A 57,671-nucleotide genomic window follows, 5' to 3' on the forward strand; every position below is an offset into this window, starting at 1 on the left:
CGGGCGGCGTTCGCCAGGGCCAGGCTTGGGGTATTCAATGAGGCCAGGTCCAGATGGCGTGGCTTGGCCTTGCCATTGGTTTCGGGGCGCTCCGGCAGCAGCCATTCGCACAGGCGTGCCATCGGCCCGATGGTGGGCAACAGGATCAGGCAACGGCTGACGTTGTAGAGCAGGTGGAAGGTGATGACCATGCCCTGAACGCTGTAGTCCAGGCCGTCCATCCAGCCTACGAGCGGGTCAAGCACTGGAATGATCAACAGCAGACCGATCAATTTGTACAACAGGCTGCCCAAGGCCACTTGGCGACCGGCAGTGTTTTGCATGCTGGTGCTGAGAAAGGCCAGCACGCCGCTGCCGATGTTGGCACCGATCACCAGGCCGATGGCCACGTGCAAGCCGATCACGCCGGCACCGGCCAGGGTGGCCGTGAGCAACACCGCAGCGAGGCTGGAGTAGGAAATCATGGCGAACAGCGCGCCGACCAGGGCGTCCAGCAAGATATCGCCGGTCAGCGAAGCGAAGATGACTTTGACGCCCTGGGCATGGGTAATGGGCCCGGCGGCTTCGACGATCAATTGCAGCGCGAGGATGATCAGGCCCAGGCCGATCCCGACCCGGCCCAACTGCCCTGCCCGCGTCTGTTTACGCGACAGGAAGAAAATCACTCCGAGGAAGATCAGCAGCGGCGACAGCCAGGACAAATCGAACGTCAGCACCCGCGCCATCAAGGCCGTACCGACGTCGGCGCCAAGCATGGTGGCCAAGGCCGGCGTGAGGCTCATCAGCCCTTGGCCGACGAACGAAGTCACCAGCATCGCGGTGGCGTTACTGCTTTGCACCATGGCCGTCACCAGGATACCGGCGACAAATGCCAGCCAGCGCTTGGACATGTTCTGCCCGATGACTTGGCGCAAATTGGAACCGTAGACCCGCAGGATGCCGGTTCGAACGATATGCGTGCCCCAGATAAGCAGGGTCACGGCGGAAAGCAGATTGAGCAAGGTCAGCATGCTCGGCCCCCCGTGTGGGTGCGCTCCAAAAGGAGCGAAGGAAAGTTACCGCGTGCCGCTCTACGTCTTGTACCTAAGCTGTAGTTGGCGAATGGGCTCTGCGCCAGCATCGCATAGCTAAACTTGGGATTGAAACAAAACTGTCATGAAATCAATTTTTTGCGGATGAAAAAAAGGGGCTCGAAAGCCCCCTTTTTTTCACAGCGGGTCAAATTTACTGACCCGGAATGTCCTTGCGCAGTTTCACTGGGTCCTGCTGTTTCTTCTTTTTCGCGATGGCGGTACGCATCTTGATGTTCACCGCTTCCACCGCCAGCGAGAACGCCATGGCGAAGTAGACGTAGCCTTTTGGCACGTGCACGTCGAAGGATTCAGCGATCAGCACGGTACCCACGACCAGCAGGAACGACAGCGCCAGCATTTTCAGCGACGGGTGCTTGTCGATGAACTCGCTGATCGTGCCGGCAGCCAGCATCATCACCAATACCGCAACGACAATGGCGGCAACCATCACCGGCACGTGGGAAACCATGCCAACGGCGGTAATCACCGAGTCCAGGGAGAACACGATGTCGATAATGGCGATCTGGATAATGGTGTAGATGAACTTGCCACCGGCGCCTTTGGGCTCATCGTGGGTTTCATCTTCACCTTCCAGCGCGTGGTACATCTCCTGGGAGCTTTTCCACAGCAGGAACAGGCCACCGAAGAACAGGATCAGGTCGCGACCGGAAATGCCCTGGCCAAACACCACGAACAGGTCGGCGGTCAGTTGCATGACCCAGGTGATCGACAGCAGCAACAGGATGCGCGTGACCATGGCCAGGGCCAGGCCGAAGATCCGAGTGCGCGCCTGCATATGCTTGGGCATGCGGCTGACCAGGATCGAAATCATGATGATGTTATCGATGCCCAGGACGATCTCAAGGGCCGTCAGGGTGAAGAAGGCAATCCAGATTTCCGGATTGGTCAGCCATTCCATGTGTATTCCTTTGAGCAAGTGTTAACCGCGCAAGCTGTAGTGCCGCGCGGTGAGTGAGTCGGTACGATTATAGAGTGCTGAACAGCGGGAAAATCCCCATCAGCAATGCGGCGAACATTATGCACAGGCACACCAGTACTGCCCACTTGAGTGTGAAGCGCTGGTGATCGCCGAATTCGATACCCGCCAGAGCAACCAGCAAGTACGTCGAGGGTACCAGCGGGCTCAGCAAATGCACGGGTTGCCCGACGATCGACGCCCGCGCCATTTCCACCGCGGTGATGCCGTAATGGCTGGCAGCTTCGGCCAGTACCGGCAGTACGCCGTAGTAGAACGCATCGTTGGACATGAAGAAGGTGAACGGCATGCTCACCAGCGCGGTGATCACCGCCAGGTAAGGGCCCATGGCTTCGGGGATGACCGCCAACAGGCTCTTGGACATGGCGTCGACCATGCCGGTGCCCGACAGGATGCCCGTGAAGATACCGGCGGCGAAGATCAAGCCCACCACCGCCAATACGCTGCCGGCGTGAGCTGCAACGCGGTCCTTCTGCTGCTGCAGGCACGGGTAGTTGACGATCATGGCGATACTGAACGCCACCATGAACAGCACCGGCAGCGGCAACAGGCCGGCAATCAAGGTGCACATCAACGCCAGGGTCAGGGCGCCGTTGAACCAGATCAATTTCGGACGGCGGGCGTCGGGGAATTGCGACACGCTGATTTCACTGTGGTCGATCTCGTCGCCCTGCAGGTGCAATTCACCCAGGCGTGCACGTTCGCGCTTGCCGTACATGTAGGCAATCACGAGGATCGCCACCACACCGGCGGCCATGGCCGGGATCATTGGTACGAAGATGTCCGACGGGTCTACATGCAGCGCACTGGCGGCGCGCGCTGTCGGGCCGCCCCAGGGGGTCATGTTCATCACGCCACCGGCGAGAATGATCAGGCCGGCCATGATCCGTGGGCTCATGCCGATGCGCTGGTACAGCGGCAGCATGGCCGCGACGCAGATCATGTAGGTGGTGGCACCGTCACCGTCCAGAGATACCACCAGAGCCAGCACGGCGGTGCCGACCGAGACCTTGAGCGGGTCGCCCTTGACCATCTTGAGGATCTTGCGCACGGCCGGGTCGAACAGGCCGGAGTCGATCATCAAGGCAAAATAGAGAATGGCGAACATCAGCATCACGCCAGTCGGCGCAAGCTTGGTGATGCCTTCGAGCATCATCGGGCCGATCTTCGGTGCGAAACCGCCGAACAGCGCGAACAGGATCGGCACGATGATCAAGGCGATCAGCGCGGACAGGCGCTTGGTCATGATCAGGAACATGAACGTGATGACCATGGCAAAGCCAAGGAAAGTCAGCATAGGAATACTCCAGGCGTAGCGCGGCTAGGGAATGGCGGACCGAGTGGCGGTCAGCGCAGAACGAAAGGCACGAGGCGTACGGGTGGAGTTGGAGCGAACAGGCGGGTACGAGCGGACATCGGGAATCACCATTGTTGTTGTTAACAGCCGGTCTGTTGCCGGCAGTGGAGGCGATCCTAGACGGGGAAGCTTTCAGCCAGCTTTCGCTGAGAAAACAGCTGATGAAGGGCAGGCGCCAATCTTCAGGTTCTTGTTCTTGTAGGAGCGAGCTTGCTCGCGAAAAACGTCAACGATAACGCGCGCTTTCTGAATAAACGCGGCGCCTGTGAGTTTTTCGCGAGCAAGCTCGCTCCTACAAGGGCAAGCCAGCTTACACAGTGGTGTTCAGGGCAGTTCGAGGCCGCCGGCGGCTTTATGTAGCGCTCGCAGATGCTCACCCACTTGTTTGAGGTTGGCCTCACAGGCGGCAATCTCGGCGGCCCGAGACGGATCGAGCAGCGCCCTCACTTCCTTATCCAGCTCGCCGGTCAACGACTGCAACTGCTTCTGGCGTTCGGCGCTTTCTGATTCCAGGCGCTTGGCTTCCGAAGGTTGCGGCAGGCCATAACCCCCGCTGTCCAGCAACTCGGCTGGGCGGCTGAGGAAGCCGCTGTTGGCGAGAATTTGCTGCAGCGTGTTGTTGGCTCTCTCCATGCCGCCGTTTTTCAGCTCGCGGGCATTGAGATAGCGTTGTTTGACTTCGTCCTGGGCGAGCATCAATTGCTTGCGATAGCTGGCCTGCTCCAGCAACAACAGTGCGGCGCTGGTACGCAGGTCGGCCTGGCTGAACCATTGGCGACGCGCTTGCGCATCCAGGGACAACCAGTCTTCGACCTGGGTCTGCTTGATCGGCAGTTGCTTGCGCAACACGTCGAACATGGCCTGGTAGCGCTCGCGGAACGAGTCGAAGTGATACCCCAGGCGCAGGGCTTCGCGCTTGTCGTTCAATACGCTGGTATCGGCCAGGCCGCGGGCGCTGAGGACCTCGAGCAAACCGTTGGGGGTGATGTTGTCCAGGCCGGTCAATTGCGGGTTGGCGCTGCCACTGCGCAACAGTTTCAGGCTTTCGACCGCACAGTTGTTGGAGATAAAGAAGTAGTTGCCGTCATAGCTCCAGTGCATTTCAGCGGCATGTTCGACGGTGTCGTTGATTTCCTGGCGGCTGAGCTTCAGCGGCACCGACGCCAAGCCACGCAGTTCGGTCTTGGTGTATTCATCAATGACCTGGGCCAACGGCAGGACGAAGAGCCGCGACGGGTATTTGCCCACCAGGCCATCCCAGCTCGACAGCTGAACGTCACCGACGAAGGCGCGGTAAGACAAGACCAGGTGTCGGTCCAGATCCAGCCGACAATCCGGGCCACGTGGGCGGCCCGGGGCGCAAATCACCAGGCGCAACATGCTATGGCCCCAACGGCTCACCAGGTTCTGGTTGGCTTCGGCCAGCAGGTAGTCGATTTCATACACGCGTTCCGGATCGATCTGGCCCAGGGGCGTCTTTGCGAAATCGTTGCCTGCGTTCAGGAAGGCGTAGGTGCTGGCGCAGGTGTCTTGTTCGGGCGGGGCCCAGCCGAAGTGGTCCTTGTAATAACGGAACAGCGCTGGGCGGCGACAGGCGTAGCTGGGGTCCAGGAGGAAGTACTCCATGTTGACCGCGACGAACTCCAGCGGGCTGGTGGTTTCGTAGATGTCCGGGCTGCGCACCACCTGATGGTTGTGCTGCTCACGCTCGCCGCGCCGACCCACATATTGTGGCCAGCCGGCAAGGTCCAGCAGGCGCGGGTCGTCACTGAGGGTAAAGCGTCGGTCGTTCTGGCCACGGCACTGGTCGGGCAAGCCGATCAAGCCGGTGATGTTGTTCTGACGGCTGCAGCGCTGGATCAGCGTGCGCTCGTCTTTGGGCCACAGGCGCGCACGGTCGTAGATGTGGGTCAGCTCATGCAGCACGGTGGCGAGCATTTCCCGGCGCACAGTACCGTGGGGGCGATTGGTTTTCTGGGTGGCGGCGCTGCCGTCAGTCAGGCTGGCGAGCAGGTTCTGGTTGAGGTCCAGTTCGGACACCAGAGACGCCTGGCCGTAGGCGTTTTCAGGCATCTTGTCGGTCCAGCCGACATCAATACGCCGGTCCAATTGCTCGACAAAGCGCGGCGGCAAGGCGCGCAGCGCTTCATCGAGCAATGCCTGGCTGGCCTGCTGTTCGGCCGGGCTCAAGCCTTCGGTCTTGAGCCGCAGTTGCAGGCCGGCCTGGGCCGTACTTGCGCACAGCAGCACGGCCCCGGCCAGGAGCCAGGTTTTGAGGCGCCTCACAGAGCGAGGATAGCTTCGGCGAGGGTCTGGTCGCTGGCATCACGGGCTTCTGGCACGCGGGTGCGAAGGGTATCGAACGCGGCTTCCAGCTGGGCGCCACGGATCTCGCCATTGGTGGCGACGAAACTGGCGGCGTCATCGTGGGCTTCGCGCACGATCTTGGAGTCGCGGATGGAGGTGGTGGTGTCCGAGGTGAAATCAATGGTGCGTGCCGAAGCCCGCACGACGATGTTGCTGGTGGCCTTCAAGGTTTGCGCCTGGGCGACATCGGCCAAAAACAGCAGGCCGAGGGCGGCGACGATCAGCGGGCTACGCATGGGGTGACTCCAATGACAAAGATAGAAATACAACGATGATTATTGGACGAGAATTGCTTGCGCCAGTTCAAGGTCGCTTGCATGAAGTTTTGGCTGGGTGCGGCGCAGATAGTCCAGCGCGGACTCCAGGCGTGCGCCCCGCCATTGGCCGTCAGTGGCAATGAAAGCGGCAGCATCATCCCGAGCGGCCAGGACCAACTTATTGTCGAACGGCGCAGAGGTCACTTTGCTGGTGGCATACACGCTGACAACAGTGCTCTGGGTGGACACATCCAACGCTGAAGCCATGGGTGACCAGCAGGCGCAAAACAGTACAGGAACAATCAATAAACGGTATGAAAAAGCCATGGGACTCGACAACTGAAAGCGAGCGCCAAGGCTAGCGCAACGGCCGGGCGAGAGCCAGCGTCGAGCCATGCGGGAGCGGCAGGCGCTCCCGTCTGGTTGCCGTGGGTCAGATAGCCAGGATGGCCTGTGCCAGCTGTGCATCGGTTGCGGTATTCAACTGTGGCGCTTGTTGGCGGATCTGGGCCAGGGCGCTTTCCAGTTTCACGCCACGGATGGCGCCTTCGCTGGCGACAAAGCTGGCGGCGTCGTCACGGGCCGCTTTTACAACCTTATTGTCGCGCAGGGATGAGGTGGCATCAGACGTGGCATCGGAGGTTGCCTTCAGAGCGCCGACGATCGAGTCGGTCGTCATGATCAGGCTGCTCGCGTTGGCATTGGCAGCCAGGGTCAGCACAGCGGCAGTGCACAGCAGGCGAAGACGGGACATGGGGTAACTCCTGTAGACGAATAATAAGGTGGCGCGAAACGGCCACAGTGAAACGGACTGGGACTGTCGAGCATCAGACGCACGCTCTACAGGGTTCGCCACGTGGTGAGTGGATATTAGGCGTGTGCCGGGCTATTCGGAAGCCTCTAATTAAACTGTACCTGTCATATTCTACTGATTTCAAACTGTACCTGTTCGCCTGAATTGAACCGATTCAATGCGCGATCGTAGATACAACAAAGCCCGCCTCCGGTTACCCGGGGCGGGCTTTGTTTTGTCAAATCAGGGTGCTGGCAGTGGACCCGTCAGGTCAGGGCCAGCGGGCGCTACTTAGCGCCAGAACGGCTTGCTCAGCTCTTCGTAGCGTTGAGCTTCGCTGATACCGGCGTCAGCCAGCAGACGCGAATCCAGGCGAGCCAACTGGTGGCGGCTGGAGATGCGGCGCTGCCACAACATCAGGTTGGCGAGAACGCGCAGAGGCAGGGAAGCCTGGGTGTTTACAGCTTTTTCTTCGAAGAACAGTTCGGAACTGAGTGTACGTTCCATGATGACATCCTTCCGCTTGTGGCGGGATTAGGTAGTGGTTTAACTGATGCCAATGATCCTCTTCCAAGGCAAGACTCTCTAGATACAGTTCACCTGTATTGTGAGAGGCCAGTTAACTGTTTAACGAGGCTGTACGGTACGAAATTGGGGCAACTGTACCTATGCGCACTTAAAAGGTGCGAAAACGGCATTTTTGAGTTGAGATGTGGGATATTTCGGTAGGAAATGACCAGTACAGCAGTACAGTTTTTTCCATTAATGCGGGAGGGTTCACCGAGCTGATGAAACTGTATTTGCATCAGCCCGGATCTGTATTCATCAAGCCTTGAGCATGTGCCCGGTTTCTTCCAGGTTAATGTGCCAACTCAGTGCTTCGCGCAGAATGTGCGGGGTATGCCCACCGATAGCGCAGGCGGCATCGAAGTAAGTGTTGAGGGCATCGCGGTAGGCTGGGTGCACGCAGTTATCGATGATGACCCGGGCGCGCTCCCGTGGCGCCAGGCCTCGCAGGTCGGCAAGGCCTACTTCGGTGACGAGAATGTCCACGTCATGCTCGGTGTGGTCCACATGGCTGACCATCGGTACCACGCTGGAAATTGCGCCGCCCTTGGCAATCGACTTGGTGACGAAGATCGCCAGGTGCGCATTGCGGGCGAAATCCCCGGAGCCGCCGATGCCGTTCATCATCCGCGTGCCGCAGACGTGGGTGGAGTTGACGTTGCCGTAGATATCGAATTCCAGCGCGGTATTGATACCGATGATGCCCAGGCGGCGTACCACTTCAGGGTGGTTGGAGATTTCCTGAGGGCGCAGCACCAATTTGTCCTTGTAGTGTTCCAGGTTGCCGAACACATCGGCATTACGCCGTTCCGACAAGGTAATCGAACTGCCGGAGGCGAAGCTCAGCTTGCCAGCGTCGATCAGGTCGAAGGTCGAATCCTGCAACACTTCCGAGTACATGGTCAGGTCTTCGAACGGCGACTCGATCAACCCGCACATCACCGCGTTGGCAATATTGCCGATGCCGGCTTGCAGGGGCCCAAGCTTGTTGGTCATGCGCCCCGCATCGACTTCTTGCTTGAGGAAGTTGATCAGGTGGTTGGCGATGCCTTGGGTATCGCTGTCAGGCGGCGTCACCGTGGAGGCGGAGTCCGCCTGGTTGGTGATGACGATGGCGACGATTTTCTCGGGCGGGATCGGAATCGCGGTGCTGCCAATACGGTCGTCGACTTTCACCAGCGGAATCGGCGTGCGCGTCGGCCGGTAGGTCGGGATGTAGATGTCGTGCAACCCCTCCAGGTTCGGGTTGTGCGCCAGGTTGATCTCGACGATCACCTGTTTGGCAAAGATCGCGAAGCTGGCCGAGTTGCCTACGGAGGTAGTGGGCACGATATGGCCCTGCTCAGTGATCGCGACGGCTTCGATCACGGCGATGTCTGGCAATTTGAGCTGATTGTTGCGCAGTTGCTCGACGGTTTCCGACAGGTGCTGGTCGATAAACATTACCTCGCCGGCATTGATCGCCTTGCGCAGGGTGCTGTCGACTTGAAAGGGCATGCGTCGTGACAGTACGCCGGCTTCGGTCAATTGTTTGTCCAGGTCATTGCCCAGACTGGCGCCGGTCATCAGCGTGATCTTGAGGGGCGACGTCTTGGCGCGTTCGGCCAGGGCGTGGGGGACGGCCTTGGCTTCACCGGCACGGGTGAAGCCGCTCATGCCGACGGTCATGCCGTCCTCGATCAGTGCAGCGGCGTCTGCCGCGCTCATGACCTTGTTCAACAACGAAGGCAAGCGGATACGATCACGGTACATGAATTGTTATCTCTGGCTACGGAAAGCAAGGTGGGCAGTGTAGTGATTTCAAAAAGTTTCGGCCCGCTACCATGGTCGAATGCCAGGTCGCGATTTAGAGCCTTTGGTCGGGTTTCATGTGTGTGCAAAGCGGGACGCAGAGCATCCCTGGATGCGTTCCCACGCAGAGCGTGGGAACCATAAAAAAACCCCAGCCTACGGGAGGCCAGGGTTTCGAGTATTGCGCTGGCGCAGTGTTATTCGACGGCCTTGACCATGTCTTCGATGACCTTTTTGGCATCACCGAAGACCATCATGGTCTTGTCCAGGTAGAACAACTCGTTGTCCAGGCCCGCATAGCCGCTGGCCATCGAGCGCTTGTTGACGATGATGGTCTTGGCCTTGAACGCCTCGAGGATCGGCATGCCGGCGATGGGTGAGTTCGGGTCGTTCTTGGCGGCCGGGTTGACCACGTCGTTGGCGCCCAACACCAGCACCACGTCGGCCTGGCCGAACTCGGAGTTGATATCTTCCATCTCGAACACCTGGTCGTAAGGCACTTCGGCCTCGGCCAGCAATACGTTCATGTGCCCCGGCATACGGCCCGCCACCGGGTGGATCGCGTACTTCACGGTGACGCCGTGGTGGGTCAGCTTCTCGGTCAGCTCCTTGAGCGCGTGCTGTGCCCGCGCGACCGCAAGGCCGTAGCCTGGGACGATAATTACGGTGTCGGCGTTGGTCAGCAGGAAGGTGGCGTCATCAGCGGAGCCGGACTTCACCGGGCGTGCTTCTTTGGAGCCCGCCGCAGCGCCAGCGTCCGGCGCATTGCCGAAACCGCCCAACAGCACATTAAAGAAGGAGCGGTTCATGGCCTTGCACATGATGTACGACAGGATCGCGCCGCTGGAGCCCACCAGGGAACCGGCGATGATCAGCATCGAGTTGTTCAGCGAGAAGCCAATGCCCGCCGCTGCCCAGCCGGAATAGCTGTTGAGCATCGACACCACCACGGGCATGTCGGCGCCGCCAATCGGGATGATGATCAGCACACCCAGTACAAAGGCCAAGGCCAGCATCAGTGCGAACGCAGTGAGATTGCCGGTAAACATGAACGCCAGGCCCAGGCCCAGGGTTGCGAGGCCGAGCACCAGGTTCAGTTTGTGTTGCCCGCCGAACTGTACCGGTGCGCCCTGGAACAGGCGGAACTTGTACTTGCCCGACAGCTTGCCGAATGCGATCACCGAGCCGGAGAAGGTGATTGCACCGATGGCGGCACCGAGGAACAGTTCCAGGCGGTTACCGGCCGGGATCGAATCGCCCAACTGCTTGACGATGCCCAGGGACTGCGGTTCGACCACGGCGGCAATGGCGATGAACACCGCTGCCAGGCCGATCATGCTGTGCATGAAGGCGACCAGCTCCGGCATCTTGGTCATTTCGACGCGCTTGGCCATGATCGAGCCGGCGGTGCCGCCGACCAGCAGGCCAACGATGACGTAGCCAATACCGGCAGTCGCCAGCTCAGCCCCCAGCTTATAGATGAGGCCGACGGTAGTGAGTACCGCCAGCGCCATGCCGAGCATGCCGAACAGGTTGCCGCGCCGCGAAGTGGTCGGGTGCGAGAGGCCTTTGAGGGCCTGGATGAAACAGATCGACGCGATCAGGTAGAGCGTCGTCACGAGATTCATGCTCATTACTTGGGCGCCTCTTCTTTTACTTTCGGGGCTTTCTTCTTGAACATCTCAAGCATTCTGCGGGTGACCAGAAAGCCACCGAAGACATTCACCGCCGCCAGGGCCACGGCCAGTGTGCCCATAGTCTTGCCCAACGGGGTGACGGTCAGCGCGGCAGCCAGCATGGCGCCGACGATGACAATCGCGGAAATGGCGTTGGTCACGGCCATCAGCGGCGTGTGCAATGCGGGTGTTACGTTCCAGACCACGTGATAACCGACATAAATCGCCAGCACAAAGATGATCAGGTTGTAGATACCGGGGGAGATAAGCTCTTCCATCGTCTGAATCCCTGCTTAGGCGTTTTTGCGGATGACTTGGCCGTCGCGGCACATCAGGCACGCGGCGACGATGTCGTCTTCGAGGTTGATTTCAAACTGCCCTTCCTTGGTGAAGACCAGCTTCAGGAAGTCCAGCAGGTTGCGCGCATACAAGGCCGAGGCGTCGGCGGCGACAGCGCCCGCCAGGTTGGTCGGGCCGCAGATGATCACACCGTTTTCCACCACGACCTGGTCGGCCACGGTCAACGGGCAGTTGCCACCCTGGGCTGCAGCGAGGTCGATGACCACCGAGCCGGGTTTCATCTGCGCCACGGTATCGGCGCTGAGCAGGGTCGGCGCCTTGCGGCCGGGGATCAGGGCGGTGGTGATGACGATGTCGGCCTGTTTGGCGCGTTCGTGCACGGCCAGGGCCTGGCGTTGCATCCAACTGGTGGGCATCGGGCGCGCGTAGCCCCCGACACCGACGGCGCATTCACGCTCTTCATCGGTTTCGTAGGGGACGTCGACAAACTTGGCGCCCAGGGACTCGATCTGCTCCTTTACCGCCGGGCGTACGTCGGACGCTTCGATCACTGCACCCAGGCGTTTCGCCGTGGCAATGGCTTGCAGGCCTGCCACACCGGCGCCGAGGATCAGCACGCGCGCGGCTTTTACAGTGCCGGCAGCCGTCATCAGCATTGGCATGAAGCGCGGGTAGTGATGAGCGGCCAGCAACACGGCCTTGTAACCGGCGATGTTGGCTTGTGAAGACAGCACGTCAAGGCTTTGGGCCCGTGAAGTACGCGGCGCGGCTTCCAGAGCGAAGGCGGTGATGCCGCGTTCTGCCAGCTTGGCAATGGTTTCGTTGCTGAACGGGTTGAGCATGCCCACCAACACGGTGCCGCTTTTGATCAGCGCCAGTTCGCTGTCGCTGGGGGCAACCACTTTGAGAATCAGCTCGGCGCCAAACGCGTCGTTGGCACTGCCAATGGTGGCGCCTGCCGTTTCATAGGCACTGTCGACGATGCTGGCACTGATGCCTGCGCCGCTTTGTACAGTGACCTTATGGCCCTGGCCGATCAGCTTCTTGATGGTTTCCGGGGTGGCAGCCACCCGCGTTTCACCGGTCTGGGTTTCGAGAGGAACACCAATGTGCACGTCAAATCTCCTGCATGATCTTTTTGCTTTTGATCTTTTTGTAAAAAGGCCAGTGCACCGCGAGTGGCGCAACTGGGGCGGCCGATCAGCACGATCCCGCTGAAATGACAGCGGGGCGCGGCATTTTGCAGGCGAACTTTACGGCCATCAAGGGATTATGACGGGTGACGAAAAATTAACTACAAGTCACCCTGTGACTGATTGTCGCAACAAGCTGAAATAACCTCTTTAAATACAGGTCTTTAAAGGCGTTCAGGTGTTTATAGCGTGTTTTTTCATTGCCGGCGTGAATGATCGCGCATAGACCGTTAAGCGTCGCTACGAGCCATGAGATACATGGCTTTGAGCCTTATTTGTGCCCGACAAGTACAGTCTGCTTAAATGCGACATATACGTATATCTGTAGGATCTTAATTTATCTGACTACAAAGTCAGTAATTGCGTTAAGCCCTTAATTACAAGGGGTGTAGCGTCTGGACTGATCAAGCAACCAGTCCCTGAATGCACGCAGAGAGGCTGATTCGACCTTTTTGTCAGGAATCATCAGGTAATAAGCCTTTTCGCTGGTCAGTGCTTCGGTGCTGGCGATTACCAGTTGTTGCTCCTTCAGCTCCCGCTGTATGAGAAAGGGAGGAATCAGTGCGATGCCCATGTCATGCATGGCCGCTTGGGACAGCATCGAGAATAGCTCGTATCGAGGGCCTGTCATGTCGCGAGGGATGCTCAGTTGTTGGGCGTTGAACCATTGGCGCCAGGCATAGGGGCGTGTGGTCTGCTGCAGCAGGGGCAGCTCGGCGATTTGTTGAGGGGTGAAGTGTGTGCGGTCGCCGAGTAAGCGCGGGCTGCATACCGGTACCGGGTTTTCGCCCATTAACCTGTGGGATTGCGTACCCGACCAATCGGCATCTCCGAAGTAGATCGCCGCATCGAACTCGGTATCGGCGAACAGGAAGGGGCGCGTACGGTTTGTCAGGTTCACCGTGACTTCCGGGTGCTGATGTTGAAAATCCTTCAGGCGTGGGATCAGCCACTGCGTGCCGAAGGTAGGTACCACCGCCAGTTCGATCACATTCGCGCCCTGTTGGCCCATCACCGATAGGGTATCGCGCTCTACGGCGTCCAGCTGCGTTGCAACCCTACGGCTATAAGACAGCCCCGCCTCCGTCAGCTTCACTCCGCGGCGTGAGCGGCGAAACAGCTCGACACTCAAAAAATCCTCCAGGCTGGCGATTTGCCGGCAAATCGCGCCTTGGGTGATGGAGAGCTCCAGTGCTGCCTTGGTAAAGCTCTCGTGCCGTGCTGCTGCTTCAAAGCTGATAAGTGCGGTGGTACTGGGGATTTTTCGACGCATGTACGTTGCCCTCACAGATAAAGCGCATTTCTGGGCTTTTTGAGTGTTACGAAGTGAGAAATTAGCACAAGCCTATGCAAAAACCTCGTTTGCCCTCTGCGCTGACCGCGCCTAGTCTGGATCCACGACTTCTGATTTTTTCCGCGAGGACTTATTCATGGCTGGCAAGGCAAGCTTCAACTGGATCGATCCACTGCTGCTGGATCAACAGCTCACCGAAGAAGAGCGCATGGTGCGTGACAGCGCCGAGCAATTTGCTCAGGACAAGCTGGCTCCCCGCGTGCTCGAAGCCTTCCGTCATGAAAAGACAGACCCCGCTATTTTCCGTGAGATGGGCGAGACCGGTTTGCTGGGGGCGATGATTCCTGAGCAGTACGGTGGCAGTGGTTTGAACTACGTCAGCTACGGTTTGATTGCTCGTGAGGTCGAGCGTGTCGACTCCGGCTATCGCTCGATGATGAGTGTGCAGTCTTCCCTGGTCATGGTGCCGATCAATGAGTTCGGTACCGAGGCGCAAAAACAGAAGTACCTGCCCAAACTGGCCTCTGGCGAATGGATCGGTTGCTTCGGGCTGACCGAGCCCAACCATGGTTCCGACCCGGGTGCGATGATTACCCGTGCACGCAAAGTGGATGGCGGCTACAGCCTGACCGGCGCCAAAATGTGGATCACCAACAGTCCGATTGCGGATGTGTTTGTGGTGTGGGGCAAAGACGATGCAGGTGATATCCGTGGCTTCGTCTTGGAAAAAGGCTGGAAAGGCCTGAGCGCTCCCGCTATCCACGGCAAGGTGGGGTTGCGGGCCTCCATCACCGGTGAAATCGTCATGGATAACGTATTTGTGCCGGAAGAAAATATCTTCCCGGATGTCCGTGGCTTGAAAGGCCCTTTTACTTGCCTTAACTCGGCGCGGTACGGGATCTCCTGGGGGGCGCTGGGGGCTGCTGAGTTCTGCTGGCATACCGCGCGCCAGTACACACTCGATCGCCAGCAATTTGGTCGCCCGTTGGCCGCCACTCAGCTGATCCAGAAGAAGCTGGCCGACATGCAGACCGAGATTACCTTGGCCCTGCAAGGTTGCCTGCGCCTGGGTCGGATGAAAGATGAGGGGACGGCGGCGGTTGAGATCACATCGATCATGAAGCGTAACTCGTGTGGCAAGTCATTGGACATCGCGCGCATGGCCCGGGACATGCTGGGCGGTAACGGCATCTCTGACGAGTTCGGGGTGGCACGCCACCTGGTCAACCTGGAAGTGGTCAACACCTATGAAGGGACCCATGACGTGCATGCCTTGATCCTGGGGCGCGCGCAAACCGGTCTGCAAGCGTTCTATTAATAGGAGCATGGGCATGGGCGCGCTTTCGCATCTGCGAGTGCTGGATTTGTCGCGAGTACTCGCGGGCCCTTGGTCCGGGCAGATTCTTGCAGACCTTGGGGCCGAGGTGATCAAGGTCGAAAGGCCGGGCAGCGGTGATGACACGCGTGCTTGGGGGCCTCCCTTCCTGAAGGATGCGGATGGTGAGAACACCAGTGAGGCGGCGTATTACCTGTCGGCCAACCGTAATAAAGAGTCGGTGACCATCGACTTTACGCGGCCAGAAGGCCAGAAACTGGTGCGCGATCTGGCTGCCAAGTCGGACATCCTGATCGAAAACTTCAAGGTGGGCGGCCTTGCGGCCTATGGGCTGGACTATGAATCCCTCAAAGAGGTCAATCCGGAGCTGATTTACTGTTCCATCACGGGGTTTGGTCAGACGGGCCCCTATGCGATGCGCGCCGGCTACGATTTCATGATCCAGGGTCTGGGTGGGCTCATGAGCCTGACGGGGCGGCCTGAAGGGGATGAAGGTGCCGGGCCGGTAAAGGTTGGCGTAGCCTTGACTGATATCTTGACCGGGCTTTATTCGACCGTGGCGATCCTGGCTGCGTTAGCTCACCGTGATCACGATGGGGGTGGGCAGCATATCGACATGGCGTTGCTCGATGTGCAGGTGGCTTGCCTGGCGAATCAGGCGATGAATTACCTGACAACCGGGGCGCCGCCCAAGCGCCTGGGGAATGCTCACCCCAATATTGTGCCTTATCAGGATTTCCCCACGGCCGATGGAGATTTCATCCTCACCGTAGGCAATGATGGGCAGTTCCGTAAATTCGCTGAAGTCGCTGGGCAGCCACAATGGGCGGATGACGTGCGTTTCGCCACCAATCGCGCGCGGGTGGCTAATCGAGCGGAGCTGATTCCCTTGATTCGCCAGGCGACGGTCTTCAAGACGACCGCTGAATGGGTGTCGCAGTTGGAGCAAGTGGGCGTGCCATGTGGGCCGATTAATGATCTGGCGCAGGTGTTTTCCGATCCTCAGGTCAAGGCGCGTGGTTTGGCGGTCGAGCTGCCTCACGCATTGGCGGGGACGGTGCCGCAGGTTGCGAGCCCGATACGCTTATCCAAGACGCCTGTTGAGTACCGGAGTGCGCCTCCTCTATTGGGGGAGCATACGCTTGAGGTGCTGCAGGGGGTTCTGGGGCTAGGAGCTGCTCATGTGGCCGCATTGAAGGAGGCGGGTGTTATTTGAGCGTTCCCTTCTATATAGAGGCGCAGTGGTGAGCTGGTTGTTTTTTAACCGAAGCTGCCTTATTGATAGGAAAGCAAAATTAAGAGTTGACGGCGAATTATATCTGTCTATAATTCGCCCCACTTCCGGCGCAGTCGAAACAGAAAACTCCTTGGTAAACAATGAGTTACGCGGTTCTCGACAGCAAGCTGCTTCAGTCCATCGAAGCCAAAAGGAAGTTGAAAAAGAGGTGTTGACAGCAGCGTGTAACGCTGTAGAATTCGCCTCCCGCTTACGAGAGATCGCAAGCGCAAGTGGTTGAAGTTGTTGAAGAAATCTTCGAAAACTTCTGAAAATAACCACTTGACAGCAAATGAGGCTGCTGTAGAATGCGCGCCTCGGTTGAGACGAAAGATCTTAACCAACCGCTCTTTAACAACTGAATCAAGCAATTCGTGTGGGTGCTTGTGGAGTCAGACTGATAGTCAACAAGATTATCAGCATCACAAGTTACTCCGCGAGAAATCAAAGATGTAACCAACGATTGCTGAGCCAAGTTTAGGGTTTCTTAAAAACCCAAAGATGTTTGAACTGAAGAGTTTGATCATGGCTCAGATTGAACGCTGGCGGCAGGCCTAACACATGCAAGTCGAGCGGTAGAGAGAAGCTTGCTTCTCTTGAGAGCGGCGGACGGGTGAGTAATGCCTAGGAATCTGCCTGGTAGTGGGGGATAACGTTCGGAAACGGACGCTAATACCGCATACGTCCTACGGGAGAAAGCAGGGGACCTTCGGGCCTTGCGCTATCAGATGAGCCTAGGTCGGATTAGCTAGTTGGTGAGGTAATGGCTCACCAAGGCGACGATCCGTAACTGGTCTGAGAGGATGATCAGTCACACTGGAACTGAGACACGGTCCAGACTCCTACGGGAGGCAGCAGTGGGGAATATTGGACAATGGGCGAAAGCCTGATCCAGCCATGCCGCGTGTGTGAAGAAGGTCTTCGGATTGTAAAGCACTTTAAGTTGGGAGGAAGGGTTGTAGATTAATACTCTGCAATTTTGACGTTACCGACAGAATAAGCACCGGCTAACTCTGTGCCAGCAGCCGCGGTAATACAGAGGGTGCAAGCGTTAATCGGAATTACTGGGCGTAAAGCGCGCGTAGGTGGTTTGTTAAGTTGGATGTGAAATCCCCGGGCTCAACCTGGGAACTGCATTCAAAACTGACTGACTAGAGTATGGTAGAGGGTGGTGGAATTTCCTGTGTAGCGGTGAAATGCGTAGATATAGGAAGGAACACCAGTGGCGAAGGCGACCACCTGGACTAATACTGACACTGAGGTGCGAAAGCGTGGGGAGCAAACAGGATTAGATACCCTGGTAGTCCACGCCGTAAACGATGTCAACTAGCCGTTGGAAGCCTTGAGCTTTTAGTGGCGCAGCTAACGCATTAAGTTGACCGCCTGGGGAGTACGGCCGCAAGGTTAAAACTCAAATGAATTGACGGGGGCCCGCACAAGCGGTGGAGCATGTGGTTTAATTCGAAGCAACGCGAAGAACCTTACCAGGCCTTGACATCCAATGAACTTTCTAGAGATAGATTGGTGCCTTCGGGAACATTGAGACAGGTGCTGCATGGCTGTCGTCAGCTCGTGTCGTGAGATGTTGGGTTAAGTCCCGTAACGAGCGCAACCCTTGTCCTTAGTTACCAGCACGTAATGGTGGGCACTCTAAGGAGACTGCCGGTGACAAACCGGAGGAAGGTGGGGATGACGTCAAGTCATCATGGCCCTTACGGCCTGGGCTACACACGTGCTACAATGGTCGGTACAGAGGGTTGCCAAGCCGCGAGGTGGAGCTAATCCCATAAAACCGATCGTAGTCCGGATCGCAGTCTGCAACTCGACTGCGTGAAGTCGGAATCGCTAGTAATCGCGAATCAGAATGTCGCGGTGAATACGTTCCCGGGCCTTGTACACACCGCCCGTCACACCATGGGAGTGGGTTGCACCAGAAGTAGCTAGTCTAACCTTCGGGAGGACGGTTACCACGGTGTGATTCATGACTGGGGTGAAGTCGTAACAAGGTAGCCGTAGGGGAACCTGCGGCTGGATCACCTCCTTAATCGACGACATCAGCTGCTCCATAAGTTCCCACACGAATTGCTTGATTCATTGAAGAAGACGAAAAGAAGCAGCCCGAAATTGGGTCTGTAGCTCAGTTGGTTAGAGCGCACCCCTGATAAGGGTGAGGTCGGCAGTTCGAATCTGCCCAGACCCACCAATTTTGTGTGGGAAACGCCTGTAGAAATACGGGGCCATAGCTCAGCTGGGAGAGCGCCTGCCTTGCACGCAGGAGGTCAACGGTTCGATCCCGTTTGGCTCCACCACTACTGCTTCTGTTTGTATAAAGCTTAGAAATGAGCATTCCATTGTTGTGATGGTGAATGTTGATTTCTAGTCTTTGACTAGTTCGTTCTTTAAAAATTTGGGTATGTGATAGAAAGATAGACTGAACGTTACTTTCACTGGTAACGGATCAGGCTAAGGTAAAATTTGTGAGTTCTCTTAACTGAGAAATTCGAATTTTCGGCGAATGTCGTCTTCACAGTATAACCAGATTGCTTGGGGTTATATGGTCAAGTGAAGAAGCGCATACGGTGGATGCCTTGGCAGTCAGAGGCGATGAAAGACGTGGTAGCCTGCGAAAAGCTTCGGGGAGTCGGCAAACAGACTTTGATCCGGAGATGTCTGAATGGGGGAACCCAGCCATCATAAGATGGTTATCTTGTACTGAATACATAGGTGCAAGAGGCGAACCAGGGGAACTGAAACATCTAAGTACCCTGAGGAAAAGAAATCAACCGAGATTCCCTTAGTAGTGGCGAGCGAACGGGGACTAGCCCTTAAGTGGCTTTGAGATTAGCGGAACGCTCTGGAAAGTGCGGCCATAGTGGGTGATAGCCCTGTACGCGAAAATCTCTTAGTCATGAAATCGAGTAGGACGGAGCACGAGAAACTTTGTCTGAATATGGGGGGACCATCCTCCAAGGCTAAATACTACTGACTGACCGATAGTGAACTAGTACCGTGAGGGAAAGGCGAAAAGAACCCCGGAGAGGGGAGTGAAATAGATCCTGAAACCGTATGCGTACAAGCAGTGGGAGCCCACTTTGTTGGGTGACTGCGTACCTTTTGTATAATGGGTCAGCGACTTATTTTCAGTGGCGAGCTTAACCGAATAGGGGAGGCGTAGCGAAAGCGAGTCTTAATAGGGCGTCTAGTCGCTGGGAATAGACCCGAAACCGGGCGATCTATCCATGGGCAGGTTGAAGGTTGGGTAACACTAACTGGAGGACCGAACCGACTACCGTTGAAAAGTTAGCGGATGACCTGTGGATCGGAGTGAAAGGCTAATCAAGCTCGGAGATAGCTGGTTCTCCTCGAAAGCTATTTAGGTAGCGCCTCATGTATCACTGTAGGGGGTAGAGCACTGTTTCGGCTAGGGGGTCATCCCGACTTACCAAACCGATGCAAACTCCGAATACCTACAAGTGCCGAGCATGGGAGACACACGGCGGGTGCTAACGTCCGTCGTGAAAAGGGAAACAACCCAGACCGTCAGCTAAGGTCCCAAAGTTATGGTTAAGTGGGAAACGATGTGGGAAGGCTTAGACAGCTAGGAGGTTGGCTTAGAAGCAGCCACCCTTTAAAGAAAGCGTAATAGCTCACTAGTCGAGTCGGCCTGCGCGGAAGATGTAACGGGGCTCAAACCATACACCGAAGCTACGGGTATCACGTAAGTGATGCGGTAGAGGAGCGTTCTGTAAGCCTGTGAAGGTGAGTTGAGAAGCTTGCTGGAGGTATCAGAAGTGCGAATGCTGACATGAGTAACGATAATGGGTGTGAAAAACACCCACGCCGAAAGACCAAGGTTTCCTGCGCAACGTTAATCGACGCAGGGTTAGTCGGTCCCTAAGGCGAGGCTGAAAAGCGTAGTCGATGGAAAACAGGTTAATATTCCTGTACTTCTGGTTATTGCGATGGAGGGACGGAGAAGGCTAGGCCAGCTTGGCGTTGGTTGTCCAAGTTTAAGGTGGTAGGCTGGAATCTTAGGTAAATCCGGGATTCTAAGGCCGAGAGCTGATGACGAGTTACCTTTTAGGTAACGAAGTGGTTGATGCCATGCTTCCAAGAAAAGCTTCTAAGCTTCAGGTAACCAGGAACCGTACCCCAAACCGACACAGGTGGTTGGGTAGAGAATACCAAGGCGCTTGAGAGAACTCGGGTGAAGGAACTAGGCAAAATGGCACCGTAACTTCGGGAGAAGGTGCGCCGGTGAGGGTGAAGGACTTGCTCCGTAAGCTCATGCCGGTCGAAGATACCAGGCCGCTGCGACTGTTTATTAAAAACACAGCACTCTGCAAACACGAAAGTGGACGTATAGGGTGTGACGCCTGCCCGGTGCCGGAAGGTTAATTGATGGGGTTAGCTAACGCGAAGCTCTTGATCGAAGCCCCGGTAAACGGCGGCCGTAACTATAACGGTCCTAAGGTAGCGAAATTCCTTGTCGGGTAAGTTCCGACCTGCACGAATGGCGTAACGATGGCGGCGCTGTCTCCACCCGAGACTCAGTGAAATTGAAATCGCTGTGAAGATGCAGTGTATCCGCGGCTAGACGGAAAGACCCCGTGAACCTTTACTATAGCTTTGCACTGGACTTTGAATTTGCTTGTGTAGGATAGGTGGGAGGCTTTGAAGCGTGGACGCCAGTCTGCGTGGAGCCATCCTTGAAATACCACCCTGGCAACTTTGAGGTTCTAACTCAGGTCCGTTATCCGGATCGAGGACAGTGTATGGTGGGTAGTTTGACTGGGGCGGTCTCCTCCTAAAGAGTAACGGAGGAGTACGAAGGTGCGCTCAGACCGGTCGGAAATCGGTCGTAGAGTATAAAGGCAAAAGCGCGCTTGACTGCGAGACAGACACGTCGAGCAGGTACGAAAGTAGGTCTTAGTGATCCGGTGGTTCTGTATGGAAGGGCCATCGCTCAACGGATAAAAGGTACTCCGGGGATAACAGGCTGATACCGCCCAAGAGTTCATATCGACGGCGGTGTTTGGCACCTCGATGTCGGCTCATCACATCCTGGGGCTGAAGCCGGTCCCAAGGGTATGGCTGTTCGCCATTTAAAGTGGTACGCGAGCTGGGTTTAGAACGTCGTGAGACAGTTCGGTCCCTATCTGCCGTGGACGTTTGAGATTTGAGAGGGGCTGCTCCTAGTACGAGAGGACCGGAGTGGACGAACCTCTGGTGTTCCGGTTGTCACGCCAGTGGCATTGCCGGGTAGCTATGTTCGGAATAGATAACCGCTGAAAGCATCTAAGCGGGAAACTAGCCTCAAGATGAGATCTCACTGGAACCTTGAGTTCCCTGAAGGGCCGTCGAAGACTACGACGTTGATAGGTTGGATGTGTAAGCGCTGTGAGGCGTTGAGCTAACCAATACTAATTGCCCGTGAGGCTTGACCATATAACACCCAAGCAATTTGACTACTCTAACGAGCATCAGATTGCGGTGTGTGAAGACGAAGATAAACCGAAAGTTCGACGCTCACAAAACACCGAGATCTATCACCTACCCAATTTGCTGAAGCGAGGCCAACTGGCCACGACTCAGTACCCGAATTTCTTGACGACCATAGAGCATTGGAACCACCTGATCCCATCCCGAACTCAGCAGTGAAACGATGCATCGCCGATGGTAGTGTGGGGTTTCCCCATGTGAGAGTAGGTCATCGTCAAGATTAAATTCCAAAACCCCTGTCTGCTAACGCAGACAGGGGTTTTGTTTATGTAGAAGCTCATGAATTTCACCGGCACGTTGCCAGAGCGCAACGGTCTGGTACACAGAATTTCTTGACGACCATAGAGCATTGGAACCACCTGATCCCATCCCGAACTCAGCAGTGAAACGATGCATCGCCGATGGTAGTGTGGGGTTTCCCCATGTGAGAGTAGGTCATCGTCAAGATTGAATTCCGAAACCCCTGTCTGCTAACGCAGACAGGGGTTTTGTCGTTTAGGACGGCCCGTCACAGCCTATCTACGCGACACCTACCGCCTGTCGGTTTCCTACGCTAAAAGAAGATGCTTCTCACAAATTCCTAAGATTTGTCGAAGTTTGGCCGAAAGCCTGACGAGCCATGCGTGCACCGAAATAGAGCGACCGCAGAGTCCGCCTATCCCGTACATGGAATGTTCCACTCGGCACGCTCACCCCCCTTTGGCAAAAGAAGTCGATGAAATGAATCTCAAGTTCAGTCATAAAATTCTGTTGGCCGCGTCAGGCGTCGTGGTTTTAGCCTTCGCGTTATTCACGCTCTACAACGACTACCTGCAGCGCAGCACCATCAGGCAAAACCTGACGTCGTCCATCCAGCAATCCGGCGAGCTCACCGCCAGCAGTGTGCAGAACTGGCTCAGTGGTCGCATCCTAGTCCTCGAGAACCTGGCGCAGAACGTTGCCCACCAGGGCAGCGCTGCCGACCTCCCAGGTTTGGTCGATCAACCAGCGTTTACCAGCAACTTCCAGTTCACCTATGTGGGACAAGCCAACGGGGTATTCACCCAGCGCCCTGACGCGAAGATGCCTGACGACTACGACCCTCGTCAGCGCCCTTGGTACAAGCAAGCAGTAGTGGCGGACAAAACCATGCTTACTCCGCCTTATATGGCGGCTGTGGGCGGTCAGATCGTGACAATTGCCATGCCGGTGAAAAAGAACGGCGAGTTGTTGGGTGTTGTCGGTGGTGACCTGAGCCTGCAGACACTGGTGAAGATCATCAACTCGGTAGACTTCGGTGGTATCGGCCATGCGTTCCTGGTCAGCGGTGATGGCCAGGTCATCGTCAGTCCGGACCAGGACCAGGTGATGAAGAACCTCAAGGACATCTACCCTGGCACCAACGTACGCATTGAGAAGCTCAACCAGGACGTCGTACTCAAAGGACAGGATCGCATCCTCTCTTTCACGCCTATCAGCGGCTTGCCTGGCGCTGACTGGTACATTGGCCTGTCGATCGACAAAGAAAAAGCCTACGCCCCGCTGGGCAAATTCCGTACTTCGGCCTTGATTGCAATGTTGATTGCCGTTGTGGCCATTGCGGTGCTCCTGAGCCTGTTGATTCAAGTCCTGTTGCGCCCGCTGACCACCATGGGCGTGGCCATGCAGGATATTGCCCAAGGCGAAGGTGATTTGACCCGACGTCTGGACGTGACCAGCAAGGACGAGTTCGGCGAGGTCGGCAGCGCATTCAACCAGTTCGTCGAGCGAATCCATGCGTCGATTTCCGAAGTGTCTTCGGCAACGCGCCAGGTGCACGATTTGTCCCAGCGTGTGATGGCTTCATCCAATGCGTCGATCATCGGTTCTGACGAACAGAGCGCGCGTACCAACAGCGTGGCCGCAGCCATCAACGAACTGGGTGCTGCCACCCAGGAAATCGCGCGTAACGCCGCGGATGCGTCCCAGCATGCCAGTGGTGCCAGCGAGCAAGCTGATGATGGTCGTAAAGTGGTGGAGCAAACTATCCAGGCGATGTCCGAGTTGTCGCAAAAGATCAGCCTGTCCTGCACTCAGATCGAAACCCTTAATGCCAGTACCGACAACATCGGGCACATCCTAGATGTGATCAAAGGCATTTCCCAACAAACCAACTTGCTCGCCCTCAACGCTGCGATCGAAGCGGCCCGTGCTGGCGAAGCCGGGCGTGGTTTTGCCGTGGTGGCGGATGAAGTGCGTAATTTGGCGCACCGTACCCAGGAGTCGGCAGAAGAAATCCACAAGATGATCACTTCGCTGCAAGTGGGCTCGCGTGAAGCTGTGACCACCATGAACGCCAGCCAGGCTTCCAGCGAAGAAAGTGTTGAAGTCGCCAACCAGGCAGGTGAGCGCCTGGTCAGCGTGACGCAACGTATCGTTGAGATTGATGGCATGAACCAATCCGTTGCGGCCGCCACTGAAGAACAGACCGCAGTGGTTGAAACCCTCAACGTCGATATCAACCAGATCAACCTGCTGAACCAGCAGGGTGTGGCCAACCTCAACGAGACGCTCAAGGACTGCGATGCGCTGTCCCAGCAGGCCAGCCGATTGAAGCAGTTGGTCGATAGCTTCAAAATTTGATTCTGACTGCATCGGAGCGAGGCCTCTCGCTCCGACTGCTTGGCCCTGTCCAGGGTGCTATTCAGAGGAAGCTAATAGCGCTCAGATAGTCGCAGCCCTTGCGCAACAGTGGCTGGTTCTTGGGTGGATAGCACATCCCCATTTTTTCCACGCCCCACCGGGCATTGTCGTAACGGATCATCGACGTATCACCGATGTCTTCGCCCAGCCCGTCCAGATAAAAGCCTAGCACCCCGAACAGGGCATTATCGCGGCTCACTTTGCGCAACGCTCGTTGCCACTCTTCAACGCTTACTCGGTCAAAAACGTGCCCAGCCTCGCTGAAGGCATCCAGGTACTGATCCCAATTCAAGGGCTGCGGATTGTGCAGGTTGAACACGTTTCGCTCGGTGTCAAAATGAGCGCTATGGAAGGCGATGAACCGCGCCAGGAAGTCCACCGGCATCAGATCGAAATTGGCCTCCAGTCGCGGCACCAACCCCAATTGCAGAGACCCCTTTAGCATCAACAGCAAGCGGTTTTTCTGTGGCTGACAAACACCGTTCTGGCTGTTGAAGCTGATATTCCCTGGGCGATGAATATTAACCCAGGCCCCTTGCTCGACTGCTCGTCCTAATAGCCGCTCGGCGACCCACTTGGAGAGGTTGTAGCCGTTTTTCACGTAGAGCGGCAGTGTGCGCTGGGCAGGCGCTTCAAGTACGTAGCCATCGACGTCCACGCTGCTGCAGGCTGACAGCGTCGAGATGAAATTGAGGACCTTCTTGCAGTGGGTCTCGCAAAGACGCAGGCACTCCAGCAGAGGTTCGACGTTGTCCTTGGTGAGTGAGGCGTAATCCATCACATGATTGACCTGCGCGGCGTTATGCACCACCACGCCGTAATGACGGGCGAGGTGCTCGTACACATCGTCCGCCAAGCCCAGGCGGGGTTTACGAATATCAGCGGCGTATACCTGCACTCGGCTCAGGTCCAGATCTTCCAAGCGGTATTCACGCAATGCCTGGGTGAACCTTGCCACCGCCGAATGGCCGGGCAACTCACGCACCAGGCACGCCACGTCCTGTGCTCCGCCAGCCAGCAGTGCCTGGACGATATGCACCCCGACAAAGCTATTCGCCCCGGTGACGATGGCTTTACGCGAATCTCCCGCAAGAGCCTTGGGCAGCGTCTCGACCTCCAGTGCTCGCGTCGCATCTTGCTCCATCTGATTGGACGGTGTATCCGGCAGCGCGCTGCCATCCATGAGTGCGGCCAATGTGCGGATGGTCGGCGTCTCAAAAAAGGGGCTCAGGCAGAAGCTACGGCCAAACTGCTCGCGCAGGCGTAGCAACAGCGTCGACAGCAGGATGGAGTGGCCACCCAGGTTGAAAAAACTGTCATCGATCGAGAGTTGGTCTGCGGGTAGTCCCAGCAGTTCAGCCCAAAGGTCAGCCAGTTGCGCGTGCAAAGGGTCTTGTACGCGGTAGCGACTGACTCCGAGAGAGGCGGGTATCGGCATGGCCAGCAAGGCCTTGCGATCGATCTTGCCGTTATTCGAGCGGGGCATGCATGCCAACTCGCTCCAAGCGCTGGGTTGCATGTATGCGGGCAACCACTGCCGAGCATGTTCCTTCAGGCTTGCCAGCGTTGCGCCAGGCTCTGGCTGGGCGGCAAAACCGATGACTCTGTGTGTCGCATCGATCACCACTGCCACTTGGCGATACAAGCGGCTATCGCGCAAGCATTGCTCAATATCCTGAGGCTGAACTCGAAACCCGCGGATCTTGACTTGCTCATCCCTGCGGCCGCCCAGTTCGATGCCCCCTTGCGTCCATTTCGCCAAGTCGCTGCTGCGATAAGCCTGTAGCACTTGCCCATTGGGCAGCGTCAGCGCCATGAACGGGTTGTCGGCCCCAGACGGTATATTCGAATAACCCAGGCTTACGCCTGGGCCGACAATGTACAAGTCGCCCATTACCTGTTCATCCACGGGCTGCAGGTTCTCGTCGAGAATCAGCACCTGGCTGTTGGCGATGGGGAGGCCGATATTGCGATGGCTGTCGCCCCGTTGGAATACCCGATGGGTCACCAACACAGTGGCCTCGGTCGGCCCATAGAGGTTATGCAGTTGGCATTGATCGGCCAGTTGTTCGATCACGCAGGGCTCGCAGAAATCACCTCCGGTCAGCAGATGAGACATGCCTAACGGCTGATCCAGCGGCAGGATACTGAGCAGCGCCGGTGGTACGAACCCATGCGTGACGCGTTGCTGGCGAATCAGCTCTACCAGTTGTTGAGGGTCGTGACGTTGGCCTGGGCTGGGAACAATCAACTCGGCGCCGACGATCAAGGCCGGGAAAATATCGATCAGTGACGAATCGAAGCCCAGTGGCGAAAACTGCAGCACGCGGCTGTGTTGATCCAACGCCACGCAATCGACGAGCCAGGCTGTGAAATGCGCCAGGTTGTATTGGCTCAGCAGTACCCCTTTAGGCTGGCCCGTCGTACCCGAGGTGAACAGTGCCACGCAGGGCTCGTCGACACCGGGACGATGGCGCATCAGCGGTTGCGTCATGTCGGCGCTGTGCGCGGCCACCTGGCTCACATCAAGTGAAACGAAACGCTCTCGCAGCGGGTGCTGGCCATTCTCCAGCAGTACGCAGGCCTTGAGGCTGGCCAGCATGCAGTGCTGGCGTTGCTCCGGGTGGTCCGGGGCCAGCGGCAAATACACGGCGCCACAACCAAGCACTGCAAGAATGCTGGCGTACAGTTCGGCGGATTTCTCCAGGCATACGCCGACTACTCGGGGTGACTCGACACCCTCCAGCAGGGGAAGCAGGCGCTGTTGGATTGCCATGGCTTGTTGCTGGAGCTGCCGATAAGTCAGCACGTGACCGGCGATGTTCAGCGCGGTTCGATGCGCGAAGGTATGAAGGCTGGCCTGCAGCCGTTCGATCATGGGCGTGCGAGCCGCTTGCAGTAGGGCAGGGTCTGCCGTACGGTTGAACCGATGCATGAAAGCCAAGGCATCCAGCTCTTGCAGGCCCTGTTCAGGCCAGGCGTTAGCAGTGGCCGTTGTGGAGAAATAAGCGGGGTCCCTTGAGAAACCGCAGACCAACAAAGCAGCCCACTCCACCACTGCATTCGTTGCCTGCTGGCGCAACCGCTGCCCATTGCCGCTGGGCTCCTCGGCAACGTCTTGCACAGCCAGCAGGCGCCGCTCACGGTCATAGCAGCGCAACTGCAGTGAGGGCAGCCCGTGTTCGCAGAGCGGGCCGATACCCACGCGCACGCTTAACCAAGGCGCACTGGTGGGCGAGGGCGGCAACGGCTGACTCCCGTCTTCAATCACCAGGTCGACAGACCCCGTTCCTGCCACATGCCCATATTGCTCCAGCTCCTGCTTGAGCGCCTCCAGAGCTTTACTGGTGCCCCGCCACTCGATCTGCAAGCGCCTCATGCCAACCTCCTCGATACGGGCAGGTAGTCGCTTAGGGCTCGTGCCACGCTAGGGGTTTGCAGGACACCGCTGTGGTGCAGAAAGCCCATGATATTGGCCACCAGCGGATGTTGATGGGTGATGGGAAAATCCAGCGCCTGGATTTCATCGCGCAGTGCCCGGCGAGTGTCGGCACTGATAGCCAAGTGTTCGATCAGTTGCAGGTCGAAGTCTTTTTGTAGGTCGTTGGTCAGGTAGCGCGTCAGGAACACGGGCAGGGCTTGGGCAATGTGGTCGCGATCTTGCGGGCTTGCCGACTGCCAGTAGAGGCGCACCAACTGTGTCCAGAACCGCGCATGCCGCCCTTCATCAAACAGATGGTCGGCCATCAGGCCGCGCACAGAGGATTTGACACTGCCGTCTTTGGAGAACGCTGCGACGTCATGGGTGACGGTGTTCTCAGCGATGGCGACGCCGATCAACTCAACCGCATCGTGCAAGTATGTCGGTACCTGCGCCTGGGCTGCCGGCAGCGCGCGGCCCAATTCAATTTGGCCGGGTAGATCAAGCGGTTCAATCCCGGTCATTGCCACGGCTTGCTGCAGAAAATCCAGCGCGACCAGGGCGTGATAATCCTCATCGACAACGACCGTCATCGCGTCGTAACGGCAGGCGAGAGGGAAGGGCAGGGAGAAGCGATTTTTAGCAATGCTGCGCGCGGTTTTGTCGACGATCTCGGTTTCGAAAATCACCACGTCATTGATGAATTTATAGAAGCTTTGCACCAGTACGAAGTCGCGCCATTGTGGGCAGTGCTTGAGAAAGGTTGCACTCAGCACCAGAGGCTGGCGGCACAGGGGGAAGATGAGTTTGTCGTCGTCTTCCAACATCCGCCGGGGGCGTGTGCGGATGGTTGCGCGACGCTCCCAGTCATCGGCAAAGGATTGGTAGTGGGCGGCGTTCACGGACGTACCTCTTGCATCGAGGCCAGCACGTCGTCCCAGAGGGTAATACGACTTTCCACGGCACTGAGTGCGGCGCTATCGGTTTGTCGCTGACGACTGGGGTCGGCGTCGATCAGGTGCGTTAGCAACTGTTGCGCAGCAGGTCCGTGGTCATCGCCGTCCAATTCGATATGGCGGTTGAGGTAGTGACATAACATAGGGGCCTGCCGAGCTATGAAAGCATGGCTATGCAAAAGCCTCTTGAACATCGACGGAATCACACTCTCCCGGCCATGCAGAAACGCCGCCGCCACACAGTGGGTCGGGGCGCTCAAAGCGATTTGCAAGGTGCTGTCGACGAAGCGAGCCACGCCTTGGGGCGCACCGATCATTTGCAACGCTGCGCTTACCTCCACTCCCTGGCTTTGCAGCTCGATAAAGCGGGTGATTGCGACAGTGCTGGCGCCCACTTCCGTCATGGCGTCCAGGTACAGTTCGAAGTGGCTGCAATAGCCCCGTGTCGGGTGCTCGTCCGACTCTTCCGCCAATACGATTTCATTGATCAGGCGGGCAGCGTGCGCGTCAGCGCAGGGGAGCCAGGGCAGTTGCGTGCAGGTCAGGTCCTGTTGCAGGCGTTTGGTCAGGCTCATGAAGTCCCACACAGCAAATACATGGTATTGCATAAAGTGTTGTAACTTGCCAAGGGTGGTTATTTCTGTAAATAACGGGTGGCCGAACAGTTTTTGTTTTTTTTGCTCAAGTAAATAGTGATGCATGGTTGATGCCTATAGTTGTTGCGAGTGCTGTAAAAGCAGTGTTGGAATATTATAGTTGTGGGTGTAAGAGTAACTTGGCCGCGACCACGCGCACGACGCTGCCTTTAAATAGGCGCTCGCAGCGGTTTGGGAAGGCGGAGCTTGCTGGACGAAGATAATAAGCTGATTGAATGTTTGAGCCGGTATACAAATGTATTAAAGGACTTTGCGGATATTTATATGCGTAGTAAGTTGCCCGGCTATAGGTGGGATTTTTCCGTGTGCTAAGTCGGCGTTAATTGTCCTTTAGTTGATTTTTTTGCTATTTCTGACGGAGCAACAATCCTGATAGGGAAGTTGCTCCGTCACATAAGGATTAAAGGCACAAGCGAAAAAACCGACTACACGGCTTTTTTGTCGGCGCTCTCAAGGCCCCTGAGGTAGGTCGCGATCACCTCCATGCCTCGCATCAAGTGGTTACGCAGCGTCAGGATGCTCTCCTCGACCTTCTTCTGCGCCACCAGGCTCAGCAGTTCGCGGTGATCCTCCTGGGACGTTTCGCCCAGCCCCATCGCTTCAAGGTTGAAGCGCAGGAAGCGCTCCTCCTCGTTCAACCCGTGCTCGACCAGAGTGAGTAGCCGCTGGTTGGGCGCCTTGCCGTACAACACCATGTGGAACAGGCGATTGAGCCGACCAATCTCGGTGTAGTCTTTTTCGCTTTCCAGCGCATTGATACAGGCCTCGGCTTGAGCAAGGTCCGCGTCGGTGAGCAACGGAATCGACAGGCGCAGGGCCTCGGACTCCAGCAACATGCGCAAGGCGTAGGTCTCAGCCGAATTGTCCTCGATCAACGGGGCGACGACGGCACCCTTGTGAGTTACCACATGCAGCAAGGATTGCGCCTCCAGCTGGCGCAAGGCTTCGCGCACGGGCATGCGGCTGACGCCGAACAGGCTGGCCAGTTCTTGCTGGCGCATGGCGGTGCCACAGGGCAGTCGCCCATCGAGAATGGCATTACGCAAGGTTTCTTCAATAACGGAGCGCGCAAGATGGGCGGGAATAGGCCCGCTGATTTTGATGCTGCTTAATGGGTTCGGCTTCTGCGTCACGGTTGCGCTATCCTCCCTTTTTGAATAATAGATTGGCTAATTGGATCCAAAGAACACTAAAGATGGGCCAAGCGCTTGTCAAACAGCCAAAGTTTCCGTTTGTAAGAGCTTACACAGCATACTTTGTGTCTCTCACAAGGGGCGGTTATAAAAACGCGGCTCCCGCGAATGATTGCACTGTGCCATTGTTTTTTGCAGGGCCAGGCTTCACCATTCCTTGAAATTCCGTCTCTTTCACGGACTGAACACTTTGGCGGCAAGTTTTATTCCCTATCGACTGCTTTGCTGGCTTTTATCAGCAATTTTACTGGCTGGCCTGATGCTCGGCGGGCTACGTGCTGATTGGGATTTCTCGCAGATCAGCCGCAAGGCCACCGCCGTCTACGGGCCGTTGGGCCAAGGCCAGCAACGTATTGACGCCTGGCAGCGGTTATTGGCGAGCGAAAAACAGGTCAGCGAGCAGGAGCAGCTCAAGGTCGTCAATTTGTTCTTCAACAAGCAAATGACCTACGTGGAAGACATCGATCTCTGGCACGTTGTCGACTATTGGGAGACACCCGTCGAAGCACTCTGGAAAGGCGCCGGTGACTGTGAAGACTACGCCATCGCAAAGTATTTCAGTTTGCGTCATCTGGGGGTGTCCAGCGACAAACTGCGCATTACCTACGTCAAGGCCCTGCGGCAGAATCGAGCGCACATGGTCCTGACCTATTACTCGACCCCCGACGCCGTCCCTCTGGTGCTCGACAGCCTGATGGATGAGATCCTGCCGGCCACCCGTCGCACCGATCTGGTCCCGGTGTACTCATTCAACGCCGAGGGGCTGTACCTGCCCGGTGCCAAGGGCAACAAGAAAGTCGGTGATACCAAACGCCTGTCGCGCTGGCAGGATGTGTTGAGAAAAATGCGTGCGGAAGGCTTTCCAGCCGAGCCTGCCAACTAGGAGTAACTGATCGGATGTCTCTGTTCAAACAGCTATTGATCGCAATCTGTCTGTTCCTGGTGGTCGCCTTCAGCGGCAGCTTCATGGTCAGCCTGGAAAGCTCGCGCACCCAATACGTCAACCAACTGCGCTCCCACGCCCAGGATGCCGCGACGGCGTTGGCGTTGTCGCTGACCCCGAATATCGACGACCCGGCCATGGTGGAGCTGCTGGTCAGCTCGATCTTCGACAGCGGCTACTACGCCAGCATCCGCGTCGTGGACTTGGCCACCGACAAAACCATCGTCGAGCGCAGTGGTATCCCGGACAACAACGGCGTGCCCAACTGGTTCGTCAAGCTGATCGGCCTGGAGCCGGCCGGTGGTGATGCGCTGGTCAGCCGTGGCTGGGAACAGGCCGCACGGGTCGAAGTGGTCAGCCATCCGATGTTCGCCCTGGCCAAGCTCTGGCAAAGCGCCCTGGGTAGCCTGGGCTGGTTGCTGCTGTGCGGTGCGGTCAGCGTGGTGCTCGGTGGGTTGTTGCTGCGCCGGCAATTGAAGCCGTTGGACTATATGGTCAAGCAATCCCACGCCATTGCCCGCCGCGAGTTCCTCAGCCTGCCTGACTTGCCCCGCACGCCAGAACTGCGTCGCGTGGTACAGGCCATGAACCAGATGGTGGAAAAGCTCAAGGCGCTGTTCCAGGAGCAGGCTGAGCGTAGCGAAAAACTGCGCACCGAATCCTACCAGGACAACCTCACCGGCCTCGCCAACCGCCGTTATTTCGAGATGCAGCTCAACGCCCGCGTCAGTAACCCGGAAGAGACCAACTCCGGCTACCTGCTGTTGCTGCGGGTCAAGGACCTGGCCGGCCTCAACCAGCGCCTGGGTGGCCAGCGCACCGACCAGTTGCTGCAAGCGGTTGGCGAACAACTGCTGCGCCAGTGCGCGCCGTACCCGGAAACCCATAACCTGGTCACCCGTATTCGTGGCGGTGAGTTCGCCGTGCTGGCGCCAGGGTTGATGCGTGAAGAAGCGGTGCAACTGGCGCAAAACCTCGAAAGCACCTTGCTCAGCCTGCAAGCGACCGGTGCCAGCGACGTTACGCCGGTCGCCTATATCGGCCTGGCACCGTTCAGCCATGGCGACGCGCCCCAAGCCCTGCTGACCCTGGCCGACCAGGCCCTGGCTCAGGCCCAAGCGCAGGGCGACACCAGTTGGGTGTGCCTGGACCGCAGCGCCGCCGCCAGCGTGGGAGACGATCACCATGCCTGGCATACCTTGTTGGACCAGGCCCTGACCCAGCAGCGCTTCCAGTTGTACTTCCAGCCGGTAGTGGCCAGCCAGGACCCACAGTTGGTCTTGCACTACAAAGTGTTGTCGCGCTTGCAGGACGACGACGGCCACACCATACCCGCCGGGCGCTTCCTGCCCTGGCTTGAGCGCTTCGGTTGGTCAGCCCGCCTGGATCGCCTGATGCTGGAGCAGGTGTTAAAGCAGATGAGCAGCCACACCGAGAACCTGGCGCTGAACCTTTCGGCCGCGACCTTGCAGGACCCCCAGGCCCTGAACCGTATTTATGACCTGCTACGCCAGCACAGCAACCTGGGCCCGCGCCTCACCCTGGAGATCGGTGAAGAGCAACTGCCTGAGCAGCCCGTACTGGAACAGATGACCCAGCGTCTGCGCGAGCTGGGCTTCTCCCTCAGCCTGCAACGTTTCGGTGGGCGCTTCAGCATGATCGGCAACTTGGCGCGCCTGGGCCTGGCGTACCTGAAGATCGACGGCAGCTACATTCGCGCCATCGACCAGGAAAGTGACAAGCGCCTGTTTATCGAGGCCATCCAGCGAGCGGCCCATAGCATTGACCTGCCACTGATTGCCGAGCGTGTAGAGACCGAGGGCGAACTGAAGGTGATTCGGGAGATGGGAATTTTCGGTGTGCAGGGCCAGTTATTTGGCGAACCCGCACCCTGGAAATAATTCATCGGTAGGAGCGGTTGGATCAAATCAATCCTTTCTCGTCATCATCGATCAACTGGCTCAACCCACCCAACGCTTCCCGCGCCTGGTTACGGTCCATCAACTTGGCCTGGGCTGCCGGCGGCAGGTCGGTCACGCTGATCACCCCTTTGCGGGTCAGCACCTGGATCAAGTCATCCAGCACCCGGATCATCTCCAAGTCGCTCTGCTTGAGCTGGGCCAGGCTGGTTTCCACTACTTCGTTGGCGTACCAGGCCTGGATCTCATGGTGATCGGCCGGCAGGGTTTCGGTGGAGTCGGCAAAGGCGATAGCCTCTACGCGAACCAGCGCGCCCTGTGCATCACGTTGCACGTAAAACATAACAACCCCTCGAAAATGCGCCACAGGCGTTCAACAGCATAGGTCAACGCTGCGTGTATGGGCGTGAGTATGCGATGCACCGTCCGCCAGAGCCAGCGGCCCGCAGGCCAAAAAATCGGCCGCCTGGGAGGGCGGCCGATTAATCGTGTCTTAAGTGTGGTCGATCTTGATGGTCGGGTCGGCACCACTGATCAGCGAGTTGATGCTGGTGTGGGACCAATCGTTGCCTTCCAGCTTGATCGTCACATCGGCATTGGCCAGGCCACCGGCGGCGTTGAGCTTGCCTTCACTGCTCACTTGCAGGGTCGACACGCCGTCTACCGTGGTGATCTTGAGGTAGTTGTCGATGGTGCTGTCGGTTTCACCTTTCAACAAATCGCGCAGATCAATGCGGTCGCCTTCCGAGGCCTTGAAGTCCTTGATCACATCGTTGCCGATGTCGCCAGACTTCCACACAAAGGTGTCGGCACCCGAGCCACCGATCAGGATGTCGTTGCCGGTGCCACCCAGCAGGATGTCATTGCCTTTGCCGCCATCGAGCGTGTCGTTGCCGCCCTGGCCGAACAGGATGTCATCGCCAGCACCGCCCAGCAGTGTGTCGCCGGCATCTTTGGCGCCGGAGGCGCCGAAGTCCACATAGTGCTCGGTGACGTATTGGTGAACGTTAGAGGCAGTCACTGCCGAGACAGCCACGCCGGTTTTCTGCGCGACAAAGGCCTGCAGTGCGTTGTAACCCTCGCCATTGATCCCGCTGAAACTCACCAGGTCGCCGAACAGGATGTCGTTGCCGTCGCCACCGCTGACGGTGTCCGCGCCCGGCAACGTCGCCTCGGTGTGGCCGAGGATAGCGTTGGCGAGGTCCTTCGGATCGATGTTGGCCTGTGGCTTGCCATCGCTGTCGTACGGTGCCAACTGATTCAAGCTGACCCCACTATTGAGGCCGATGGCTTCTACGCCACCTGTGGACAGACCTTTAAGCAGTGCGAACGCGCTGTTGGAGTTGAGGGTGGTGGAGTAGTCGGTATCGTATCCGAGGCCGCCTTGCACCGATATTTCATAGGTGCCATCCCCTTGGGCGTGGATGATTCCCTTGTTGTATCCCCAGCCGTAAGACCAGAGGGTCACCTTGCCGGCAGAGTTGATATCAAGGTAGTTATTCGAGTCGATGTTGATCCGGGTGGCGGTACCTATGGTGTAGTTGTTCATGGTGACGACATCATCGAGCCTGACGTTGCCGTACAAGTACGGGTTGGTCTGCTCGGACGCTTGGTAAAACGTCGGCTGACCATCGGTGATGAAGTACGTTGTATTAATAGCGCCAGTGTTGCCAGTCGCCTGGGCACTTTTGAAGAAGTTGGACGCGGCCTTGAACACGTCTTCGTAGTTGGTCCCGCCGGTAGACACCATGGAGTCCAGGACTTTCTGCAGCGAGTCCAATGCACCTGGGTCTTTCAGGTTGACTGTCACCGTGCGATTGACCTGGTCGCTGAAATCCGCCAGGAAGATATTCACAGTGCCGGAGGTGCTGGCGCCGATACTGTTTTTCAGCGAGTTGAACGTGGTAGTCAGCGAGGTTTTTGCCGCTGCTATCGAGTCCGCACCCATACTGCCCGATGTATCGATCATGAACGCGATGTTGTAGTTCTTGCCCTGCACCACGTTCAGGCCGGCGATGTCGGCCACGACGATGTCGTTGCCATCGCTGCCATTGATGGTGTCGCTGCCCGAGGTGCCGGTGACCGAATTGTAGGTCGCCGGATGCACCGTGACGGGCAATTGCGCGGTGGTGGTCGCTGAACCGCCGATGCTCTCGGTGGAAGTCGAGGTGACCGTCAGGTTGAACTGGCCGCTGTAGTAGGTCGGCGGCTTGATGGTCAGGGTGTTCAGGTCCCAGCCGGTGACATTCACTTCGCCCACGGTTTTACCCGCGGTAAAGGTGTGCCCAGACGCGTCGGTCAGTACCGAGCCTGCCGGGATGCCGCTGATCTTCACGCTCAGGGTTTCGGAGCCGTCGGTGTCGGTCAGCGCGGTGGTGACCTTGGACAGTTTAACGGTGCCGTTTTCCTGGCCTTCGTTGAGCTTGTAACCCACGTAGTAACCGTCGCCGTTGCTGCCATGCAGGTCGGACAGGGTTACGCCGGCGTTGGTCAGGTCGGTGAGGCCGGTGTACAGCGGCACGGTGCTGGTGCTCAAGTTCTGCACCGCCCCACCGTTGACCGACAGGTTGACGTCAAAGCTGCCAGGCCCCGCCTGGTTGGCCTGGTAGATCTCAAGGCTGTAGTAACCGGTGGTCGTTGGCGTGAACGTGCCGCTGAACTTGCCGCTGTTGGTACCCCACAAACCGCTGGCGACGTCTTTACCGCCAACGTTGACCACCACGCTGTCATCGGCGATCCCGCTGAAGGTGTAGCTCTTGCCCGCTTCCATGTAGATCAGGCCAGAGATCTTGGAACCAGAGCCGGCGGCGACGTTGTCGACGGACTCGACGTTGGTCACCACAGAGGTGTTGTTGGGTGTGCCCGCGTTGTCGATGGCTTTTTTCAGTACGTCTGGCGCAGCGCCGTTGCCGTTGTTTCCAAGGCCGGCGATGCTGTTCCAGCCCTGTTTGACCAGCCCGGTCGAGGCAACGCTGTTGTCGGCCACGCTGAGGGTCGGTGCGTCGGCCACTGGGGTGATATCCACTTTCACCGTGGCGCTGGTACCCAGGTCCTTGCCATCGGTTGGCTGGAACTTGAACTGCGCGTAATCCGCCTGCTTGTTACCCACGCCAGTGCCGCCATAACCGTCGGCGCCGGACTCGTTGGCATTCGGCGTAAAGCGCAGTTGGCCGCCGTCGATCTGGGCCTTGGTAAAGGTCTGGCCGCTGGTCACGTTGGTCCAGGTGCTGCCGTCCGCCGCCAGGTATTGCAGCTTGCCGGCCACCGGCAGTTCGGTGATTTTCACCCCAAGGCTGGCTTGTGGCGAGTCCACATCGCTCACGCCGAAGTTGGCCCAGGTCAGGGCCAGCGCGGTGTCTTCCGTACCGGTCACGGCACCGCCAGTGGCCACTGGCGCATCGTTGACCGCCACCACGTTGACGGTGGTGGTGGCCACGTTGGAGTAGTTGCCGCCATCGGTCACCGTCACGGTGATGGTGCGCGGCGTGGTGCTTGGGTCGTGGCTGTTGTTGGTGAACGTGATGTTCTGGATACGCTGCATGTAGTCAGCCAGCGTCGCGCTGCCGGACAACGTCAGGGTAATAGTGCCCGTCTGGTTGTTGGTGCTGACGCTGATGCCATTCACGCTATTGCCCAGGTTCAGGGCGTCACCGGCCTGTGCGTTGGTCAGCGTGACCGTCGCGCCCGTCAGCAGTGTGCTGTCTGGGTCCGTGATCTTGATATCCGTGTCGGCGATCGACACGCCCGGCCCGGCGGTACCCTCGGTAAATGTCGTCTTGTAATCGGCACCCGTGGCGCCGCTGGAGTTGTTGGCATCCAGGTCGATCACCGGCGGCGCATCGTTGTCGAGGATGTTGGTGGTGACGGTGCCTTTGTCGATCACCAGGTTCTCGAAGTTGCCTCCGGTGACCTTGTCGATGGTGATAACGATCTGTTCCGTAGGCTCGGTGATCTTGTCGTCGAGCGTGCGGATATCAAACGGCACGCTGCTGGAGCCTGCCGGGATCTTCACGGTGTACACGCCGGTGAAGTCCGAACCGTCAGTGGCGGTGCCGCTGTATTTGAGCGTCACGGTCACGTCGGTTTGCGGCGGGTTGGTCAAGGTCAGGGTGTAGTGGGCGGTGCCACCTTCAGTGACCGAACCGTCGCCCGTGATGCTGATTTTGGTGTCCGTCACTACATCCGTGACCTTGGTGACCGCAGGGTTGCCGTCAACAATCAGATGCTCGTATTTGTCGCCACCGCTGACCACGCCGGTGATCTTGGCGCTGACATCATTGGCGCCGACATAGGCATCGTTCGGTGCGGTAGCCGTCGTGAAGCTGGTGGACTTGCCGCTGCCAATGGTGATGGTCGAGCCGTTATCCAGCCTTACCACCAGGTCGGAGCCCACGTTGTTCACGGCCGCGCCGTTTTTGTCGACCAGGGACGCGGTGTAGACGATCTGCCCGCCTTCGCTGACCGAGCCAGTGGCCTTGAGCACCACGGTCACGTCATCGATGGTGTCGTTGACGGTGGTCGTGGCGCCCGCAGGAGTGATGGTCACACCCTCGAAATTGCCGCCGGTGGTGCCGGTGATCTTGACGGTCTGGGTGCTCTTGTCGATGAACACGTCATCGGTAGGCGCCGGGACGGTCACCGTGCCCACGGTCTCACCTTGCTTGATGGTGATGCTCGAACCGTTGTCGAGCTGGACCAGCATGTCGCTGCCGGCCTTGTTGCTCAAGGTGGCGGTGTAGGTGATCTGCCCGCCTTCGTTGACCGCGGTCGGGGCGGTCAGGGTGAGGGTGGTCAAATCGGTGGTGCCCGGCGTGTCGGTGACAGTGGTGTTCACCGCCGTCGTGCCCGGCACCAGGTTCTCGAAATGCTCGCCGCCGGTCACGCCTTTGATGGCGGTGGTGACGGTTTGGTCGCCTTTGTAGACATCGTTTGGCGCAAGGGTAGTGATGGAGCCACTCGACTGATTCACACCGATGGTGATGGTTTTGCCGTTGTCCAAGGTGACGGTCAGCGGGTTGGTGATGTTAGTCACCGGTGCGCCGTTTTTATCCACAAGGCTGGCGGTGTAAACGATGTTGCCGCCTTCGCCGACGGTGGTGGTGGCGGTCAGGACTACATCGACTTTATCGATGGTGTCGTTGATGGTGGTGGTGGCGCCGTTGCCTGCTACTTCGAGTTTTTCGAAGTTGCCGCCAGTGGTTTCGGTGATCTTGACCGTTTGGGTGCTCTTGTCGATGAACACGTCATCGGTAGGTGCAGGCACGGTTACGGTGCCGACGGTTTCGCCGGCTTTGATGGTGATGCTTGAGCCGTTATCCAGCTTCAAAGTGACGTCGGTGCCAGCCTTGTTGCTCAAAGTCGCGGTGTAAGTGATCTGACCACCTTCATTAACGGCACTTGGTGCAGTCAGCGTGACAGTCGTGGAGTTGTCGGTACCCGGTGTGTCCGTAACGGTGGTGTTCACCGCGGTAGTGCCCGGCACCAGGTTCTCGAAATGCTCGCCGCCGGTTACGCCTTTGATGGCGGTGGTGACAGTTTGGTCGCCTTTGTAGACGTCGTTTGGCGCTACGGTGGTGATGGAACCGCTCGACTGATTCACGCCGATGGTGATGGTTTTGCCGTTGTCCAAGGTCACGGTCAGCGGATTGGTGATGTTGGTCACCGCTGCGCCGTTTTTATCCACAAGGCTGGCGGTGTAAACGATATTGCCGCCTTCGCCAACAGTGGTGGTGGCGGTCAGGACTACATCAACTTTGTCGATGGTGTCGTTGATGGTGGTGGTTGCGCCATTGCCTGCAACTTCGAGTTTTTCGAAGTTGCCGCCGGAAGCGTCGGTGATCTTGACGGTCTGAGTGCTCTTATCGATGAACACGTCATCGGTCGGCGCGGGCACGGTTACGGTGCCAACAGTTTCGCCAGCCTTGATCGTGATCGACGAACCGTTATCCAACTTCAGCGTTACATCAGTGCCAGCTTTGTTGGAGAGCGTGGCGGTGTACGTAATCTGCCCACCTTCGTTAACAGCGTTAGGCGCTGTCAGCGTCACAGTAGTGGTGTTGTCGGTACCTGGTGTGTCCGTGACAGTGGTGTTCACCGCCGTAGTACCCGGCACCAGATTTTCAAAGTGCTCGCCACCGGTCACACCCTTGATAGCGGTGGTGACAGTTTGGTCGCCCTTGTACACGTCATCAGGAGCAAGAACCGAAACGCTACCGCTCGACTGATTTACGCCGATAGTGATGGTCTTGCCGTTGTCCAAGGTAACGGTCAGCGGATTAGTGATGTTAGTCACCGGCGCACCGTTTTTATCCACAAGGCTAGCGGTGTAGACGATGTTGCCGCCTTCGCCAACGGTGTTGGTGGCAGTCAAAACCACATCAACCTTGTCGATGGTGTCGTTGATCGTAGTGGTCGCACCGCTGCCTGCGACTTCCAGTTTTTCGAAGTTGCCGCCGGAAGCGTCGGTGATCTTAACGGTCTGAGTGCTCTTATCGATGAACACGTCATCGGTCGGCGCGGGCACGGTTACGGTGCCAACAGTTTCGCCAGCCTTGATCGTGATCGACGAACCGTTATCCAACTTCAGCGTTACATCAGTGCCAGCTTTGTTGGAGAGCGTGGCGGTGTACGTAATCTGCCCACCTTCGTTAACAGCGTTAGGCGCTGTCAGCGTCACAGTAGTGGTGTTGTCGGTACCTGGTGTGTCCGTGACAGTGGTGTTCACCGCCGTAGTACCCGGCACCAGATTTTCAAAGTGCTCGCCACCGGTCACACCCTTGATAGCGGTGGTGACAGTTTGGTCGCCCTTGTACACGTCATCAGGAGCAAGAACCGAAACGCTACCGCTCGACTGATTCACACCGATGGTGATGGTTTTGCCGTTATCCAAGGTGACGGTCAGCGGGTTGGTGATGTTGGTCACCGGCGCGCCGTTTTTATCCACAAGGCTGGCGGTGTAAACGATATTGCCGCCTTCGCCAACGGTGGTAGTGGCGGTCAGGACGACATCGACTTTGTCGATGGTGTCGTTGATCGTAGTGGTCGCACCGCTGCCTGCGACTTCCAGTTTTTCGAAGTTGCCGCCGGAAGCGTCGGTGATCTTGACGGTCTGAGTGCTCTTGTCGATGAACACGTCATCGGTAGGTGCAGGTACGGTTACGGTGCCGACGGTTTCGCCAGCCTTGATGGTGATGCTTGAGCCGTTGTCGAGTTTCAGCGTGACGTCGGTGCCGGCCTTGTTGCTCAAGGTCGCGGTGTACGTGATCTGGCCGCCTTCGTTAACGGCACTTGGCGCAGTAAGCGTCACGGTAGTGGTGTTATCGGTACCCGGTGTGTCCGTAACGGTGGTATTCACCGCCGTAGTGCCAGGGACCAGGTTTTCGAAATGCTCGCCGCCGGTCACGCCTTTGATGGCGGTGGTGACGGTTTGATCGCCTTTATAGACATCATCCGGAGCAAGAACCGAAACGCTACCGCTCGATTGGTTTACGCCGATGGTGATGGTTTTGCCGTTATCCAAGGTAACGGTCAACGGGTTGGTGATGTTGGTCACCGGTGCGCCGTTTTTATCCACAAGGCTGGCGGTGTAGACGATGTTGCCGCCTTCGCCAACGGTGGTGGTGGCGGTCAGGACGACATCGACTTTGTCGATGGTGTCGTTGATCGTGGTGGTTGCGCCATTGCCTGCAACTTCCAGTTTTTCGAAGTTGCCGCCGGAAGCGTCAGTAATCTTGACGGTCTGGGTGCTCTTATCGATGAACACATCATCAGTAGGCGCAGGGACGGTTACGGTGCCAACCGTGTCGCCAGCCTTGATCGTGATCGAAGAGCCGTTATCCAGCTTCAAGGTGACGTCAGTACCGGCCTTGTTGCTCAAGGTTGCGGTATACGTGATCTGGCCACCTTCGTTAACGGCACTTGGCGCAGTCAGCGTAACGGTGGTGGTGTTATCTGTACCCGGTGTGTCCGTAACGGTGGTGTTCACCGCGGTAGTACCAGGCACCAAGTTCTCGAAATGCTCGCCACCGGTCACACCTTTGATGGCGGTAGTGACAGTTTGATCGCCCTTGTACACATCATCCGGTGCGATGGTGGTGATAGAACCGCTCGACTGATTCACACCGATGGTGATGGTCTTGCCGTTATCGAGGGTAACGGTCAACGGATTGGTGATGTTGGTCACCGGCGCGCCGTTTTTATCCACAAGGCTGGCGGTGTAGACGATGTTGCCGCCTTCGCCAACAGTGGTGGTGGCCGTCAGGACTACATCGACTTTATCAATGGTGTCATTAATCGTAGTGGTCGCGCCGCTGCCTGCGACTTCGAGTTTTTCGAAGTTGCCGCCGGAAGCGTCAGTGATTTTGACGGTCTGGGTGCTCTTATCGATAAACACGTCATCGGTAGGCGCAGGCACGGTTACGGTGCCAACCGTGTCGCCAGCCTTGATGGTGATGCTTGAACCGTTGTCGAGTTTCAGCGTTACGTCAGTGCCCGCTTTGTTGGAGAGCGTGGCGGTGTACGTAATCTGCCCACCTTCGTTAACAGCGTTGGGCGCTGTCAGCGTCACAGTAGTGGTGTTGTCGGTGCCCGGTGTATCCGTAACGGTGGTGTTCACCGCCGTAGTACCAGGCACTAGATTTTCAAAGTGCTCGCCGCCGGTCACACCCTTGATGGCGGTGGTGACGGTCTGGTCGCCTTTGTACACATCATCCGGCGCGATGGTAGTGATGGAGCCGCTCGACTGATTTACACCAATGGTGATGGTCTTGCCGTTGTCCAAGGTGACGGTCAACGGATTGGTGATGTTAGTCACCAGCGCGCCGTTTTTATCCACAAGGCTGGCGGTGTAGACGATATTGCCGCCCTCTCCAACGGTGGTAGTGGCGGTCAGAACCACATCGACTTTGTCGATGGTGTCGTTGATGGTGGTGGTCGCGCCGCTGCCTGCAACTTCCAGTTTTTCGAAGTTGCCGCCAGTGGTTTCGGTGATCTGTACGGTCTGGGTGCTCTTGTCGATGAACACATCATCGGTAGGCGCAGGCACGGTTACGGTGCCGACGGTTTCGCCAGCCTTGATCGTGATCGACGAACCGTTATCCAACTTCAGCGTTACATCAGTGCCAGCTTTGTTGGAAAGCGTGGCGGTGTACGTAATCTGTCCACCCTCGTTTGCTTCGGCCGGAGCCGTCAGCGTTACGGTGGTCGTGTTATCGGTGCCTGGGTTATCGGTAACAGTGGTATTCACTGCCGTAGTGCCAGGGACCAAGTTCTCGAAATGCTCGCCGCCGGTCACGCCTTTGATAGCCGTGGTGACGGTCTGGTCGCCCTTGTACACATCATCCGGCGCTACGGTTGTGATGGAGCCGCTCGACTGATTCACACCGATGGTGATGGTCTTGCCATTGTCCAACGTCACGGTCAGCGGGTTGGTGATGTTGGTCACCGGCGCGCCGTTCTTATCCACAAGGCTGGCGGTGTAGACGATGTTGCCGCCTTCACCAACGGTGGTGGTGGCCGTCAGGACCACATCAACCTTGTCGATGGTGTCGTTGATCGTGGTCGTTGCGCCGTCGCCTGCCACTTCCAGTTTTTCGAAGTTGCCGCCAGCGGTTTCGGTGATCTTGACCGTCTGGCTGCTCTTATCGATGAACACATCATCGGTAGGCGCTGGCACGGTCACGGTGCCAACAGTGTCGCCCGCTTTGATGGTGATCGACGAGCCGTTATCCAGCTTCAAGGTGACGTCAGTACCGGCCTTGTTGCTCAAGGTCGCGGTGTAGGTGATCTGACCACCTTCGTTAACGGCATTTGGCGCAGTCAACGTGACAGTCGTAGTGTTATCGGTACCCGGTGTGTCAGTCACAGTCGTGGTGACTTTATCAGTCCCTGGAACCAGATTTTCAAAGTGCTCGCCACCGGTCACGCCTTGGATGGCGGTAGTGACAGTCTGATCACCTTTGTAGACGTCATCCGGTGCAAGAACCGACACGCTAGCGCTCGATTGGTTTACGCCAATGGTGATGGTTTGGCCGTTATCCAGAGTCACGGTCAGCGGGTTGGTGATGTTGGTCACCGGCGCGCCGTTTTTATCCACAAGGCTGGCGGTGTAGACAATGTTGCCGCCTTCGCCAACGGTGGTGGTGGCCGTCAGGACCACATCTACCTTGTCGATAGTGTCGTTGATGGTGGTGGTCGCGCCGTTGCCTGCTACTTCGAGTTTTTCGAAGTTGCCACCAGTAGTCTCAGTGATCTTGACCGTCTGGGTGCTCTTATCGATGAACACGTCATCGGTAGGCGCAGGCACGGTCACAGTGCCAACAGTGTCGCCGGCCTTGATGGTGATCGACGAGCCGTTATCCAGCTTCAGCGTTACATCCGTGCCCGCTTTATTGGAAAGCGTGGCGGTGTAAGTGATCTGACCACCTTCGTTTGCTTCGGACGGCGCCGTCAGAGTCACGGTGGTGGTGTTGTCGGTACCGGGGGTATCGGTGACAGTGGTGTTCACCGCCGTAGTACCCGGCACCAGGTTTTCAAAGTGGTCACCGCCGGTCACGCCTTTGATAGCGGTGGTAACGGTTTGATCGCCTTTGTACACATCGTCTGGCGCTAGGGTGGTGATAGAGCCGCTCGACTGATTCACACCGATGGTGATGGTCTTGCCGTTATCCAAGGTGACGGTCAACGGGTTGGTGATGTTAGTCACCGGCGCACCGTTTTTACCCACAAGGCTAGCGGTGTAGACGATATTGCCGCCTTCGCCGACGGTGGTGGTGGCCGTCAGGACCACATCAACCCTGTCGATCGTGTCGTTGATCGTGGTCGTTGCGCCGTTGCCCGCAACTTCCAATTTTTCGAAGTTGCCGCCAGTGGTCTCGGTGATCTGGACGGTCTGGGTGCTTTTGTCGATGAACACGTCATCGCTAGGCGCAGGGACAGTCACAGTGCCAACGGTCTCGCCAGCCTTGATCGTGATCGAAGAGCCGTTATCCAGCTTCAAGGTGACGTCAGTACCGGCCTTGTTGCTCAAGGTCGCGGTGTAAGTGATCTGCCCACCTTCGTTCGCCTCGCTCGGCGCTGTCAGCGTAACGGTGGTGGTGTTATCGGTGCTCGGTGTGTCCGTAACGGTGGTGTTCACCGCGGTAGTACCAGGCACCAGGTTCTCGAAATGCTCGCCGCCGGTCACGCCTTTGATGGCGGTGGTGACGGTCTGATCGCCCTTGTAAACGTCATCAGGAGCAAGAACCGAAACGCTACCGCTCGATTGGTTTACGCCGATGGTGATGGTCTGGCCGTTATCCAAAGTCACGGTCAACGGGTTGGTGATGTTAGTCACCGCTGCGCCATTTTTATCCACAAGGCTGGCGGTGTAGACGATATTGCCGCCTTCGCCAACGGTGGTAGTGGCCGTCAGAACTACATCCACCTTGTCGATGGTGTCGTTGATCGTGGTGGTCGCACCGTTGCCCGCAACTTCCAGTTTTTCGAAGTTGCCGCCAGTGGTCTCAGTGATCTGGACGGTCTGGGTGCTTTTGTCGATGAACACGTCATCGGTAGGCGCAGGCACGGTCACAGTGCCAACAGTGTCGCCGGCCTTGATGGTGATCGACGAGCCGTTATCCAGCTTCAAGGTAACGTCAGTACCGGCCTTGTTGCTCAAGGTCGCGGTGTAGGTGATCTGACCACCTTCGCTCGCCTCGGTCGGAGCCGTCAGCGTCACGGTAGTGGTGTTATCGGTGCCCGGTGTATCAGTAACGGTGGTGTTAACCGGGGTAGTACCTGGAACCAGATTTTCGAAATGCTCGCCGCCGGTCACGCCTTTGATAGCGGTGGTGACAGTTTGATCGCCCTTGTACACATCATCCGGCGCGATGGTGGTGATAGAGCCGCTCGACTGATTTACGCCGATAGTGATGGTCTTGCCGTTGTCCAAAGTAACGGTCAGCGGATTAGTGATGTTAGTCACCGGCGCACCGTTTTTATCCACAAGGCTAGCGGTGTAGACGATGTTGCCGCCTTCGCCAACAGTGTTGGTGGCAGTCAAAACCACATCAACCTTGTCGATGGTGTCGTTGATCGTGGTCGTTGCGCCGTTGCCTGCAACTTCCAGTTTTTCGAAGTTGCCACCAGTGGTCTCGGTGATCTTGACAGTCTGGGTGCTCTTATCGATGAACACGTCATCGGTAGGCGCAGGTACAGTCACAGTGCCAACAGTGTCGCCAGCCTTGATCGTGATGCTTGAACCGTTGTCGAGTTTCAGCGTTACGTCAGTGCCCGCTTTGTTGGAAAGCGTGGCGGTGTACGTAATCTGCCCACCTTCGTTCGCCTCGCTCGGCGCTGTCAGCGTAACGGTGGTGGTGTTATCGGTGCCTGGGTTATCGGTGACAGTAGTGTTCACTGCCGTCGTACCAGGGACCAGGTTTTCGAAGTGCTCGCCGCCGGTCACGCCTTTGATGGCGGTGGTAACGGTTTGATCACCTTTGTACACATCATCCGGTGCGATGGTGGTGATAGAGCCGCTCGACTGATTCACACCAATGGTGATGGTTTTGCCGTTATCCAAGGTGACGGTCAACGGGTTGGTGATGTTGGTCACCGGCGCGCCGTTTTTATCCACAAGGCTGGCGGTGTAGACGATATTGCCGCCTTCGCCAACGGTGGTGGTGGCTGTCAGGACAACATCGACTTTGTCGATGGTGTCATTGATCGTAGTGGTCGCGCCGCTGCCTGCGACTTCCAGTTTTTCGAAGTTGCCGCCAGTGGTCTCGGTGATCTGGACGGTCTGGGTGCTCTTATCGATAAACACGTCATCGGTAGGCGCAGGGACGGTCACGGTGCCAACGGTCTCGCCAGCCTTGATTGTGATCGCCGAGCCGTTATCCAGCTTCAAGGTGACGTCAGTACCGGCCTTGTTGCTCAAGGTCGCGGTGTAAGTGATCTGACCACCTTCGCTCGCCTCGGACGGAGCTGTCAGCGTAACGGTGGTGGTGTTGTCGGTACCCGGTGTGTCAGTCACGGTTGTGGTGACGTTATCGGTACCTGGAACCAGATTTTCAAAGTGTTCGCCGCCGGTTACGCCTTTGATGGCGGTGGTGACGGTTTGGTCGCCTTTGTAAACATCATCAGGAGCCAGAACCGAAACGCTACCGCTAGTCTGGTTTACGCCAATGGTGATGGTCTGGCCGTTATCCAAAGTCACGGTCAGCGGGTTGGTGATGTTGGTCACCGGCGCGCCGTTCTTATCCACAAGGCTGGCGGTGTAAACGATGTTGCCGCCTTCGCCAACAGTGTTGGTGGCAGTCAGAACCACATCGACTTTGTCGATGGTGTCGTTGATCGTCGTGGTTGCGCCATTACCTGCAACTTCCAGTTTTTCGAAGTTGCCGCCGGAAGCGTCGGTGATCTTGACGGTCTGAGTGCTCTTATCGATGAACACGTCATCGGTAGGCGCAGGCACGGTCACAGTACCGACGGTGTCGCCAGCCTTGATGGTGATCGAAGAGCCGTTATCCAACTTCAGCGTTACATCAGTACCGGCTTTGTTGCTCAAGGTCGCGGTATAGGTGATCTGGCCACCCTCATTCGCTTCGGTCGGAGCTGTCAGCGTTACGGTAGTGGTGTTATCGGTGCCCGGTGTATCAGTAACGGTGGTGTTAACCGGTGTAGTACCTGGAACCAGATTTTCAAAGTGCTCGCCGCCGGTCACGCCTTTGATAGCCGTGGTGACGGTCTGGTCGCCCTTGTACACATCATCAGGAGCCAGAACCGAAACGCTACTGCTCGATTGGTTTACGCCGATGGTGATGGTCTGGCCGTTATCCAAAGTTACGGTCAACGGGTTGGTGATGTTAGTCACCGGCGCGCCGTTCTTATCCACAAGGCTAGCGGTGTAGACGATGTTGCCGCCTTCGCCAACGGTGGTGGTGGCCGTCAGGACCACATCTACCTTGTCGATAGTGTCGTTGATGGTGGTGGTCGCGCCGCTGCCTGCGACTTCGAGTTTTTCGAAGTTGCCGCCAGTAGTCTCAGTGATCTTGACCGTCTGGGTGCTCTTATCGATAAACACGTCATCGGTAGGCGCAGGCACGGTCACAGTGCCAACGGTGTCGCCAGCCTTGATAGTGATCGAAGAGCCGTTATCCAGCTTCAACGTGACGTCAGTACCGGCCTTGTTGCTCAAGGTCGCGGTGTAAGTGATCTGACCACCTTCGCTCGCCTCGGACGGAGCCGTCAGCGTTACGGTAGTAGTGTTATCGGTACCCGGTGTATCAGTAACGGTGGTGTTAACCGGCGTAGTACCTGGAACCAGATTTTCAAAGTGCTCGCCGCCGGTCACACCCTTGATAGCAGCAGTGACGGTCTGGTCGCCTTTATAAATATCGTCTGGCGCCACGGTAGTAACGGTGCCGCTGGATTGATTAACACCGATAGTAATGGTCTGACCGTTATCCAAAGTGACGGTCAACGGGTTGGTGATGTTAGTCACCGGCGCGCCGTTCTTATCCACAAGGCTGGCGGTGTAGACGATATTGCCGCCTTCACCAACGGTGGTGGTGGCCGTCAGAACCACATCGACTTTGTCGAGGGTGTCGTTGAACGTGGTGGTTGCGCCATTGCCTGCAACTTCCAATTTCTCGAAATTGCCGCCAGAGGTCTCAGTGATCTGGACGGTCTGCGTGCTCTTGTCGATGAATACATCATCGCTAGGCGCAGGGACAGTTACGGTGCCAACGGTCTCGCCAGCCTTGATGGTGATCGAGGAGCCGTTATCCAACTTCAGCGTGACATCAGTGCCCGCTTTATTGGAAAGCGTGGCGGTATACGTCACCTGACCACCTTCGTTCGCCTCGGTTGGGGCTGTCAGCGTCACAGTGGTGGTGTCGATCGAATCGGTAATGGTGGTAACCGCTGGCGTGGTGCTCGGCACCAGGCTCTCGAAATTGCCGCCAGTCGCGCTCGTGATCGTCGTACTGACGGTGCTGCCGTTGACGTAGACGTCATTAGCCGGCGTATCAACGACAACGCTGCCTGTCGACTCACCGGCCTTGATGGTGATCACCGAGCCATTGCTCAAAGTGACGTTCACCGGCGTCTGCGCCGGGTTGGTCAGGGTGGCGGTGTAGGTGATCTGGCCGCCTTCAGTCACGGTCGAACCTGCGGTCAGAGTGACCGTGGTGGTATCGATCGAATCGGTAATGGTGGTGACCGCAGGCGTGGTATTCGGTACCAGATTCTCGAAGTTACCGCCCGTTGCACCGGTGATGGTGGTGCTGACGGTCGAGCCATTGTTGTAGACGTCGTTAGCTGGCGTATCAACGACAACGCTACCCGTCGACTCACCGGCCTTGATGGTGATCACCGAGCCATTGCTCAAGGTGACGTTCACCGGCGTCTGTGCCGGGTTGGTCAGGGTGGCGGTGTAGGTGATCTGGCCGCCTTCGGTCACGGACGAGCCAGCGGTCAGGGTGACCGTGGTGGTGTCGATCGAATCGGTAATGGTGGTGACTGCTGGCGTGGTATTCGGTACTAGGTTCTCGAAGTTACCACCCGTTGCACCGGTGATGGTGGTGCTGACGGTCGAGCCATTGTTGTAGACGTCGTTGGCTGGCGTATCAACGACAACGCTACCCGTCGACTCACCGGCCTTGATGGTGATCACCGAGCCATTGCTCAAAGTGACGTTCACTGGCGTCTGTGCTGGGTTGGTCAGCGTGGCGGTATAGGTGATCTGGCCGCCTTCGGTCACAGTCGAACCAGCGGTCAAAGTAACCGTGGTGGTGTCGATCGAATCGGTAATGGTGGTGACCGCAGGCGTGGTATTCGGTACCAGATTCTCGAAGTTACCGCCCGTTGCACCGGTGATGGTGGTGCTGACGGTAGAGCCATTGTTGTAGACATCGTTAGCCGGGGTATCAACGACAACGCTGCCTGTCGACTCACCGGCCTTGATGGTGATCACCGAGCCATTGCTCAAGGTGACGTTCACCGGGGTCTGCGCCGGGTTGGTCAAGGTGGCGGTGTAGGTGATCTGGCCGCCTTCGGTCACGGTCGAACCAGCCGTTAGAGTGACTGTGGTGGTGTCGATGGTGTCGGTGATCTGCGTTACGGCCGGGTTAGGGTCGATGGTCAATACCAGGTTGCCGCCACCGGTGGTGCCCGTAACGCCCACGCTGATCTGGCTCGGGTCGTTGTAGGGGGTGTCGTTAGGGGCCAGGGGAGCGTTGACCGTACCGGTCAGTTGGCCTGACGGGATGGTAATCACCGCGCCATTGGTCAAGGTGATGGTCAGGTCGCTGGTGGAGGGCCTGGTCACGGTCGCGGTGTAGGTCAGCACACCACCGGCTTCGGTGATGGTGGGGGTTGCGCTCAGGGACAGGGTCGAAGGCTGCAGCACCAGGTTGCCCGCGTCAGCGGAGCCTGGGGCACCGGTCAGCGCGTTGAGAGCCGAAGTGCCCTGGCCAAGCGTGCCGGTGGGGAAGCCGATGGTGGGATCGACGCGGCCGGCGGTCGCATCCAGCACCACGAAGCTATGGCCACCCCCGGCAGCGCCGTTACCGGCAGCGTTTGCGCCGGCGGCGGTGGCTTCCAGCTCGGTGGTCGGGTCGGCGCCAGCGGCGATGGCTTGTTGCAGCTCAGCCACCGAGGGCGCGGCTTGCTCGCTGGCCGCTGCCAGGTCGGCGGTGGAGTCCGGCATATCGGCGCTCCACTGAGTGTCACGGCCCAGGTCCAGGATGCGGCCGTCGGCCAGTTCCAGGCTCACGGCGCCCGACATACCGGTGTCGATCTGGTCGCCCGCGAACAAGCGATCACCTTCAATGAGGACGCGGCGAGCACCTTCCGGAGAAATTACGAAAACTTGACCAACAATGCTTTTGACGGTGGCAACAACACTGCTCATTAAAATTTTCTCCGGCGATCCGTTTCGACAAATCCATTTCGCAGCGCGCTATTAGCGCTGCCAATCTGGGGGGCGTAGTCTATAAATGCATTGACGTCAAATATTTGGCTTGATTTTTTAGCTATCTAGTTTGTGCCAAACTATTGACCTTATGGGCGTCATCCTAAACAATCGCCCTAGTAATGTCACATTGATATTTATGCGGCGAACCGTCCTACATGTGTGAAGCAGTTCCGCTTTTTGAACTTTCCGACGTACGGTCATTACGGTAGCCATTATCCGACGCAGCGGTGCTAATCGCTGTGATTTGAGACAAGAAGTCTTGGGGAAATTTTAAATGCGTCTGCACCTGTTCAAGGCAATACCGTTCGCTCTCGCCGCCAGTTTCGTACAAGCCCAGACACTGCCCCAAGCCATGCAACAGGCATTGGATGTACACCCGGAAATTCAGGCGGGTGTTAACAGCCGCATCGCCGCCGATTACCAATTGCGCGCCGCACAAGGTGGCTACCTGCCGCGTGTCGACCTGAACGCGGGTTACGGCCGCCAAGGAACCGACAACGCCACCACCCGCGCCAACAACCCTGGCGGCAATCACTGGGACACGCTCAACCGCGGCGAATCCAGCCTGCGCCTGCAGCAAATGATTTTTGACGGTTTTGCTACCTCCAGCGAAGTCGGGCGTCAACAAGCCAACGTTAATTCCCGCGCTTACTCCTTGCTGGGGACTTCCGAGCGCACCGCGCTGACCGTTGCCCAGGTTTACCTGGAAGTATTGACCCGCCGTGAGTTCGTGCGCCTGGCCGAAGACAACCTGCGTAACCACGAGCGCATTTACGACCAAATCAAGTTGCGCACCGAGCGCGGCGTCGGCAACGGTGCCGACCAGGACCAGGCCGAAGCGCGCCTGGCCCAGGCCCGCAACAACTTGATCACCGAGCAGACCAACCTGGCCGACGCGCAGGTCAACTACCTCAGCGCCGTCGGCCAGATGCCCGACGAACTCGAACGTCCGGCCCCGTTCATGGCCATGCTGCCAGCCGACCTGAACGAAGCGCGCCGCCAGATGCTCGACAACAGCCCGGTGCTGCGTTCGGCCGAGTCGGATATCTCTGCCGCCGAGAAGCAGTACGACGCTGCCAAATCTACCTTCTACCCACGCTTTGACGCTGAGCTGGGCACCAACGCCGACAACAACGTCTCCGGTGATCCCAACCACAGCAATGGCTGGGAAGCCATGGTGCGCATGCGCTTCAACCTGTTCGCCGGTGGTAGCAACAAGGCCGACCTGCAGTCGAAGTCCTACCAGGCCAACCAGGCGCTGGACATCCGCAACAACGCCTTGCGCCAACTCAATGAAGAGCTAGGCTTGGCTTGGAACGCCCTGAACAACGCCAATGCGCAATTGCCGGTCGCCCAGCAGTACGTGGATCACAGCACCCGCGTACGCACGTCCTACCAGCAACAGTTCAGCCTTGGTCAACGTACTCTGTTGGATTTGCTCGACAGCGAGAATGAATTGTTCACTGCTTCCCGCCGCCTGGAAGAAATCAAGAACATTCAGTTATTTACTCAGTACCGAATCAAGGCGACCATGGGCGAATTGCTCAAGAGCCAGGGAGTGGTTGCACCAATGGCCTCCGTCGTGCAGAACGACGTGAAACCTAAAGTCCAACTGCCTGGGATGAATTGAGCCACCCCAATAGCCCCATCTGTTAGTCGAGAGTGCGCCGCGTGGAACCTGAAGTCAGTCGAGTTCATCTCAGTCATGATCCACGCGCACTGCACGATGACCCGTTACTCGACGGGTTGTTGGCACTCTGCGCCCTGCATCAGAAACCGGCCAGTGCGGCCATGCTCACCACCGGCCTGCCGCTGCCTTCGCAACGGTTGAGTGCCGAGTTGCTGTCGCGTGCCGCTGCGCGGGCCGGGCTGCAAGGCCGCCTGCTGCAACGTAAGCTGGATCAGATCCCGACCATTGCATTGCCGGCGTTGCTGTTGCTCAAGGACGGTCGCAGTACTGTGCTGGTCGGCTGGCAAGGCGAAGATGAAGCGCGGATCCTGCTCAGTGAAAGCGACGGCGGTGAAGTGCTGATCAAGCGCGAAGCATTGGCCGACGACTACATCGGCAAAGTCTTCTTTGCACAGCCGCAACACAAATTCGACGTCAACCACGGCAGCCTGATTCCACGGGCGCGCTCGTGGTTCCGTGACACCCTCATGCGTTCGCGCTGGCTCTACACCGACGCCATCGCCGCCAGCTTCCTGATCAACATCATCGCCATGGCCGCGCCGCTGTTCGTGATGAACGTGTACGACCGCGTTGTGCCGAACCAGGCCACCGCCACGCTGTGGGTGCTGGCCGTGGGCATCTGTGGTGCCTACCTGTTCGACCTGATCCTCAAAAGCCTGCGCAGCCTGTGCCTGGACCTGGCCGGTAAAAAAACCGACCTGATCATCTCGGCCACGTTGTTCGAGCGCATCGTCGGCATGTCCATGAAGTACCGCCCGGCGCGGGTCGGCAGCTTCGCGCAGAACATCCACGAGTTTCAAAGCCTGCGCGACTTCCTCGCGTCGCTGACGCTCACTAGCCTGATCGACCTGCCGTTTACGCTGCTGATTTTCCTGGTCATCGCCATCCTCGGCGGGCACCTGGTGTGGATTCCGGTATTGGCGTTCCCACTGGCCCTGGGCATCGGCTACGCCTTGCAAAAGCCCCTGGTCGCGACCATGGAACGCACCATGGCGCTGGCCGCCGAGCGCCAGTCGAGCCTGATCGAAACCCTCGCCGGGCTCGATGCGGTCAAGGTCAACAACGCCGAGAGCGAGCGTCAGTACGGCTGGGAACAGACCATCGGCACCCTGAGCCGGCTTGAGCTGCGGGTGAAGTTGCTGTCGGGCCTGTCGATGAACATGACCCTGCTGATCCAGCAACTGGCTGGCGTAATCATGATCGTATTCGGCGTGTACCAGATCATCGACGGCAACCTCAGTATGGGCGGCCTGATTGCCTGCTACATGCTCAGTGGCCGCGCCTTGAGCCCGCTGGCCTCGTTGTCGGGCCTGCTCACGCGCTACCAGCAAGCCAAGGTCACCATGACCTCGGTGGACCAGATGATGGAGCTGCCCCAGGAGCGCAACTTCGAAGAGCGCCCCATGAGCCGTCGCACCCTGCAAGGCGCCATCGAGTGCCGGGGCCTGAACTTCACTTACCCGAACCAGCAGAACCCGGCACTGAAAAACATCAACCTGGTGATCAAGCCAGGGGAAAAAATCGGCATCATCGGCCGCAGCGGCTCGGGCAAAAGCTCCCTGGCCAAGCTGATCGTCGGCCTTTACCAACCCGATTCTGGCTCTTTGCTGGTAGACGGCGTGGACGTGCGCCAGATCGACGTGAGCGAGCTGCGCCACAACATCGGCTATGTGGCCCAGGATATTCAATTGCTGGCCGGCACCCTGCGCGACAACCTGGTCAGCGGTGCGCGTTACGTCGAGGATGAAATGGTCCTGCAAGCTGCCGAACTGGCCGGCGTGCACGAATTTGCTCGTCTGCATCCCCAAGGCTACGAACTGCAAGTCGGCGAGCGTGGGCAGAACCTGTCCGGCGGCCAGCGCCAGAACGTCGCCCTGGCCCGTGCGCTGCTGCTCAACCCGCCCATGCTGTTGCTGGACGAACCCACCAGCGCCATGGACAACACCGGTGAAGAACGCTTGAAGCAACGCCTGCAAGCCGTGGTGCAAAACAAGACCGTGGTGCTGGTCACGCACCGAGCCTCGCTGCTTTCCCTGGTCGACCGCCTGCTGGTGGTCGACCGTGGGCAAATTCTCGCGGACGGCCCGAAAGCCGTGGTCATGGAAGCGTTGAAGAAGGGGCAGATCAGTGTTGCTTAACTCCATCAAGAGTGCGGTCGGCCGCTACTTCAAGGGCTCAGATTCGCTGCAGGGCCAGCCGCTGCCCGAGGTCAACAAGGCGCTGATCGAAGATGCCCCGCGGGTGATCCGCCTGACCATCTGGGCGATCATCGCGTTCTTTGTATTCCTGGTGGTGTGGGCCGGTTTCTCCCAGATCGACGAAGTGACCCGTGGCGACGGCAAGGCGATTCCGTCGTCCAAGCTGCAGAAAATCCAGAACCTGGAAGGCGGTATCGTTGCCGAGCTGTACGTCAAGGAAGGCCAGATCGTAGAGGCCGGCGCGCCGTTGATTCGTCTCGACGACACGCGGTTTGTCTCCAACGCCGGGGAAACCGAAGCCCTGCGCCTGGCCATGCAGCTACGCGTCGAGCGTTTGAGCGCGCAGGTGGATGACCGCCCGCTGAACATCCCCGACGACGTGCTCAAGGCCGCGCCGAGCCAGGCCGCCAACGAGCGCTCCCTGTATGAAAGCCGCCGCCAGCAGTTGAAAGACGAAGTCGGCGGCTTGCAGGAGCAACTGGTACAGCGCCAGCAGGAACTGCGCGAGTTCACCTCCAAGCAGGGCCAATACCGCAGCCAGTTGTCGCTGCAACGCCAGGAAATCAACATGTCCGAGCCGCTGGTGGCCCAGGGCGCGGTGTCGCCGGTGGAAGTGCTGCGCCTCAAGCGCGCCGAAATGGAAACCCGTGGGCAGTTGGACGCCACCACCCTGGCAATCCCGCGTGCGGAATCAGCGATCAAGGAAGTGCAACGCAAGATCGATGAAACCCGTGGCAAATTCCGCAGCGAAGCCCTGACCCAACTCAACGAAGCCCGCACTGAGCTGAACAAGGCCGAGTCCACTGGGCGCGCGTTGGAAGACCGAGTCAGCCGCACCCTGGTCACCTCGCCAGTGCGCGGGATCGTCAAGCAATTGCTGGTCAACACCGTTGGCGGTGTGATCCAGCCGGGCAGCGACATGGTCGAAATCGTGCCGCTGGACGACACCCTGCTGGTAGAAGCCAAGATCCGCCCGCAAGACATCGCCTTCCTGCACCCAGGGCAGGAAGCGGTGGTCAAGTTCACCGCCTATGACTACACCGTCTACGGTGGCCTGAAGGCCAAGCTCGAACGCATCGGTGCCGACACCATCACTGATGAAGACAAGAAGACCACCTACTACATGATCACCCTGCGCACTGACCGCAGCCATCTGGGCACCGATGAAAAGCCGCTGCTGATCATCCCCGGTATGGTTGCTTCGGTGGATATCATCACCGGCAAGAAAAGCATCCTCAGCTACCTGCTCAAGCCGATCATCAAGGCGCGGGCAGAGGCGTTGCACGAGCGTTGATCTTTATCGCCGTACTGATGCCTTCGCGAGCAAGCCCGCTCCCACTTTGGAATGCTTTCCAAATGTGGGAGCGGGCTTGCTCGCGAAAGGGCCATCAGCGCCACCGCGTATAAAATGCCTACCTCAAAACGCGATATCCATATGCTCTAACAGTATTTAAAATCCAGTTGTTATACCTATAAATTCACTCCCTTGTCCGCCGGGAATGAATCCAATGTCTGCCACCACCGCCCCCCAAACCTTCGACATCCACCCCTTCCCCGGCAGTGTCGGCGCCGAGATCATCGGCCTCGACTTATCCCGCCCAGTCAACGACCACGACTTCGCCCGCATCCACCGTGCGCACCTGGACCACCACGTCATCGTGTTCCGCGACCAACGCATCACCCCCGAACAACAGATCGCCTTCAGCCGCCGTTTCGGTGTGTTGCAGATCCATGTGCTCAAACAGTTCCTGTTGGCCAACCACCCTGAAATCCTGATCGTCTCCAACATCATCGAGAACGGCCAATCCATCGGCCTGGGGGATGCGGGCAAGTTCTGGCATTCGGACCTGTCATACAAAGAGCTGCCCAGCCTGGGCTCGATGCTGCATGCCCAGGAACTGCCCTCTGAAGGCGGCGACACCCTGTTCGCCGACATGCATAAAGCCTGGGAGCAACTGCCAGGCCACCTGCGCAACGCCGTCAAAGGCCGTAGCGCCGCGCACTCCTACACCGCGCGCTATAGCGAAACCAAATTCGAAGGCAACTGGCGCCCAACCCTCACCCCGGAACAGCTCGCCCAGGTTGCCGAAGTGGTGCACCCCATTGTGCGCACCCACCCGGAAAACGGCCGCAAGGCGCTGTTCGTCAGCGAGGGTTTCACCACCCGTATCGTCGGCCTGCCCGATGACGAAAGCCGTGACCTGCTGGGCCAGCTCTATGCCCACAGCGTGCTGCCGGAAAACATCTACCGCCATCAGTGGCAACCCCACGACCTGGTGTTCTGGGACAACCGCTCGCTGATCCACCTGGCCGCCGGTTGCCCAAGCCACCTGCGGCGCAAATTGTTCCGCACCACCATTCAGGGTGATGCGCCTTTCTAACCCGATAAAGCCTGCTAGGATTGCGCCCAGTTCACTCCCAACGAACCACGAGTGCTTGGCATGCAACTACCGGACATGAACCTGCTGGTCGCCCTCGACGCGTTGCTCGACGAGGGCAGTGTGGTGGGCGCCGCACGGCGGATGAATCTGAGCCCGGCCGCCATGAGCCGCACCCTCACGCGTATTCGCGAAGCGGTCGGTGACCCGATCCTGGTGCGCGCCGGCCGTGGCCTGGTGCCGACGCCCAAGGCGCTGGAGCTGCAAGGCCAGGTGCGCAATGTGGTGGAGCAGGCTGCGTTGTTGTTCCGTTCGGCGGACCAGGTTGATTTGAGCACCTTGCGCCGCCGCTTCAGCGTGCGCGCCAATGACTTTTTCATCGGCGTGTATGGCGGGCGGCTGTTCGACACCATGGAGCGCATGGCGCCGCTGTGCGAGCTGCGCTTCGTGCCCGAAGGCGACACTGACGATGAAGCCCTGCGCGAAGGACGGTTGGACTTGCGGGTGAGCAACACCATGCCTGCCAGCCCGGAAGTGAAGGTGCAGAACCTGTTCTCCACCACCTTTGTCGGGCTGGCACGACAAGACCACCCGCTGTTCGACGAAGAAATCACGGCGGTACGTTTTGCCAGCTACTCCCACATCAGCATCTCCCGGCGCGGCATCGCCCGTGGGCCCATCGACACCGCGTTGAATGCCCAAGGCCTGGAGCGCCGTGTGGCCATGATCGCCCCAGGCTTTCACGGTGCGATGTTCATGCTGCCCGATTCCGACCTGCTGCTGCCGGTACCCAAGGAAGCCCTCCTGAGCGCCAAGCGTCTGAACCTGCCACTGCGCGCGTTCGCCTTGCCGATCTCACTGCCAACCCTGGTCCTGGCGCAATCCTGGCACCCACGCTTCGACAAAGACCCGGCGCACAA

At 58.0% G+C, this 57,671-nt stretch carries 29 protein-coding genes, 2 tRNA genes and 4 rRNA genes (2 of these 35 cut by a window edge); 16 read left to right on the forward strand and 19 right to left on the reverse strand.

The genetic code is table 11. The features are described 5' to 3' along the window. The 13 genes from HU731_RS16570 to HU731_RS16630 all read right to left on the reverse strand — a co-directional run. Positions 1-1,010, reverse strand: the 5' portion of a protein-coding gene (locus HU731_RS16570; RefSeq protein WP_186607437.1) for a Na/Pi cotransporter family protein. 649 nt of this gene lie to the left of the window's left edge; the window shows 1,010 of its 1,659 coding nt (coding positions 1-1,010); its start codon is at positions 1,008-1,010; its stop codon lies beyond the left edge, outside the window. A gap of 214 nt (positions 1,011-1,224) precedes the next feature. Then, positions 1,225-1,992 carry a TerC family protein gene (locus HU731_RS16575; protein ID WP_014716354.1) on the reverse strand — a complete coding sequence of 256 codons (768 nt, stop codon included), beginning with the start codon at positions 1,990-1,992 and terminating at the stop codon, positions 1,225-1,227. 67 nt (positions 1,993-2,059) lie between these two features. Then, entirely contained in the window at positions 2,060-3,367 is a 1,308-nt protein-coding gene (locus HU731_RS16580) for a CitMHS family transporter (protein WP_003187405.1), read from the reverse strand. 384 nt (positions 3,368-3,751) lie between these two features. Further along, positions 3,752-5,713 (reverse strand): DUF7844 domain-containing protein, encoded by a 1,962-nt coding sequence (locus HU731_RS16585; protein ID WP_186607436.1) that lies wholly within the window; start codon positions 5,711-5,713, stop codon positions 3,752-3,754. Next, complete coding sequence (locus HU731_RS16590; RefSeq protein WP_003187408.1) at positions 5,710-6,030, reverse strand: DUF2388 domain-containing protein; 321 nt, start codon at positions 6,028-6,030, stop codon at positions 5,710-5,712. The genes HU731_RS16585 and HU731_RS16590 overlap by 4 nt, the downstream gene beginning before the upstream one ends. A gap of 39 nt (positions 6,031-6,069) precedes the next feature. Continuing rightward, positions 6,070-6,378: a DUF2388 domain-containing protein gene (locus tag HU731_RS16595; RefSeq protein WP_014716356.1), complete on the reverse strand. Its 309-nt coding sequence runs from the start codon at positions 6,376-6,378 to the stop codon at positions 6,070-6,072. A 106-nt stretch (positions 6,379-6,484) separates the two neighbouring features. Next, positions 6,485-6,805 (reverse strand): DUF2388 domain-containing protein, encoded by a 321-nt coding sequence (locus HU731_RS16600; RefSeq protein ID WP_186607435.1) that lies wholly within the window; start codon positions 6,803-6,805, stop codon positions 6,485-6,487. A gap of 330 nt (positions 6,806-7,135) precedes the next feature. Continuing rightward, the gene (locus HU731_RS16605; RefSeq protein ID WP_003187413.1) at positions 7,136-7,351 is read right to left on the reverse strand and encodes a DUF1127 domain-containing protein; all 216 of its coding nucleotides are present in this window, start codon (positions 7,349-7,351) and stop codon (positions 7,136-7,138) included. 318 nt (positions 7,352-7,669) lie between these two features. Next, positions 7,670-9,163, reverse strand: a complete 1,494-nt coding sequence (scpC, locus tag HU731_RS16610) for a succinyl-CoA:acetate CoA-transferase ScpC (protein WP_003187414.1) — start codon at positions 9,161-9,163, stop codon at positions 7,670-7,672. A gap of 236 nt (positions 9,164-9,399) precedes the next feature. Then, positions 9,400-10,836, reverse strand: a complete 1,437-nt coding sequence (locus HU731_RS16615) for an NAD(P)(+) transhydrogenase (Re/Si-specific) subunit beta (protein WP_169912898.1) — start codon at positions 10,834-10,836, stop codon at positions 9,400-9,402. Further along, entirely contained in the window at positions 10,836-11,156 is a 321-nt protein-coding gene (locus HU731_RS16620; RefSeq protein WP_003187417.1) for an NAD(P) transhydrogenase subunit alpha part 2, read from the reverse strand. Before HU731_RS16620 ends, HU731_RS16615 begins: the two co-directional genes overlap by 1 nt. Before the next feature lie 15 nt (positions 11,157-11,171). After that, on the reverse strand, positions 11,172-12,293 hold the full coding sequence (locus HU731_RS16625; RefSeq protein WP_186607434.1) for a Re/Si-specific NAD(P)(+) transhydrogenase subunit alpha: 1,122 nt from the start codon (positions 12,291-12,293) through the stop codon (positions 11,172-11,174). A 451-nt stretch (positions 12,294-12,744) separates the two neighbouring features. Continuing rightward, the gene (locus HU731_RS16630) at positions 12,745-13,644 is read right to left on the reverse strand and encodes a LysR family transcriptional regulator (RefSeq protein ID WP_186607433.1); all 900 of its coding nucleotides are present in this window, start codon (positions 13,642-13,644) and stop codon (positions 12,745-12,747) included. Between the two features lie 157 nt (positions 13,645-13,801). On the opposite strand from HU731_RS16630, the gene HU731_RS16635 reads away from it, so the two are divergent. The 9 genes from HU731_RS16635 (at position 13,802) to HU731_RS16675 (ending at position 24,380) form a co-directional block, all read left to right on the forward strand. Beyond that, positions 13,802-14,983: an acyl-CoA dehydrogenase gene (locus tag HU731_RS16635; RefSeq protein WP_003187423.1), complete on the forward strand. Its 1,182-nt coding sequence runs from the start codon at positions 13,802-13,804 to the stop codon at positions 14,981-14,983. 13 nt (positions 14,984-14,996) lie between these two features. Beyond that, positions 14,997-16,217, forward strand: coding sequence for a CaiB/BaiF CoA transferase family protein (locus HU731_RS16640; protein WP_186607432.1), 1,221 nt, complete (start codon positions 14,997-14,999; stop codon positions 16,215-16,217). Between the two features lie 567 nt (positions 16,218-16,784). Further along, a 16S ribosomal RNA gene (locus HU731_RS16645) occupies positions 16,785-18,321 on the forward strand. A gap of 82 nt (positions 18,322-18,403) precedes the next feature. Next, positions 18,404-18,480: transfer RNA gene (locus HU731_RS16650), tRNA-Ile, on the forward strand. A 30-nt stretch (positions 18,481-18,510) separates the two neighbouring features. Beyond that, positions 18,511-18,586, forward strand: a tRNA-Ala gene (locus HU731_RS16655). Between the two features lie 247 nt (positions 18,587-18,833). Then, a 23S ribosomal RNA gene (locus HU731_RS16660) occupies positions 18,834-21,725 on the forward strand. 158 nt (positions 21,726-21,883) lie between these two features. After that, positions 21,884-21,999, forward strand: a 5S ribosomal RNA gene (rrf, locus tag HU731_RS16665). A 111-nt stretch (positions 22,000-22,110) separates the two neighbouring features. Next, positions 22,111-22,226 (forward strand): 5S ribosomal RNA (rrf, locus tag HU731_RS16670). The 16S, 23S and 5S rRNA genes sit together here with 2 tRNA genes alongside, the layout of an rRNA operon. A 273-nt stretch (positions 22,227-22,499) precedes the next feature. After that, a complete protein-coding gene (locus HU731_RS16675) occupies positions 22,500-24,380 on the forward strand; it encodes a methyl-accepting chemotaxis protein (protein WP_044270342.1) in 1,881 nt (626 codons plus the stop codon). A gap of 61 nt (positions 24,381-24,441) precedes the next feature. On the opposite strand, the gene HU731_RS16680 is transcribed toward HU731_RS16675, so the two are convergent. The 4 genes from HU731_RS16680 to HU731_RS16695 form a co-directional block, all read right to left on the reverse strand. Beyond that, the gene (locus HU731_RS16680) at positions 24,442-27,819 is read right to left on the reverse strand and encodes an amino acid adenylation domain-containing protein (RefSeq protein WP_186609501.1); all 3,378 of its coding nucleotides are present in this window, start codon (positions 27,817-27,819) and stop codon (positions 24,442-24,444) included. Further along, positions 27,816-28,763, reverse strand: coding sequence for a diiron oxygenase (locus HU731_RS16685; RefSeq protein ID WP_186609503.1), 948 nt, complete (start codon positions 28,761-28,763; stop codon positions 27,816-27,818). The genes HU731_RS16680 and HU731_RS16685 overlap by 4 nt, the downstream gene beginning before the upstream one ends. Continuing rightward, positions 28,760-29,518 (reverse strand): DUF3050 domain-containing protein, encoded by a 759-nt coding sequence (locus tag HU731_RS16690; RefSeq protein WP_186609505.1) that lies wholly within the window; start codon positions 29,516-29,518, stop codon positions 28,760-28,762. The genes HU731_RS16685 and HU731_RS16690 overlap by 4 nt, the downstream gene beginning before the upstream one ends. A 380-nt stretch (positions 29,519-29,898) precedes the next feature. Continuing rightward, a complete protein-coding gene (locus HU731_RS16695) occupies positions 29,899-30,606 on the reverse strand; it encodes a GntR family transcriptional regulator (RefSeq protein ID WP_056789475.1) in 708 nt (235 codons plus the stop codon). 319 nt (positions 30,607-30,925) lie between these two features. Here HU731_RS16695 and lapG point away from each other — a divergent pair, with 319 nt between their 5' ends. Together lapG and lapD are read left to right on the forward strand one after the other, a co-directional pair. Further along, positions 30,926-31,549 (forward strand): cysteine protease LapG, encoded by a 624-nt coding sequence (gene lapG / locus HU731_RS16700; protein ID WP_225931476.1) that lies wholly within the window; start codon positions 30,926-30,928, stop codon positions 31,547-31,549. 14 nt (positions 31,550-31,563) lie between these two features. Beyond that, entirely contained in the window at positions 31,564-33,510 is a 1,947-nt protein-coding gene (lapD, locus tag HU731_RS16705; protein ID WP_186609509.1) for a cyclic di-GMP receptor LapD, read from the forward strand. A 22-nt stretch (positions 33,511-33,532) separates the two neighbouring features. Here the strand turns inward: lapD and HU731_RS16710 are convergent, their stop codons facing one another. Together HU731_RS16710 and HU731_RS16715 are read right to left on the reverse strand one after the other, a co-directional pair. Beyond that, positions 33,533-33,871: a hypothetical protein gene (locus HU731_RS16710; RefSeq protein WP_032894252.1), complete on the reverse strand. Its 339-nt coding sequence runs from the start codon at positions 33,869-33,871 to the stop codon at positions 33,533-33,535. A gap of 150 nt (positions 33,872-34,021) precedes the next feature. Next, positions 34,022-50,422: a LapA family giant adhesin gene (locus HU731_RS16715; RefSeq protein ID WP_217894819.1), complete on the reverse strand. Its 16,401-nt coding sequence runs from the start codon at positions 50,420-50,422 to the stop codon at positions 34,022-34,024. A 337-nt stretch (positions 50,423-50,759) separates the two neighbouring features. Here HU731_RS16715 and HU731_RS16720 point away from each other — a divergent pair, with 337 nt between their 5' ends. The 5 genes from HU731_RS16720 to HU731_RS16740 all read left to right on the forward strand — a co-directional run. Then, entirely contained in the window at positions 50,760-52,115 is a 1,356-nt protein-coding gene (locus tag HU731_RS16720) for a TolC family outer membrane protein (RefSeq protein WP_014716368.1), read from the forward strand. 41 nt (positions 52,116-52,156) lie between these two features. Next, on the forward strand, positions 52,157-54,313 hold the full coding sequence (locus HU731_RS16725) for a type I secretion system permease/ATPase (protein WP_098952584.1): 2,157 nt from the start codon (positions 52,157-52,159) through the stop codon (positions 54,311-54,313). Beyond that, positions 54,303-55,667 (forward strand): HlyD family type I secretion periplasmic adaptor subunit, encoded by a 1,365-nt coding sequence (locus HU731_RS16730; protein ID WP_186607927.1) that lies wholly within the window; start codon positions 54,303-54,305, stop codon positions 55,665-55,667. Before HU731_RS16725 ends, HU731_RS16730 begins: the two co-directional genes overlap by 11 nt. Positions 55,668-55,881: 214 nt before the next feature. After that, entirely contained in the window at positions 55,882-56,754 is an 873-nt protein-coding gene (locus HU731_RS16735) for a TauD/TfdA dioxygenase family protein (RefSeq protein WP_186607928.1), read from the forward strand. Positions 56,755-56,814: 60 nt separating this feature from the next. Then, positions 56,815-57,671: the 5' portion of a LysR family transcriptional regulator gene (locus HU731_RS16740; protein WP_186607929.1), read on the forward strand. It continues 64 nt past the right edge of the window; 857 of the gene's 921 nt are visible here — the first part of the coding sequence; the start codon lies at positions 56,815-56,817; its stop codon lies beyond the right edge, outside the window.

This window comes from Pseudomonas salmasensis (genome assembly GCF_014268375.2).
Lineage (GTDB): Bacteria > Pseudomonadota > Gammaproteobacteria > Pseudomonadales > Pseudomonadaceae > Aquipseudomonas > Aquipseudomonas salmasensis.

Coding starts and splice junctions, on each gene's coding strand:
- HU731_RS16680 (WP_186609501.1), bottom strand. CDS start 27,819: ATGAGGCGCTTGCAGATCGAGTGGCGGGGCACCAGTAAAGCTCTGGAG.
- HU731_RS16720 (WP_014716368.1), top strand. CDS start 50,760: ATGCGTCTGCACCTGTTCAAGGCAATACCGTTCGCTCTCGCCGCCAGT.
- HU731_RS16620 (WP_003187417.1), bottom strand. CDS start 11,156: ATGGAAGAGCTTATCTCCCCCGGTATCTACAACCTGATCATCTTTGTG.
- HU731_RS16690 (WP_186609505.1), bottom strand. CDS start 29,518: ATGCATCACTATTTACTTGAGCAAAAAAAACAAAAACTGTTCGGCCAC.
- HU731_RS16735 (WP_186607928.1), top strand. CDS start 55,882: ATGTCTGCCACCACCGCCCCCCAAACCTTCGACATCCACCCCTTCCCC.
- HU731_RS16675 (WP_044270342.1), top strand. CDS start 22,500: ATGAATCTCAAGTTCAGTCATAAAATTCTGTTGGCCGCGTCAGGCGTC.
- HU731_RS16640 (WP_186607432.1), top strand. CDS start 14,997: ATGGGCGCGCTTTCGCATCTGCGAGTGCTGGATTTGTCGCGAGTACTC.
- HU731_RS16715 (WP_217894819.1), bottom strand. CDS start 50,422: ATGAGCAGTGTTGTTGCCACCGTCAAAAGCATTGTTGGTCAAGTTTTC.
- HU731_RS16635 (WP_003187423.1), top strand. CDS start 13,802: ATGGCTGGCAAGGCAAGCTTCAACTGGATCGATCCACTGCTGCTGGAT.
- scpC (WP_003187414.1), bottom strand. CDS start 9,163: ATGTACCGTGATCGTATCCGCTTGCCTTCGTTGTTGAACAAGGTCATG.
- HU731_RS16600 (WP_186607435.1), bottom strand. CDS start 6,805: ATGTCCCGTCTTCGCCTGCTGTGCACTGCCGCTGTGCTGACCCTGGCT.
- HU731_RS16605 (WP_003187413.1), bottom strand. CDS start 7,351: ATGGAACGTACACTCAGTTCCGAACTGTTCTTCGAAGAAAAAGCTGTA.
- HU731_RS16590 (WP_003187408.1), bottom strand. CDS start 6,030: ATGCGTAGCCCGCTGATCGTCGCCGCCCTCGGCCTGCTGTTTTTGGCC.
- HU731_RS16615 (WP_169912898.1), bottom strand. CDS start 10,836: ATGAGCATGAATCTCGTGACGACGCTCTACCTGATCGCGTCGATCTGT.
- HU731_RS16630 (WP_186607433.1), bottom strand. CDS start 13,644: ATGCGTCGAAAAATCCCCAGTACCACCGCACTTATCAGCTTTGAAGCA.
- HU731_RS16575 (WP_014716354.1), bottom strand. CDS start 1,992: ATGGAATGGCTGACCAATCCGGAAATCTGGATTGCCTTCTTCACCCTG.
- lapD (WP_186609509.1), top strand. CDS start 31,564: ATGTCTCTGTTCAAACAGCTATTGATCGCAATCTGTCTGTTCCTGGTG.
- HU731_RS16595 (WP_014716356.1), bottom strand. CDS start 6,378: ATGGCTTTTTCATACCGTTTATTGATTGTTCCTGTACTGTTTTGCGCC.
- lapG (WP_225931476.1), top strand. CDS start 30,926: ATGCTCGGCGGGCTACGTGCTGATTGGGATTTCTCGCAGATCAGCCGC.
- HU731_RS16580 (WP_003187405.1), bottom strand. CDS start 3,367: ATGCTGACTTTCCTTGGCTTTGCCATGGTCATCACGTTCATGTTCCTG.
- HU731_RS16710 (WP_032894252.1), bottom strand. CDS start 33,871: ATGTTTTACGTGCAACGTGATGCACAGGGCGCGCTGGTTCGCGTAGAG.